Annotated in this window: 55 protein-coding genes and 2 tRNA genes; 36 read left to right on the forward strand and 21 right to left on the reverse strand. The window is 63.4% G+C overall.

Features of this window, described 5'->3' with window-relative positions:
- Positions 1-1,116: cytochrome P450 (locus tag Mgrana_RS07660; protein ID WP_119357023.1), on the forward strand; the 1,116-nt coding region annotated here is incomplete at its 5' end.
- Between the two features lie 54 nt (positions 1,117-1,170).
- Positions 1,171-1,833: a haloacid dehalogenase type II gene (locus Mgrana_RS07665; protein ID WP_170146428.1), complete on the forward strand. Its 663-nt coding sequence runs from the start codon at positions 1,171-1,173 to the stop codon at positions 1,831-1,833.
- A gap of 76 nt (positions 1,834-1,909) precedes the next feature.
- On the opposite strand, the gene Mgrana_RS07670 is transcribed toward Mgrana_RS07665, so the two are convergent.
- Positions 1,910-2,293 (reverse strand): acyl-CoA thioesterase, encoded by a 384-nt coding sequence (locus Mgrana_RS07670; RefSeq protein WP_119357073.1) that lies wholly within the window; start codon positions 2,291-2,293, stop codon positions 1,910-1,912.
- Between the two features lie 138 nt (positions 2,294-2,431).
- Here Mgrana_RS07670 and fni point away from each other — a divergent pair, with 138 nt between their 5' ends.
- A complete protein-coding gene (fni, locus tag Mgrana_RS07675; RefSeq protein WP_240631288.1) occupies positions 2,432-3,448 on the forward strand; it encodes a type 2 isopentenyl-diphosphate Delta-isomerase in 1,017 nt (338 codons plus the stop codon).
- A gap of 29 nt (positions 3,449-3,477) precedes the next feature.
- Here the strand turns inward: fni and Mgrana_RS07680 are convergent.
- Positions 3,478-3,554, reverse strand: a tRNA-Met gene (locus Mgrana_RS07680).
- 190 nt (positions 3,555-3,744) lie between these two features.
- On the reverse strand, positions 3,745-5,181 hold the full coding sequence (locus Mgrana_RS07685; RefSeq protein ID WP_119357075.1) for an NADP-dependent isocitrate dehydrogenase: 1,437 nt from the start codon (positions 5,179-5,181) through the stop codon (positions 3,745-3,747).
- Between the two features lie 389 nt (positions 5,182-5,570).
- On the opposite strand from Mgrana_RS07685, the gene Mgrana_RS07690 reads away from it, so the two are divergent.
- The 9 genes from Mgrana_RS07690 (at position 5,571) to Mgrana_RS07725 (ending at position 14,395) form a co-directional block, all read left to right on the forward strand.
- Positions 5,571-7,034 carry a tetratricopeptide repeat protein gene (locus Mgrana_RS07690; protein ID WP_119357025.1) on the forward strand — a complete coding sequence of 488 codons (1,464 nt, stop codon included), beginning with the start codon at positions 5,571-5,573 and terminating at the stop codon, positions 7,032-7,034.
- 34 nt (positions 7,035-7,068) lie between these two features.
- On the forward strand, positions 7,069-7,962 hold the full coding sequence (locus Mgrana_RS17070) for an SPOR domain-containing protein (RefSeq protein ID WP_240631289.1): 894 nt from the start codon (positions 7,069-7,071) through the stop codon (positions 7,960-7,962).
- Positions 7,963-8,604, forward strand: coding sequence for a redox-sensing transcriptional repressor Rex (locus Mgrana_RS07700; RefSeq protein ID WP_119357026.1), 642 nt, complete (start codon positions 7,963-7,965; stop codon positions 8,602-8,604).
- Positions 8,601-9,056, forward strand: coding sequence for a hypothetical protein (locus Mgrana_RS16705; RefSeq protein ID WP_147021155.1), 456 nt, complete (start codon positions 8,601-8,603; stop codon positions 9,054-9,056). The genes Mgrana_RS07700 and Mgrana_RS16705 overlap by 4 nt, the downstream gene beginning before the upstream one ends.
- A gap of 63 nt (positions 9,057-9,119) precedes the next feature.
- Entirely contained in the window at positions 9,120-10,079 is a 960-nt protein-coding gene (locus Mgrana_RS07705; protein ID WP_119357027.1) for a polyprenyl synthetase family protein, read from the forward strand.
- Positions 10,080-10,156: 77 nt separating this feature from the next.
- Positions 10,157-11,425, forward strand: coding sequence for a Glu/Leu/Phe/Val family dehydrogenase (locus Mgrana_RS07710; RefSeq protein ID WP_119357028.1), 1,269 nt, complete (start codon positions 10,157-10,159; stop codon positions 11,423-11,425).
- 88 nt (positions 11,426-11,513) lie between these two features.
- The gene (locus tag Mgrana_RS07715) at positions 11,514-12,791 is read left to right on the forward strand and encodes a Glu/Leu/Phe/Val family dehydrogenase (protein ID WP_119357029.1); all 1,278 of its coding nucleotides are present in this window, start codon (positions 11,514-11,516) and stop codon (positions 12,789-12,791) included.
- 88 nt (positions 12,792-12,879) lie between these two features.
- Positions 12,880-13,443: a GNAT family N-acetyltransferase gene (locus tag Mgrana_RS07720; RefSeq protein ID WP_119357077.1), complete on the forward strand. Its 564-nt coding sequence runs from the start codon at positions 12,880-12,882 to the stop codon at positions 13,441-13,443.
- Positions 13,444-13,477: 34 nt separating this feature from the next.
- Positions 13,478-14,395 (forward strand): 2-hydroxyacid dehydrogenase, encoded by a 918-nt coding sequence (locus Mgrana_RS07725; protein ID WP_119357030.1) that lies wholly within the window; start codon positions 13,478-13,480, stop codon positions 14,393-14,395.
- On the opposite strand, the gene uvrC is transcribed toward Mgrana_RS07725, so the two are convergent.
- Positions 14,383-16,197, reverse strand: a complete 1,815-nt coding sequence (gene uvrC, locus Mgrana_RS07730; RefSeq protein ID WP_119357031.1) for an excinuclease ABC subunit UvrC — start codon at positions 16,195-16,197, stop codon at positions 14,383-14,385. The genes Mgrana_RS07725 and uvrC overlap by 13 nt on opposite strands.
- A gap of 81 nt (positions 16,198-16,278) precedes the next feature.
- Between uvrC and Mgrana_RS07735 the strand changes: the two genes are divergently transcribed.
- Positions 16,279-17,151 (forward strand): 3-hydroxybutyryl-CoA dehydrogenase, encoded by an 873-nt coding sequence (locus tag Mgrana_RS07735; protein WP_119357032.1) that lies wholly within the window; start codon positions 16,279-16,281, stop codon positions 17,149-17,151.
- Positions 17,152-17,165: 14 nt separating this feature from the next.
- Here Mgrana_RS07735 and Mgrana_RS07740 read toward each other — a convergent pair whose 3' ends face one another.
- Genes Mgrana_RS07740 through Mgrana_RS07755 form a run of 4 tightly spaced genes read right to left on the reverse strand, consistent with a single transcriptional unit; the run spans position 17,166 to position 21,822 of the window.
- Complete coding sequence (locus Mgrana_RS07740) at positions 17,166-18,338, reverse strand: thiolase family protein (RefSeq protein ID WP_119357033.1); 1,173 nt, start codon at positions 18,336-18,338, stop codon at positions 17,166-17,168.
- Complete coding sequence (locus tag Mgrana_RS07745; protein ID WP_119357034.1) at positions 18,335-18,973, reverse strand: SGNH/GDSL hydrolase family protein; 639 nt, start codon at positions 18,971-18,973, stop codon at positions 18,335-18,337. Before Mgrana_RS07745 ends, Mgrana_RS07740 begins: the two co-directional genes overlap by 4 nt.
- A 9-nt stretch (positions 18,974-18,982) precedes the next feature.
- Positions 18,983-19,516 (reverse strand): putative glycolipid-binding domain-containing protein, encoded by a 534-nt coding sequence (locus tag Mgrana_RS07750; RefSeq protein ID WP_147021156.1) that lies wholly within the window; start codon positions 19,514-19,516, stop codon positions 18,983-18,985.
- Positions 19,517-19,530: 14 nt separating this feature from the next.
- The gene (locus tag Mgrana_RS07755; protein ID WP_119357036.1) at positions 19,531-21,822 is read right to left on the reverse strand and encodes a 3-hydroxyacyl-CoA dehydrogenase/enoyl-CoA hydratase family protein; all 2,292 of its coding nucleotides are present in this window, start codon (positions 21,820-21,822) and stop codon (positions 19,531-19,533) included.
- A gap of 121 nt (positions 21,823-21,943) precedes the next feature.
- Between Mgrana_RS07755 and Mgrana_RS07760 the strand changes: the two genes are divergently transcribed.
- Positions 21,944-22,384, forward strand: a complete 441-nt coding sequence (locus tag Mgrana_RS07760; RefSeq protein WP_119357037.1) for a DMT family transporter — start codon at positions 21,944-21,946, stop codon at positions 22,382-22,384.
- A gap of 109 nt (positions 22,385-22,493) precedes the next feature.
- Entirely contained in the window at positions 22,494-24,239 is a 1,746-nt protein-coding gene (locus Mgrana_RS07765) for an acyl-CoA dehydrogenase family protein (protein ID WP_119357038.1), read from the forward strand.
- Positions 24,240-24,244: 5 nt separating this feature from the next.
- Here Mgrana_RS07765 and Mgrana_RS07770 read toward each other — a convergent pair whose 3' ends face one another.
- Together Mgrana_RS07770 and Mgrana_RS07775 are read right to left on the reverse strand one after the other, a co-directional pair.
- Positions 24,245-25,075, reverse strand: coding sequence for a menaquinone biosynthesis family protein (locus Mgrana_RS07770; protein ID WP_119357039.1), 831 nt, complete (start codon positions 25,073-25,075; stop codon positions 24,245-24,247).
- 80 nt (positions 25,076-25,155) lie between these two features.
- Positions 25,156-25,464 carry a hypothetical protein gene (locus Mgrana_RS07775; RefSeq protein WP_119357040.1) on the reverse strand — a complete coding sequence of 103 codons (309 nt, stop codon included), beginning with the start codon at positions 25,462-25,464 and terminating at the stop codon, positions 25,156-25,158.
- Positions 25,465-25,611: 147 nt separating this feature from the next.
- On the opposite strand from Mgrana_RS07775, the gene Mgrana_RS07780 reads away from it, so the two are divergent.
- Both Mgrana_RS07780 and plsY read left to right on the forward strand, forming a co-directional pair.
- Complete coding sequence (locus Mgrana_RS07780) at positions 25,612-26,343, forward strand: S24 family peptidase (RefSeq protein ID WP_147021157.1); 732 nt, start codon at positions 25,612-25,614, stop codon at positions 26,341-26,343.
- Positions 26,344-26,424: 81 nt separating this feature from the next.
- A complete protein-coding gene (plsY, locus tag Mgrana_RS07785) occupies positions 26,425-27,024 on the forward strand; it encodes a glycerol-3-phosphate 1-O-acyltransferase PlsY (protein WP_371862073.1) in 600 nt (199 codons plus the stop codon).
- 28 nt (positions 27,025-27,052) lie between these two features.
- Here plsY and Mgrana_RS07790 read toward each other — a convergent pair whose 3' ends face one another.
- On the reverse strand, positions 27,053-27,676 hold the full coding sequence (locus Mgrana_RS07790; RefSeq protein ID WP_119357042.1) for a hypothetical protein: 624 nt from the start codon (positions 27,674-27,676) through the stop codon (positions 27,053-27,055).
- A 119-nt stretch (positions 27,677-27,795) separates the two neighbouring features.
- On the opposite strand from Mgrana_RS07790, the gene bshB1 reads away from it, so the two are divergent.
- The 5 genes from bshB1 (at position 27,796) to Mgrana_RS07815 (ending at position 34,697) form a co-directional block, all read left to right on the forward strand.
- Positions 27,796-28,482 (forward strand): bacillithiol biosynthesis deacetylase BshB1, encoded by a 687-nt coding sequence (bshB1, locus tag Mgrana_RS07795; protein WP_240631290.1) that lies wholly within the window; start codon positions 27,796-27,798, stop codon positions 28,480-28,482.
- A 319-nt stretch (positions 28,483-28,801) separates the two neighbouring features.
- Positions 28,802-29,161: a hypothetical protein gene (locus tag Mgrana_RS07800; protein ID WP_119357043.1), complete on the forward strand. Its 360-nt coding sequence runs from the start codon at positions 28,802-28,804 to the stop codon at positions 29,159-29,161.
- Between the two features lie 260 nt (positions 29,162-29,421).
- A complete protein-coding gene (locus tag Mgrana_RS07805) occupies positions 29,422-31,398 on the forward strand; it encodes a diguanylate cyclase domain-containing protein (protein ID WP_119357044.1) in 1,977 nt (658 codons plus the stop codon).
- Between the two features lie 24 nt (positions 31,399-31,422).
- Positions 31,423-34,239: a CHAT domain-containing protein gene (locus Mgrana_RS07810; protein ID WP_119357045.1), complete on the forward strand. Its 2,817-nt coding sequence runs from the start codon at positions 31,423-31,425 to the stop codon at positions 34,237-34,239.
- Positions 34,240-34,418: 179 nt separating this feature from the next.
- Positions 34,419-34,697, forward strand: coding sequence for a DUF4160 domain-containing protein (locus tag Mgrana_RS07815; protein WP_119357046.1), 279 nt, complete (start codon positions 34,419-34,421; stop codon positions 34,695-34,697).
- Between the two features lie 42 nt (positions 34,698-34,739).
- On the opposite strand, the gene Mgrana_RS07820 is transcribed toward Mgrana_RS07815, so the two are convergent.
- From Mgrana_RS07820 to can, 3 genes are all read right to left on the reverse strand, one after another.
- Positions 34,740-35,504 (reverse strand): SDR family NAD(P)-dependent oxidoreductase, encoded by a 765-nt coding sequence (locus Mgrana_RS07820; protein ID WP_119357047.1) that lies wholly within the window; start codon positions 35,502-35,504, stop codon positions 34,740-34,742.
- 114 nt (positions 35,505-35,618) lie between these two features.
- Positions 35,619-35,705 (reverse strand) — tRNA-Leu (locus Mgrana_RS07825).
- A 42-nt stretch (positions 35,706-35,747) separates the two neighbouring features.
- Positions 35,748-36,398, reverse strand: coding sequence for a carbonate dehydratase (gene can, locus Mgrana_RS07830; RefSeq protein ID WP_119357048.1), 651 nt, complete (start codon positions 36,396-36,398; stop codon positions 35,748-35,750).
- Between the two features lie 87 nt (positions 36,399-36,485).
- Between can and Mgrana_RS07835 the strand changes: the two genes are divergently transcribed.
- The 3 genes from Mgrana_RS07835 to mtaB all read left to right on the forward strand — a co-directional run bounded on the left by Mgrana_RS07835 (position 36,486) and on the right by mtaB (position 38,764).
- On the forward strand, positions 36,486-36,719 hold the full coding sequence (locus Mgrana_RS07835; protein ID WP_119357049.1) for a galactosyldiacylglycerol synthase: 234 nt from the start codon (positions 36,486-36,488) through the stop codon (positions 36,717-36,719).
- A 144-nt stretch (positions 36,720-36,863) separates the two neighbouring features.
- Entirely contained in the window at positions 36,864-37,400 is a 537-nt protein-coding gene (locus Mgrana_RS07840; protein ID WP_119357050.1) for an Hsp20/alpha crystallin family protein, read from the forward strand.
- Between the two features lie 53 nt (positions 37,401-37,453).
- Positions 37,454-38,764, forward strand: a complete 1,311-nt coding sequence (gene mtaB, locus Mgrana_RS07845) for a tRNA (N(6)-L-threonylcarbamoyladenosine(37)-C(2))-methylthiotransferase MtaB (protein ID WP_119357051.1) — start codon at positions 37,454-37,456, stop codon at positions 38,762-38,764.
- On the opposite strand, the gene Mgrana_RS07850 is transcribed toward mtaB, so the two are convergent.
- Entirely contained in the window at positions 38,761-39,162 is a 402-nt protein-coding gene (locus Mgrana_RS07850) for a hypothetical protein (protein WP_240631291.1), read from the reverse strand. The two genes, mtaB and Mgrana_RS07850, sit on opposite strands and share 4 nt — an antisense overlap.
- Before the next feature lie 48 nt (positions 39,163-39,210).
- On the opposite strand from Mgrana_RS07850, the gene Mgrana_RS07855 reads away from it, so the two are divergent.
- Positions 39,211-39,540 (forward strand): histidine triad nucleotide-binding protein, encoded by a 330-nt coding sequence (locus Mgrana_RS07855; protein WP_119357052.1) that lies wholly within the window; start codon positions 39,211-39,213, stop codon positions 39,538-39,540.
- 9 nt (positions 39,541-39,549) lie between these two features.
- On the opposite strand, the gene Mgrana_RS07860 is transcribed toward Mgrana_RS07855, so the two are convergent.
- On the reverse strand, positions 39,550-40,320 hold the full coding sequence (locus tag Mgrana_RS07860; protein WP_240631292.1) for a metallophosphoesterase family protein: 771 nt from the start codon (positions 40,318-40,320) through the stop codon (positions 39,550-39,552).
- A 32-nt stretch (positions 40,321-40,352) separates the two neighbouring features.
- On the reverse strand, positions 40,353-40,784 hold the full coding sequence (locus Mgrana_RS07865) for a bifunctional nuclease family protein (protein ID WP_119357054.1): 432 nt from the start codon (positions 40,782-40,784) through the stop codon (positions 40,353-40,355).
- Between the two features lie 88 nt (positions 40,785-40,872).
- On the opposite strand from Mgrana_RS07865, the gene Mgrana_RS07870 reads away from it, so the two are divergent.
- Entirely contained in the window at positions 40,873-41,409 is a 537-nt protein-coding gene (locus tag Mgrana_RS07870; RefSeq protein ID WP_119357055.1) for a phosphoribosyltransferase family protein, read from the forward strand.
- A 71-nt stretch (positions 41,410-41,480) separates the two neighbouring features.
- A complete protein-coding gene (locus tag Mgrana_RS07875; protein ID WP_119357056.1) occupies positions 41,481-42,017 on the forward strand; it encodes a type I phosphoribosyltransferase in 537 nt (178 codons plus the stop codon).
- A 6-nt stretch (positions 42,018-42,023) separates the two neighbouring features.
- Here the strand turns inward: Mgrana_RS07875 and Mgrana_RS07880 are convergent, their stop codons facing one another.
- Together Mgrana_RS07880 and Mgrana_RS07885 are read right to left on the reverse strand one after the other, a co-directional pair.
- Positions 42,024-42,674: a carboxylesterase family protein gene (locus tag Mgrana_RS07880; RefSeq protein ID WP_119357057.1), complete on the reverse strand. Its 651-nt coding sequence runs from the start codon at positions 42,672-42,674 to the stop codon at positions 42,024-42,026.
- A 30-nt stretch (positions 42,675-42,704) separates the two neighbouring features.
- Positions 42,705-44,360 carry an acyl-CoA mutase large subunit family protein gene (locus Mgrana_RS07885; RefSeq protein WP_119357058.1) on the reverse strand — a complete coding sequence of 552 codons (1,656 nt, stop codon included), beginning with the start codon at positions 44,358-44,360 and terminating at the stop codon, positions 42,705-42,707.
- 113 nt (positions 44,361-44,473) lie between these two features.
- On the opposite strand from Mgrana_RS07885, the gene Mgrana_RS07890 reads away from it, so the two are divergent.
- Positions 44,474-45,697, forward strand: a complete 1,224-nt coding sequence (locus Mgrana_RS07890; protein ID WP_119357059.1) for an MFS transporter — start codon at positions 44,474-44,476, stop codon at positions 45,695-45,697.
- A 75-nt stretch (positions 45,698-45,772) separates the two neighbouring features.
- Entirely contained in the window at positions 45,773-46,339 is a 567-nt protein-coding gene (locus Mgrana_RS07895; RefSeq protein ID WP_119357060.1) for a DoxX family protein, read from the forward strand.
- A 53-nt stretch (positions 46,340-46,392) separates the two neighbouring features.
- Here the strand turns inward: Mgrana_RS07895 and Mgrana_RS07900 are convergent, their stop codons facing one another.
- Complete coding sequence (locus tag Mgrana_RS07900) at positions 46,393-47,928, reverse strand: SpoIID/LytB domain-containing protein (RefSeq protein WP_119357081.1); 1,536 nt, start codon at positions 47,926-47,928, stop codon at positions 46,393-46,395.
- A gap of 11 nt (positions 47,929-47,939) precedes the next feature.
- Positions 47,940-48,629 (reverse strand): DNA repair protein RecO, encoded by a 690-nt coding sequence (gene recO, locus Mgrana_RS07905; protein ID WP_119357061.1) that lies wholly within the window; start codon positions 48,627-48,629, stop codon positions 47,940-47,942.
- Positions 48,630-48,726: 97 nt separating this feature from the next.
- On the opposite strand from recO, the gene Mgrana_RS07910 reads away from it, so the two are divergent.
- From Mgrana_RS07910 to Mgrana_RS07935, 6 genes are all read left to right on the forward strand, one after another.
- Positions 48,727-48,963, forward strand: a complete 237-nt coding sequence (locus Mgrana_RS07910; protein WP_119357062.1) for a hypothetical protein — start codon at positions 48,727-48,729, stop codon at positions 48,961-48,963.
- Between the two features lie 56 nt (positions 48,964-49,019).
- Complete coding sequence (locus Mgrana_RS07915; RefSeq protein ID WP_119357082.1) at positions 49,020-50,015, forward strand: P1 family peptidase; 996 nt, start codon at positions 49,020-49,022, stop codon at positions 50,013-50,015.
- A gap of 72 nt (positions 50,016-50,087) precedes the next feature.
- Positions 50,088-51,287, forward strand: coding sequence for a M20 family metallopeptidase (locus Mgrana_RS07920; RefSeq protein WP_371862074.1), 1,200 nt, complete (start codon positions 50,088-50,090; stop codon positions 51,285-51,287).
- 76 nt (positions 51,288-51,363) lie between these two features.
- On the forward strand, positions 51,364-52,863 hold the full coding sequence (locus tag Mgrana_RS07925; RefSeq protein ID WP_119357064.1) for an ABC transporter substrate-binding protein: 1,500 nt from the start codon (positions 51,364-51,366) through the stop codon (positions 52,861-52,863).
- Positions 52,864-52,927: 64 nt separating this feature from the next.
- The gene (locus tag Mgrana_RS07930) at positions 52,928-53,875 is read left to right on the forward strand and encodes an ABC transporter permease (protein WP_119357065.1); all 948 of its coding nucleotides are present in this window, start codon (positions 52,928-52,930) and stop codon (positions 53,873-53,875) included.
- Positions 53,872-54,729, forward strand: a complete 858-nt coding sequence (locus Mgrana_RS07935; RefSeq protein ID WP_119357066.1) for an ABC transporter permease — start codon at positions 53,872-53,874, stop codon at positions 54,727-54,729. The genes Mgrana_RS07930 and Mgrana_RS07935 overlap by 4 nt, the downstream gene beginning before the upstream one ends.
- Positions 54,730-54,732 lie beyond the last annotated feature (3 nt).

Below are 54,732 nucleotides of genomic sequence, written 5' to 3' on the forward strand. Positions count from 1 at the left end.
ATGGAACCCCTGACCCCACCGGAGCCCAGTGGCTACCCCACCCGCTTTGGGCATCTGCCGCGTTGGGCCCAGGGGGGGCTGGGCCTACTCGAGGAGGGGGCGGCCCTGGGCCCGGTGTTTGGATTGCGCCTGGGCTGGCCTACGGTGGTGGGGTATAGCCCGGCCTGGAACCGCCTGGTCTTGAGCGACCTGGAGACCTTCCGCTCGCGGGGTAGCCTGTCCGCCTTCACCCCATATCTGGCCGGGGGGATCATCACCACCGACCCCCCTCAGCACCGGCCCCAGCGGCAGCGCCTCGACCCAGGGTTTCACGCCAAGGCGGTGGCGGGTTTGCGGGAACGACTGCTCGAGGCCTTGGCACCGTTATCCCCGCCCGGAACCTTTGAGGCCCGGGCCTGGGCCTCAAAGGTGGCCCTCACCGCGCTGAACCTGCTCTACTTCGATGGACGCTTTCCCTTGCGGGCGCTGGCCCATTTTCTAGCCCCCCTTGACCATCCCTTTCCCGCCCCCCTGCTACCGCGTCCACTGCGCTTCGCCCAGGCTCGGCGACGGATCCTGCGGCTGCAGACCGAGGGCCACGGCATGGCCGCACACTTGCCGCTCGAGGAGGTGCGGGTGGGGCTGGCGGCTGGCTATGACACCACCGCCCACACCTTGGCCTGGGCGGCTTGGCATGCGGCCCGTTACCCCGAGTGGCATACCCCCCAGGGGCATTCCCTGCTGATCAAGGAGACCCTGCGGCTCTACCCGCCAGGGTTTGTGGGCAGCCGACGCGCTGCACAGGGGTTTGAGTTTGGCCCCCACCGTTTTGCCAAGGGCAGTCTGGTGCTCTACAGCCCCTACCTGACCCACCGAGACCCCCGGCTGTGGCCCCGGCCCCTCGAGTTCGACCCTTCGCGCTTCACAGGCCGGATCCCGGCCTGGGGGTATCTGCCCTTTGGCGCGGGGGAGCGAACCTGCTTGGGGATGCATTTTGCCCACTTGGTCCTGGAAGCGGCGCTTGCGCTGCTCGGCCCGCTCGAGGCCCTGCACGGCGACCCTGCTCCCAGGCCCCTGCTGACCCTGGCGCCACGGGGGGCCCTGTGGTTGCAAAGCCTGGGCCCTCGGAAGGGTTGAGATCAGCGGCCTATCATTGCTCCGAGCCAGATGGGGCTGATACATTGGAGGGCGATGCTCAAAGCGGTGGTTTTCGATGCCTATGGGACGCTTTTTGACCTGGGTCGCCTCGCCCTGCTGGCGGATGAGCTGTACCCCGGTAAGGGCTCGGCGGTGAGCAAGACCTGGCGCAGGAAGCAGCTCGAGTATTCCTGGTGGCTCTCGCTGATGGGGCGTTACCAAGACTTCTGGTCGGTGACGCGCTTATCCCTGTCCTATACCCTCCAGGCCCTGAACCTTGCGGCGGAGGAATCTCAGCTCGAGCAGCTCATGGACGCTTACCTGAGGCTTCCAACCTTCCCCGAGGTGCGGGCCAGCCTGCTCCGCCTGGCCGAGCGCTATCCACTGGCCCTGCTCTCCAACGGCACGGAGGCGATGCTCGAGGGGGTGGTGGTGCACAACAACCTGGGGCCCTACCTCAGCCACATCTTGAGCGTGGACCTGGTGGGGGTGTACAAGCCCAGCCCAAAAGCCTATGACCTGGCGATCCAGGCCTTCTTCGCGATCCCCAGTGAGATCGTTTTTGTCTCGGCCAATGGCTGGGATGTGGGCGGGGCCAAGGGCTTTGGCTTCGGCACCGCCTGGTGCAACCGTACGGGGGCCCCTGCCGAGACCCACGCCCCATCGCCGGATTGGACTGTGGAGAACCTGGAGGGGCTCGAGGCCCTGCTGCCCTAGTCCTTTGAGGATATGCGCAAAGCGCACGGTCGTACCGACCGCCTGGAGGATAGGCGCAAAGTGCACGATCGTACGCCTATAGGCCGGGCTCTTTTTCCGCTGCCGGCTCCCCTACCTCAACGGGTTTTCCCTGCTCGTCCACGGCCACATAGGTCAGGTTGCCTCGGGTGGCCAGGGTTTTGCTCTCTTTGAGGTTTTCTCGGTAAACCTCGACCTCTACGGTCAATGAGGTGCGCCCCACCCGCACCACCCGGGCCACAATCTCCAGCAAATCCCCCACCCGGATCGGAACCTCAAACACCACCTCGCCCACCCGCACGGTCACGCAGCGCTTGCGGGCGCGGCGGATGGCCGCGTAGGAGCCCACCTTGTCCATCAGCCCCAAGACGAAGCCGCCGAAGGCGTTACCACCGGGGTTGGCGTGTTCGGGAAACACCAGCTCGAGGGTGCGCGCTTCCATGATGCCCATCATAGGGCGTTTTTCCCCTATTTTGAGCCGTCGGATTTCAAGACAGAACCGTGGCCGCCAGGAGGGGCGGCGGGCGGGATAGTCCGGGCTGCATTCTGGGGGGGCTTCCTGGCGTACAATCCGCTGGTCGTGGATTCGCCCAACCTCCAAACCCGTAAGCGCAAACACCTCGAGGTCTGCCTGAACGAAGCGGTGGAGTACCAGCGGGTGACCACCGGCCTCGAGCGTTACCGCTTGCGCTACCAGGCCTTGCCGGAAATCTCCCTGGAGGAGGTGGATCTCTCCACGGAGTTTCTTGGGAAGCAGCTAAAGGCCCCTTTCCTGATCGGCGCGATGACCGGAGGGGAAGAGTTCGGCGGGCGGATTAACCGGGCCCTGGCCGAGGCCGCAGAGCGGCTGGGGGTGGGGATGATGCTGGGCAGCCAGCGGGTGATGCTCGAGCACCCCCAGGCCGCACGCTCGTTTCAGGTGCGCGAGGTAGCCCCAACCGCCCTGCTGATCGGCAATCTGGGGCTGGTGCAGCTCAACAAGGGATATGGCCTCGCGCACTTGCTGGATGCGGTGTCTGCGGTGGGGGCGGATGCCTTGGCCCTGCATGCCAATCCCCTGCAAGAGGCCTTACAGCAGGGAGGGGACACCGATTTTCGCGGGCTCCTGGGCGCGCTGCGGGGGCTGCTGCCCCAGCTTCCCTTCCCGCTCCTGCTCAAAGAGGTGGGGCACGGTTTCAGCGGGGAGGTGGCCCGGCAACTCGAGGGCCTCCCGTTGGCGGCCTTAGATGTGGCGGGAGCGGGGGGTACCTCCTGGGCCAAGGTGGAGGAGATCGTGCACCGGGGACGGGTGGTGCACCCTGAGCTGGTCGAGATCGGCATCCCCACCGCTCAGGCCTTGCTGGAATGCCGCACAGCCCTGCCCCAGACCCCGCTCATTGCTTCAGGCGGGCTGCGCACCGGGACCCAGGCGGCCATTGCCCTGGCGCTCGGAGCCCAGGTGGTAGCGGTGGCCCGGCCACTGCTAAGACCAGCCCTCGAGGGGCCTCAAGCGGTCGTGGCTTGGCTCGAGCAGTTCCTATGGGAGCTGCGGGTAGCCCTCTACGCCATAGGTGCCCGAACCCCCAGCCAGGCCTTAGGGCGGGTAAGTAAAATCTAGGGCCCGGGAACCCCCGGGCCCTAATCGCTTGGTTGCAGGGACAGGATTTGAACCTGTGACCTTCGGGTTATGAGCCCGACGAGCTACCAGACTGCTCCACCCTGCGCCGCGTCCACACCGTTGGTGTAGAACTCTCGTATATTAGGGGAAACGCCCCGTAAGGTCAAGCAGCGGTGAGGGTGCTGGGCCAGGCTCCGCCTAAAACAGCTCTGGGCCCGGTAGAGGCCCAGAGGTTGCCAAAGCTTGCATGGGGGGCTTCTGACCCCGGTTCTAGGGGGTGATCGCCGGCTGGGCGGTTACTGCCCCTGGCCCAGAGAGTACCCAGGCTTCCCATCAAAGGTATAGAGGTTCTCGGTTTTGATGAAGTCCAGGCCGGCCTCGGCCACTCGAGTCAGCAGGGCTACCACATCGGCGTGCCGCACCCCCTGGCCCATAAAGCGGCCCCGCCAATGGTCGGTGCGAAAGGTCTCGGGGAACCCGCCCGGCCAGACTTTCACCCCACGGTTGGTGATCATGACCAGCTCGAGGTTGTTGGTCGCCAGGGGTTGAAGCTGCGCGGCCAGCTCCTCCGGCTTCTGCCCCTTCCAATCCACGAACACATCCACCCCCACCAGCTCCTTTTGGGCCGCGGGTTTGCGTTCTACCCGGGGCACCATGGGCTCGGGGCTGGGCTTGCCAAACCGGGCCGGGCGCAGCCGGTCCGGTTCCTGCCCCAGGCGCTCAATGACCGCTCGGGCAAACTCCTGGGTTCCCACCTTTTGCACACTGACCCGCTCGTCGTAAATATCCGCGGTGTGGATGCCCTCCTCGAGGGTCTTCAGCCAGGCGTTCTTGATCCGTGCGGCCACCTCCGGCTGACCAATGTGCACCAGCATCAGGATCGCCCCCTGGAGAAGCCCGGAGGGGTTGGCGATGCCCTTACCCGCGATATCCGGAGCCGATCCATGCACCGCCTCAAACATCGCCACCTCATCGCCCACGTTGGCCGAGCCCGCCAGCCCCACCGAGCCGGCCACCTCCGCGGCGATGTCGGAGAGGATATCCCCATAGAGGTTAGGGGCCAGAATCACGTCAAAGCGCTCGGGCATCTCGGCGAGCCGGGCCGCCCCGATGTCTACGATCATGTGCTCTTTGACCAGCTCGGGGTACTCGGCCCCCAGCTCGTCAAACACACGGTGAAAGAGGCCATCGGTGAGCTTCATGATGTTGTCTTTGGTAATGCAGGTAACCTTTTTTCGTCCGTTGCGTCGGGCGAACTCGAGGGCATAGCGCACGATCCGCTCGGTTCCGGGGCGGGATATGAGCTTCAAGCACTGGACCACCTCGTTGGTCTGCTGATGCTCAATTCCTGCGTAGAGGTCTTCCTCGTTTTCGCGCACGATCACCAAATCTATGGACTTGTGCTTGGTGGTGACAAAGGGTTCGTAAGACTGCACCGGGCGCACATTGGCATAAAGCCCAAGGGTCTTTCGTACCGTGACGTTAAGGCTCTTATAACCCCCGCCCTGGGGGGTGGTGATGGGGGCTTTGAGAAAGACCTTGGTACGCCGTAGGCTTTCCCAGGCGGAATCTTCAATGCCGCTGGTGTGTCCCCTTAAGTAGACACTCTCCCCAATCTCGATGACTTCAGGGGTGACCTGAGCTCCGGCAGCCTCCAGAATTTGCAGTACCGCGCTCATAATCTCCGGGCCGATGCCGTCTCCGTAGGCAACCGTAATGGGCGTTTTGCTCATGCCGAGTTTATCCTCCTTCAGGCAGGTGAGGCTCCCACCTCCCATCTGCCAATCCTAGGCAATACCCGCTGAAAAAAACCTTCCTACGCGCTAGGCTCGGCTGGTATACTTGCATACAATCTGGGGAAAACTAGCCTTTATCGCCCCTGCATTTGTGGTCTGGATTGCCTTTGCAGCCACGACTGACCCCAGAAGGACCCCTGCGACCGCGAGAGCGGAAGTGCTTTGGATCAAGCGCTGTGCGCGGTTGGCTTTCTCCTCTTGAAAGGGCTGCCCCGTGACGGTGCGCCTGGTCGGGGCTCGAGCGCACTTGTTCATTTGCCCTGGGGAGGGGTTTCCCTGCGTGCTAGAATGACCCCGGAATGCAGATTTTACGTGGGGGAAACGGTATGAAACGACTCTTGGGAGCAGCCCTCCTGGCTTTCTCGCTTTCGCTCGCACAGCAAAACGGGCAGGCTGCGCAGCCCGCTGCGGCCCAGGTCGCCACCGATCCGGTGTTGCAGAAGGCGCAAGCTGCGCTGGACGCGGGCCGTTTGGCCGAGGCGGTTGAGGGCTTCGAGGCGGTGATCGCCAAAGATTTTTCCAGCTACAGCGCTCACTTCGGTCTGGGACTGGCCCTGTACCGCCAGGGGGACCTGAAGGGGGCTGCGTTCGAGTTCACCCAGCTTACGGTTCTCGATCCCAACCGTTTTGAGGGTTGGTTTAACCTCGGGGTGGTGCGGGATCGCCAGGGGCAAGCCCCAGAGGCTGCGGCTGCTTTTGCCAAGGCCATAGAAGTAGGGAGCAAGGCCAACCTCAGCGGGGCTGACCTCAAGCCGGCCTACATCGGGGATGCCAAAGCCCTGCGCACTCAGGGGCAGTACGATACTGCCGCGACGGTTTTGCAGGAGGGCCTGAAAGCCCTGCCCAAAGACCCGGACATGATGGCCCTGCTGGCGGACAGCCTGGTTAAGTCGGGCAAGGGCCTGGAGGCTTTGCCGGTGCTGTACGAGATCTTGGCCGCAGACCCCGCCAATGTGGGGGCCATCTCGCAAATCGCGGACATCTATGTGGCCCAAGGGCTTCCGCAGCGGGCCCTGCGGGAGATTGACCGGGGGCTCGAGGTGGCCAAGGACAACTCGGCCAAAGCTCAGCTCCTGCTCAAGAAATCCAGCCTACAACAGGGCAAGGAGCAGCAGGCTACGCTGGTTCAGGCGGTAACCCTTGATCCCAAGCTGTGGATGGCCCAGTACAACCTGGGGCTTTCCCGCCTGCAAAGCGGCAACCCCAAGGGGGCCATCGAGTCTTTCCAGAACGCCTATGCCCAAAACCCAGATGAGCCTAAAGTGCTGCTGGGCCTGGCGACGGCCTACGACCGGCTGGGCCAGTACGCTGAATCGGGACGCTTCGCTGAGCTTGCCGCGCAAAACAGCCAGGGGGCAGACCTGCTCGAGGCCCTAATCCTGCGGGGCAAGGCCGCCTATAACCTGCGGCGTTACAGCGATGCGGTAGGGGTTCTGACCCAGGCGGTCAACCTCAAGGCGGACCGGGCTGAGGCCTGGAGTCTGCTGGGCCGTGCCCAGTTTGCCCTCAAGGACTACAACGCTGCGGTCATCAGCCTGGACCGAGCCAACAGCCTCGAGCCCAATGCGACCAATGCCGCCAACCTAGGGGCCGCCCTCTATGCCTCCAGCCGCTACTCGGACGCGGAGAAGGTGCTCTCGCAGGCGGTGACCCTTGACCCCAAGAACGCGGTGGCCTGGTACAACCTGGGTTTGGCGCTCAAGGCGCTGTCTCGAGACGCCGAGGCCAAGCGAGCCTGGCAGCGCTCGGCAGACCTGGGCTACGCCCCGGCGCGCGACCTGCTGCGCTAATGAGCCCCTGCTGAGGAGCCTGTAAGATTGGGGCATGGGATGGCTAAGAGCGAACTGGCTTGACGCGCTGATCTTTTTGTTGGTCGCCGTCATCATGGCTGGGGTGGTGTTTTTCCTCACCGGGGTGAACCCACTCACGGCGTTTCAGGGAGGGCAGACCGCTCCGCTCTCCCCCCCCAAGACTGAACCGGCCCAGCCGTCTACGAAGCCTCAAGCAACCAAGCCGCAGCCGGCAACCCCCGCCCCCGTGACCCCCAAACCGCGCCCTCAGCCTGAGCCGGGCCTTGGGGCGGATTCCGAACCCGTGGTCACGGTGATTCCCAGCAGCCCCGAACCCGCCCCGTCTGCCGCCAAGCCAGTACCCGCTCCCCCCAAGGTGACCGACCGAACCACGGCCCAGCCTCAGCCATCTCAGTCGAATTCGCCCCAAGCACCTGCGGTCTCGGTAGGGGCAGATCGGGGCGGGGCCTGGCGGGTGGTGGTGGGTTCCTTTTCGGACCCGGCCAACGCCAACCGCTTGGCGGCAAACTTGCGGGGTCGTGGATATCCGGTGGGCCTCGAGACCTCCGCAGGCTACACCCGAGTCTGGGTGGGGCCCTACGCCGACCCAGCCCGGGCCCAGGCGGTGGCCGGAGGATTGGGCCAATACTCCCCCAAGGTCGCGGCCATGCCGGTCCCCGCTCAACCCACCAACCCACCGGCCCCCACTCAGGGCCAGCCCAGTGGGGGGCGTTTTCTCCAGGTGGGGGCCTATAGAAGCCGCGAGAGCGCCGCTCCTGTGCTGGCGAAGGTTAGAGAGGCGGGCTATGCCCCTGTGTTGGTCGAGGAGAGCGGCCTGATCAAAGTTCGGGTCGGGCCCCTAGACGATGTGGCTCCGGCTAAGGCCGCCCTCCAGGCTAGGGGCCTGGAAGTTTTGGAGGTTCGTTAGATGGCTAAGGTGCCCAGTGCTGCAATCTCGCGCCTAGTGACGTATTTGCGTATCCTCGAGGATCTAGAGGTTCGAGGGGTCAACCGGACCTCCTCCGAACAACTGGCGGAAGAGGCCCAGGTCACGGCTTTTCAGGTGCGCAAAGATCTTTCCTACTTTGGCAGTTACGGCACGCGCGGGGTGGGGTATACCGTGCAGATTCTGCGCCGTGAGCTGCGCCAGATCTTGGGCCTCAACCGCAAGTGGGGCCTGGCCATCGTGGGGATGGGAAGGCTGGGTCAAGCCATTGCGGATTATCCCGGCTTCAGCGAAATTTTTGATTTGCGGGGTCTCTTTGACCGCGACCCCTCCAAGTACCACATGACCTTTCGGGGCATGCACGTCGAAGGCATGGATAATCTGCCCCGGGCAGTGGCCGAACGGCGCATCGAGTTCGGCCTTTTGGCGGTTCCTGCTGATTCGGCCCAAGCGGTTGCCCATCGTCTGGTAGAGTCGGGAATAAAGGGCATCCTGAACTTTGCACCGGTGGTTCTGGAGGTCCCCAAAGAGGTGGCAGTGGAGAACGTGGACTTCTTAGCAGGGCTCAGCAGGTTGTCGTTCTTCGTGCTCAACCCCAAATGGAGAGAGGAGATGATCGGATGAAGCCAATCAAACTTGTGGCCGTAATGTTTGGCCTTGGCATGCTGGTGAGTTGTGGGAACTTTACCCCCAGGTTTAACGTGCCGAGCCTAAGAATCTCGGCTGGGACTTCTACCCCTCAATATGGCACCGATGCAAATGGTCAGCCTGTGCTGGTGGGTCTTTCGGTTACCTACTACATTAGGAATTTAGCGGGGAGTCCGGGTGGGACCATCAACAGCCTTAATTTGGTGGGGGGCGGGACTATTCCGGGAGCTGAAGTAAGGCCTTGCCCGGCAGATGCTCAGGAGCAGGCCCCAGATAGCGATCCCTGCGTAGTGACCCAAACCCTCAGCTATGCTCAAGCCAGCGGTATACCTGCCCGTGACTCTATAAAAGTGGAGAGCTATGAGGTTGTGAGCGACAGTGGTCAGGTGACGACCGTTACCTTGCCTACTCCCATCACCCTCTACTAACGGATCAATCCTGTGATACGCCCCAGAGCCTTTGAGGGCTCTGGGGTATACTTCTCTTTAGCCATGAGCGTGAAAGACTTCACCCAAGACCTGGAATCGTTCCTTGCTGCTTTTGAGGAGCGGCTGCGCAAAGTGGTGAAGTCTGAGGTGGAGTTCATCGGCCTGATTGAAGAGGATTTGGTAACGGCGGGTGGCAAGCGGGTGCGGCCTCGGCTGGTGTTTTTGGCCTCTGCTGCTTTGGGAGAGGTGCCCCATGCCCTCGAGCTGGCCTTGGCGGTCGAGCTAATTCACTCGGCCTCGCTCCTCCATGACGACCTGATCGACGACGCCGAGACCCGGCGGGGCCGAGAGGCAGCGTTTCGTAAATATGGCAATGCCGTCTCGGTGCTTTCGGGGGACTATCTGCTCTCGAGGCAGATGGCCTTATTGGCCCAGATTGGCAATCTAGAACTGGTGGCCCTGTGTGCTGAGGCGGCCCGGATGCTCTCCGAGGGAGAGGTGCTCCAGTTTCAGGTCGCGGCCCTGGGGGAGTATTCCCTAGCAAACTACGAACGGATCATCCACGGGAAGACCGCTGCGCTGATGCAGTTGGCCTGTGAAGGGGCGGCGGTGTTGGCCGAGGCCCCGCTGGCCCACCGTGAGGCGCTGGCTCGTTTTGGCGCCCTGTATGGTCAGGCCTTCCAGATGCGCGACGATTACCTCGATCTGATGGGTTCTTCGGAGGTGTTGGGGAAACCGGCGGGGGGCGATGTGCGGGAGGGTAAGGTCACCCGCATTACCCTGCGCTTGCTGGAGGCATACCCGGAAGAGGTGGGGGCCATTTTCCGGCGGCGGGGGCGCGAGGAGGGAGATGTTCGCCGCTTGCAGGAGCTGGCCCAACAGTCCAAGGCTGCGGAAGAGGTGATCCAGGCAATCGCCGAGCGGGTGGAGCAGGCCATTGGGGCTTTACGGGAGCTGCCTCGCTCCGCGGCTCGAGACCAGCTCGAGGCCCTGGCTAAGCGGGAACTGGTGCGCTTGAGCTGAGGCCCGAACTCTCGGGTAAAGCGGGTCTGGACTCGCGGCGGTAACGGGGGTCAAGGTATACTTTCAGCGGTGATTTCATGCTGAAAACTGCGTACCGTCCCCCCGGCGAAGCCCGGCTGTGGGAGAGCTTTTTGAGCCGCCTCGAGACCACCCTAAAAGTGGCCCATATCCACCCGGCTACTGCCAGCTACCTCACCCATCCCAAGCGGATGGTGGGGCTCTCCCTTCCGGTGAAGATGGACGATGGCGCGGTGCGCCATTTCACCGCGTATCGGGTGATCCACGATATCGCCCGAGGCCCGGCCTTGGGCGGGGTGCGCTTCCACCCCGAGGTCACCTTGGGTCAGACCTGTGGGATGGCGGCTTGGATGACCCTTAAGGCGGCGGTGTACAACCTGCCGTTCGGCGGTTCGGCTGGGGGGGTGGCGGTGGACCCCCGCAGCCTGGGCAACCGCGAGCTCGAGCGGCTCTCTCGCCGCTATGTGGCCGAGCTGATCGAGCTGATTGGCCCGGATGAGGACATCCTGGCCCCCGACGTGGGGACCAACATGCGCATCATGGCTTGGTTTCAAGACACCTTCACCATGAACAAGGGTCAGACCATGCTGAGCGCGGTGACCGGCAAACCGATCCAAGTGGGGGGGGTGGCCGCTCGAGACGAAGGAGGGGGTCAGGGGTTGGTCTATGTTCTGACCGATCTGGCCCACCATTATGGAGCCCCCATCCAAGGGGCTACGGTGGCGATTCAAGGCTTTGGCCAGGTGGGGAGTGCGGTGGCTCGCTATGCCCTCAAGGAGGGCTTGAAGGTGGTTGCCGTCTCTACCAGCAAGGGCGGAGTCTACGACCCCAGCGGCCTGGAGGTGAGCGCCCTCGAGGCGCATTACGCCCTCCACGGCAGCCTCGAGGGTTTCCCGGCCCAGCCGATTTCCAACGCCGAACTGCTCCGGCTCAAGGTGGACTACCTGGTGCCCGCTGCGGTCGAGGGGGCCATTGACGCTGAGAACGCGGAGGAGGTGGGGGCCTCGGTGGTGGTGGAAGGGGCCAATGGGGCGATTACGCCTGAGGCTGAAACCCTTTTGCACTACCGTGGAATCCACATCATCCCCGATGTGCTGGCCAATGGCGGAGGGCTGGTGATGAGCTATCTCGAGTGGGTGCAAGACCTCTCGATGTTCTACTTTGATGCGACCGAGGTGCAGACCCGGCTGCGCGAGTACATTCACGCCTCGATGCGGGCGGTGCTCGAGCGGGCTGAGCCGCTGGGGGGAAGGCTTCGCGATGGAGCCTACGCGCTGGCTTTGGAGCGCATCAACGAGGCCAACCGACTGCGGGGGGTATATCCATGAAGGTAGGGCACACGCTCTGGATGCCCGCCCGTGACCCTAGGCAACCGCATACCGCCCGCGTATCTCCAATGCCCTGTGGAGGCCCCCAATGAAATCTGAACCCCTTTCATACCTCTCGAGCGAGACCATCGGCCCCTGGGAGATTTACCTGGCCCAGGTAGATCGGGTAACCCCCTATCTGGGCAAGCTGGCCTACTGGGTTGAAGACCTCAAACGTCCCAAGCGCATCCTGATCGTAGATGTGCCCATTCACACCGATGATGGCGCGGTGCTGCACTTTGAGGGATACCGGGTGCATCACAACACCTTTCGCGGCCCGGCCAAGGGCGGGGTACGCTTCCATCAGGATGTAACCCTCTCGGAAGTGATGGCCCTTTCCGCCTGGATGACCATCAAAAATGCTGCGGTGGGATTGCCCTACGGCGGGGGTAAGGGTGGGATTCGAGTGGATCCGCGTAAGCTCAGCCCAGGAGAGCTCGAGCGCCTGACCCGGCGCTATACCTCAGAGATCGGACTGATCATCGGGCCAGACAAGGATATTCCCGCCCCCGACGTGGGTTCTGGGGCGCGGGAGATGGCCTGGATGATGGACACCTACTCCATGAACGTGGGCCGTACCACCCCAGGGGTGGTGACCGGAAAGCCCATTGCGGTGGGGGGCTCGCTGGGCCGCCAAGACGCCACCGGGCGCGGGGTATTCGTGGCTGCTGCTGTAGCCGCCGAGAAAATAGGGCTGCCGGTGGAGGGCAGCCGGGTGGTGGTGCAGGGCTTTGGCAATGTGGGCAATGCCGCTGCCCGCATCTTTCACGAGGCCGGGGCCAAGGTGGTAGCGGTCTCCGATGTGACCGGGGCGGTACGCAACGATGGGGGCATTGACCCCCATGACCTGCTCCAGCATGTGGCCAGCCTGGGGGGGGTCAAGGGCTATCCCAAGGCCGAGGCCATCCCCGCTTCGGAGGTGCTCACCGTACCCTGCGAGTTTTTGGTTCCGGCGGCCCTCGAGAAGCAGATCACCGAGAAGAATGCTTGGCAAGTACAGGCCAAGATCGTAGTGGAGGGGGCCAATGGCCCAACCGTTCCTGCGGCGGACGACATCCTGAACGAGCGCGGGGTCATTGTGGTTCCCGATGTGATCGCCAATGCCGGTGGGGTCACGGTGAGCTATTTCGAGTGGGTACAGGATTTCAACAGCTTTTTCTGGACCGAAGCCGAGATCAACGCCCGGCTCGAGCGCCTGATGCGCCAAAGCCTCGAGGCGGTCTGGCAGGTGGCCCAGGATAAAAAGGTCTCGCTGCGTACCGCAGCCTATATCGTGGCGGCAACCCGGGTGCTCGAGGCCCGCTCGCTGCTGGGCCTATACCCCTAAACAGGCGGTCTGAAAGAGTAGGAAGGGGAGAGTTTGGGGATTTGTGTTACCCTACACCCTGCCCGGGGTTTCGCGCTATGCTGAAGCTGTGGTGATCTCTGACACCTGGCCTCGCTGTGGGCGGGTCACGCTCAAACCCTTCACCGAAACCCTGACCGAAGAGGAGTGGCGACGTTTTTACGAGTGCTTCCGCGATCCGGAGATTGCGGAGTGGAACGGTAGCCGTCCCCTCAAGATGCCGGTCTGGTTGTTCAAGCGGGTGGTGATGGGGGAGGTCGCGCGCGGGGATCGCCTGGGTTTCGGCATCCTGGATGAGAAGGGGGAGTGGCTGGGCACGGTCGAGCTGTATGAGCTCTCGCGCAACGAGGCCACCTTAGGCATCCTGATCGGGGCCAAGGATCGTTGGGGGCAGGGTTACGGCACCGATGCGGTCAGGGCTGTGTTGGCCTATGCCTTTACCAAAATGGGGTTGCACAAGGTTAAGCTGCGTACCTACAGGCATAACCTGCGGGCCCAGCGGGCTTTCGAGAAAGCCGGGTTCCGTTTTGTGTCCTCTCCTCCCCCCCCCTTGCGCTTCAACTTTGGCTTCACCCCCAAACCCGAGTTTGTTCCGATGGAGATCACCAAGGAACAGTGGGAGGGGGTGGCTTAGGGAGCCGTTGGGCGCGGGCGGTACACTGTAATTCATGATTCTGCTCGTTCCCGAAGGAACCGAAGCCCGGTATCTGCAAGGCTTACCCCAGTCCGTCGAAATCGCCTACCTACCTAAAGAGGGCCCGCTCCCCGAGCAGGCCCTGCGGGCGGAGTTTGCGGTTGCGCCCTACGGTGGGGCCAAGCACTTTTTCACGGTGCTGCCTCAACTGGCGGCCCTGAGGGTAGTGCAAACCCTGACCGCTGGGGTGGACTGGATTCTGCCCAAGATGCCCCCCCACATCACCCTTTGTGATGCCGCAGGGGTGCACGATACCCCGGTTGCGGAGTGGATCGTGGGGGCCATATTGGGGGCGGTAAAAAAGTTTCCCGAGTTCCGCGACGCGCAGCGCGAGGGAAGGTGGGCCTACCAGTGGGTGGACGACCTCGAGGGCTCTACCGTACTGTTCTTGGGCTATGGCTCAATTGCGCGGGCCACCGAGCGCAGGCTCGAGGCCTTTGGGGTTCACTTCCTTAGGGTGGCCAGAACGGCCAGGGAGGGGGTCTGGGCCCTTACGGAGTTACCCAACTTGCTGCCCCAAGCCGATGTGGTCATCAATCTGCTGCCCTACACCCCGCAGACCGAGGGCCTGTTTGGGGCCGAGCTGGTAGCCCAGATGAAACCCGGTTCGCTATATGTCAACGCTGGCCGGGGCAAGACCGTGGATCAGGACGCCCTGGTGGAGGCGGTCCGAGCGCACCGGATTCGCCTGATCTCGGATGTGACCGATCCGGAGCCGCTTCCTGAGGGGCATCCGCTGTGGTCGTTGCCGGGGGTGTTTTTCACCCCGCATATGGCCGGCTCGACCCATAAGCTCTTTGAGCGGGGGTTCCGCCTGGTGGTGGAGCAGGTGGGGCGGTATGTGCGGGGGGAACCGCTCCTGAACACCGTGAGCCGGGATCAGGGGTATTGAGTTTCGGGGGTTCCAAGCGCTACGGGAGCTTGGTTGAGGGCTTTGAGCACGGCTTGAGCGCTGCGCCGATCCAGGCCGGGCAGTCTGGCCAGTTCCTCCACGCTCATGGCCCGAAGCTCCTCGAGGGTCGAGAAGTGGTGCAGCAGGGCTTTCTTACGGGCGGGGCCGATACCCGGGATGTCGTCGAAGATGCTCTTGAGGGTTTTGGCGTTGCGCAGCTTGCGGTGGAACTGCAGGCCGTTGTTATGGGTTTCGTCGCGCACATAGATCAGCAGCTGCAAGGCAGGGTGGGTTAGGGGCAGGGCAATTGTCTGGCCGTCGGGCAGAATCAGGGTCTCCTCGCGCTTGGCCAGCCCCACCAGCGGGATTTCCAATCCCGCGGCCCGTAAGCCCTTTTGTGCGGCCCGCACCTGTCCAAGCCCACCATCAATTAACAGCAAGTCCGGGATGGGCAGGTTCTCGGCCAGGCTCCCGCTGAAGCGCCGAGCCACGGTTTGCTCCATGGAGAAGAAATCATCAGGCTGGCCCTTCAACCCTTTGATCTTGATCCGGCGGTACTCCGCCTTTTTGGGCCGCCCCCCCTCGAAAACGGTGATGCTCCCGACCGCGCTTTCACCCATCAGGTTGGAGATATCGTAACCTTCGATACGGTAGGGGCTGCGTGAGAGCCCCAGCACATCCATCAGCCCCTTGAGGCCGGGGTGGTTGCCGCGCCGCTCTTGGAGCTTGAGCTCGGCCTCGAGCGCAGTCTGGGCATTGCTCTGGGCGAGCTCGACCAGGCGGGTTTTGTCCCCCCGCTGGGGCACCCGCACCTCGACCTTGCGGCCTTTACGGCTGAGGAACTCCGAGAAGGCGGCCTCGGCCTCGAGCTCGAACGGCAGCAGCACCAACGGGGGTAGGGGGGTGGCCTCGAGGTAGTAGTCGCGCAGGAAGGCCTCCAACAGTTCTGGGTCGCTGGCTTCCTTAACCCCCTCCACAAAGCGCGAAATCCGCCCCAGCATCTGCCCGCCGCGCATCTGGTAATGCTGGAGCATGGCGTAATCCCCGGCCCGGGCAAACCCTATGAAGTCCAGGTCCCCCAGCTCTACGTCGTAAGCCTGTTGGTTGGTGCCAAAAAAGCTGCGTACTGCGGCAATCTGATCCCGGATCTCGGCGGCCCGCTCGAAATCCTGGGCTCGAGCCGCTTCCTGCATCTGGGCCTGAAGGCCCTCGAAGAGCCGCTCCACGTTTCCATCGAGTAGGTCGGCAACCTTTTGCACCTCTTGGGCATAGAGGTCGGGCTCGGCCTTGCTCACACAGGGGGCGAAACAGCGCCCCATCGAGTAGTTAAGGCAGGGGAAGCGCCGCTTCTTGAAGGGGATTCCTGAGTTCTTGCGCAGCTTGAACACCCGATCCACCAGCCGCTTGATTCGCCGCACCGCCCCGCCATCGGGGAAGGGGCCCCAGTAGCGCGCACCGTCGTTTTGAACCCGACGCACGATGAGCAGCATGGGCCATTCCTCCTGGGTGAGCTTGAGGAAGGGGTAGTGCTTGTCGTCCTTCATCAAGACGTTGTACCGAGGGCGGTATTGCTTGATCAGGTTGGCCTCTAGGAGCAGGGCCTCCACCTCATCGCGCACCACAATGAAATCGAGGCGGTCGGCTTCGTGGGCCACTCGAGCAGATTTCCCTTCGGCGTGAAAGTAGCTGCTGACCCTGGCCTTGAGGCTTTTGGCCTTGCCCACGTAGAGGATGGTCTCCCCGGTTTTCCAGAGGTAGACCCCGGGTTGTTCGGGCAGAGGGGGCAGGTCTTGAGGCTGCATTCAGAGCCCTATCGTACTGCCGCCTTGATTTAGACAGGGTGAAGTGCGTCGGGGGTGGGTGGGAAGGGTAGACTGATAACCATGGAAATTCGCAAGATTGGGGTGGTGGGAGCAGGGCAGATGGGTTCAGGAATCGCTCAGGTGGCCGCGCAGGCAGGGTACGAGGTGGTGCTCCGCGACCTCGAGCAGGGCTACCTCGAGCGCGGCCTGGCGGGCATTCGGCGGAGCCTGGGCAAGCTCTTGGAAAAGGGGAAGCTGGATCAATCCGCCCACGATGGGGCCCTCTCGCGGATTCACCCCACGCTGGAACTGCGGGACCTGGCCGACTGCGACTTGGTGGTTGAGGCCATCGTGGAGCACGAGCCGACCAAGCTCGAGCTGTTGCGCGAGCTGGATGCCCTACTGAAGCCCCAGGCCCTCTTGGCCTCCAACACCTCCTCCATCCCCATCACCCGCTTGGCAGCAGCGACGGGCCGTCCGGAGCGCTTTATCGGTATGCACTTCATGAACCCGGTGCCCCTGATGGAGCTGGTCGAGGTGATCCGCGGCTACTTGACCAGCCAGGAGACCTCGGCGGCTGTGGTGGCTGCGGCGCGGAGGATGGGCAAAACCCCGGTTGAGGTCAACGATTACCCCGGTTTTGTGGCCAACCGCATCCTGCTGCCGATGCTCAACGAGGCCATACAGTGCGTGATGGAGGGCGTGGGCGAGCCGGAGGCCATTGACACCATCATGAAGCTGGGGATGAACCACCCCATGGGGCCGCTAACCCTGGCTGACTTCATCGGCCTGGACACCTGCTTGAGCGTGATGGAGGTGCTGCACCAGGGCCTAGGCGACGATAAATACCGCCCTTCGCCGCTGTTGCGCAAGATGGTGCAGGCAGGGCTTCTGGGACGCAAAAGCGGGCGTGGATTTTATCGCTACGACGAAAAGGGCAACAAGATCGGGTAGCCCGCTCCGGTGGACTAGGCCTGCGGGTATACCTCAAAAACCCCCGCCGCGCCCATCCCACCGCCAATGCACATGGTCACCATCCCCAACCCGCCGCCGCGCTTTGCGAGTTCGTGGATGAGCTGGGTGGTGAGCTTGGCCCCCGTCGCACCCAGGGGGTGCCCCAGGGCAATGGCCCCTCCGTTGACGTTGACCTTCTCGGGGTTCATCTGGAGCTCTCCCATCACCGCCAGCACCTGGGCGGCAAAGGCCTCGTTGAACTCGATGAGCTCGAGGTTGTCCATCCCGATACCGGCTTTGGCCAGAGCCTTGGGCACGGCCTTGATGGGCCCCACGCCCATGATGTCGGGATTCACCCCGCCGGTTGCAAAGGAGACGAAGCGGGCCAGCGGCTTCAGACCCAGCGCCTGGGCTTTCTCGGCGCTCATCACCAGCAGCGCGGCAGCGCCGTCGGAGTAAGGCGAGGCATTCCCTGCCGTCACGGTGCCGCCCTCCTTGAAGGCTGGCTTGAGCTTGGCCAGGCGTTCTAGGCTGGTGTCGGCCCTGGGCAGTTCGTCTTTGGCGAACAGGAACTCCTCGACCTGCTTTTTAGCCCCTTTCCAGGAGACCTTCTGGACCGGGATGGGCACAATCTGCCCCTCAAAAGCGCCCCTGGCCTGGGCCTCCAGCGCCTTCTGGTGGCTGCGCAGGGCCCAGGCGTCCTGATCGGCGCGGCTGACCCCCCAGCGCTCGGCCACCCGCTCGGCGGTAAAGCCCATGCCGATGTAGGCCTCGGTCAGTTCGGGGTGGAGCTGGGTATGGTAGCCCGACATGGGCACCTGACTCATCATCTCCACGCCTCCGGCCAGCACCACCTCGTTCATGCCGGACATGATGGCCTGAGCCGCATAGGCCACACTTTGCAGACCCGAGGAGCAAAAGCGGTTGATGGTGGCTCCAGTGACCTCCACTGGGAATCCGGCCCGCAGCATGGAGAGCCGGGCTACGTTGAGGCCCTGACCGGCCTCGGGCATGGCGCAGCCCCACTGGATGTCCTCGAGGAGGGCCGGGTCCAGCCCCACCTTTTCCACCGCCGCCTTCATCACCGTGGCCGAAAGGTCAATGGGATGGACATTGGCCAAGGCCCCATCGGATTTGCCTCGAGCCACAGCGCTACGCACGGCGCTCACGATCACAGCTTCTTTCATGGGTAGACTCCTTGTTTCAAAACATCGGCAGGGGGGGACAGCTCGAGCCCCTGTTGCCTCAGCAAGGGAGCGACATCCTGGGCGATTGCCAGGTAGCCCCGTGCATTGGGATGCACCCCGTCCTCGCTCCAGATGGCCGGGTCGCGGTCCAGCGGACCTTGCCAAAACTCGTATAGGATTGCCTCATACTGGGCCGCTAGATCGCGCAGGAGGGCATTGGTGGCCTCGAGGTTCCGGCGCAGCCGCCGGGCTACGCCCTCAGGCAGATCCAGCCGCAGGGTAAAATCCGGGGTGGTGGCGGTAAAGATCTGAGCCCCGATGCTCCTGAAAGCCCCAAACATCAGGGTTAGCTCGGCCCGCAGTCGTTCGGCACTGAAGGGACCGCGCAGGGCGTCGTTTCCCGGTCCGATCAGACTGATGAAATCGGGCTGCAGGGAAAGCCCTCGGCTCATCTGCTGCTCGCGGATTTCCCAGGAACGCAGGCCGTACGCCGCCAGATTGGTGTACCGCATCCCCGGGTTGGCCGCTTTCAGCCACAGAGCCAGCCAGTCGTGAGCAGAGCGCAGCTCCAGGCCCTCTACCGGATCCCCGGTACCTTGGGTGAAGCTATCCCCGAGCGCAACGAAATGTCGCATAAATCGCCCTCACACGCGCCTGAACAAACCAGTGTACTCGAGCACCAAGCCCTGGTCGTCCACCTGCAGAACCGCCCGAAACCCCGTCTCGAGGCCCTCGAAGAGGTACTTATCCGGGCCAAGACGGGTGTACTTTTGCTGTGCCCGGCGGGGCACCAGCGAGGGCATAGGGATATAAACCACCGAGATTTCCCTGGAACCCCCCACCTCGAGTCCAAGCCTGCGGATGGGGAGGGTGTTGGTAAACGGGGTCGCCTGAATGTCAACGTCCAGGCAGCCCTCGAGGGTTTCCAATTGCATCCCGTCAGTGCCGTGCCAGTTCCCCCGCCGGTCACTGTCGAGATCTAGCCCTGCGCCCCCCTCGAGGTCGGCCCTCAGCGAGCCCACAGTCCAGTCATCGGCGATGTCCAGGGTGTAGCGGAGGCGCAGCGGCAGGCCATCGAACCGCCCGACCACCAGGCCGTTGGCTCGAAACCCGGCGGGCCCGGCGTCCAGCCGCAAGTGCTCTGTCGTCCGGTCGTTGGAGACGGATACCCACACCATGTCCTGCCCCACGGCTAGTTCCTCAGCGGTTTCCCGGTCTTCAGGGTGTGGGCGATGCGCTCCTGGGTTTTCTGGGTGCCCAGCAGCTTCAGGAAGCCCTCGCGCTCCAGATCCAGAATGTCCTGCTCGGTCACCTCGCGGGCAGGCCCGTCGCCGCCGCAGAGCACGTAGGCCACGTGGTTGCCGATCAGCACATCGTGCGCGCTGGCCTGCCGGGCCTCCTGGAACTGCCAGAGGGCGTAGCGCAGGTTGCCCAGGCCCTCGGCCCCCAGGGCCCGGATTTTCAGGGGGGGCTGGGATACGAAGTCGGGGGCCATAAAGAGCACCCGCCGCTTGGCATCGGCAATCAGCCGGTCGCGGTTCATGCTGATGCCGTCGCCCTGGCGCAGGAAGCCCATGTTGCGGGCCTCGAGGGCGCTGGTGGAGGTCTGGGCCAGCATGATCATCTGGAAGGCCCGTTTGACCCCTTCAAACAGGTCTATGTCCGAGCTGTACCCGGAAAGCTCGCGGGTAAAGCGGAAGAGCATCTCTTTGGTGCCCCCTCCACCAGGCAGCAACCCCACGCCGGTCTCGACCAGGCCCATATACAGCTCGGCGTGGGCCTGAATGGCGCTGCTGTGCAGGCTGAACTCGGCCCCGCCCCCCAGGGTGAGGCCAAAGGGCGCGGCCACCACCGGGAAGGGGGCCCGGCGCAGACGCATGGAGGTCTGCTGGAAGCGGCGGGTGGCCAGCTCGAGGTCGTCCCAGGCCCCTTCCCGGGCCGCCATCAAGACCAGGGCCAGATTGGCCCCGGCGCTGAAGGTGCGGGGGTCTTCGTGCCCAATCACCAGCCCGGCGTAGCCCTGGGCCTCCACCCAGTCCAGGGCCTTATGCAGTCCACCGATGGAGCCCTCGCCCCAGGTGCCCATCTTGGCGCGGTTCTCGAAGAGGGCCACCCCGTCGCCCAGGTCGAGCAGGGCGTACTCCTTGCCTTCTAAAGGTGTGCGGCCTGCACTTTTGACCGGCGCCAGCCGGATGACCCCTTCCTCGGGCGGGATGGGGTGGTACTGGCCGTCGAAGTCCAGGTAGGTGCCGTCCTTATAAAAACGACCCTGGGCCTTCTTGAGGAGCTCCGGCTCGCTCAGGCCCAGCTCGGCAAAGCCCCGGCGCAGATAGTCCAGGCCCACCGCGTCCATGTTCTTGAAAGGCCCCTGCTCCCAGGCAAACCCCCACTCCAGGGCCCGGTCTACCGAGACAATGTCGTAGGCAATCTCGGGGGCTTTCAGGAGGGCATAGTGCGCGTTAATCAAAAACAGCTTGCGGGCAAAGGCGCCGTACTTGCCGGGCAGCTCGCCCACCTTCTGGAGCCGCTCGTTCAGGGGCAGGTCCTTGATGGCCCCAATCTCGTCCAGGCGCAGCTTTTGCTGGGGCTTGTACTCGCCGGTCTGGTAGTCGTAGGTGAAGATGTCCTTCCCCACCTTCTTGTAGAAGCCCGCGCCGGTCTTGTCGCCCAGGTGGTTCTGGGCAATCAGGTTTTCCACCCAGTCGGGCATGGCGAAGTCTTCGCCGGTGGTATGGGCCAGCTCGGTGGAGACCAGCTTCAGCACATCCAGGCCGGAGATGTCGCCGGTGCGGAAGGTAGCGCTCTTGGGGCGGCCTACCAGCGGGCCGGTGAGGGCATCTACTTCGTCAATGGTGAGGCCCTCGGACATCATCAGGCGCATGGCCTGGGTCATGCCGAACACCCCTAGCCGGTTGGCGATGAAGCCGGGCGCGTCCTTGCAGAGGACCGTGCCCTTGCCCAGAATGCGCTCGCCAAACTGGCGCATGGCTTCCAGTACCGCCGGGTCGGTGTCGGGGGTGGGGATCAGCTCTAAAAGGTGCAGGTAGCGCACCGGGGCAAAAAAGTGTGTGCCCAGGAAGCGCTTGCGGAAGGCCTCTCCCCGGCCCTCCAGAAGGGTTTTCATGGGAATGCCGGAGGTGTTGGAACTCACGATGGCCTTAGTACCCAGGGCCTCGAGCCGCGCAAACAGGGCCTGCTTGGGCTCGGGCTTCTCGATGATGACCTCCACGATCCAGTCGCAGTCTTTCAGTTTTTCCAATTCATCGGTGGTGCCCAGCTCGATGAGGGCCGCCCGCCCTTTGTCCATGAAGCTCGCGGGCTTGCTCCCTAGCTGGCGCTCGAGGCCCTTTTTGACCAGCTCGAGCTTGTCCTCCTGGCCCGGTATATCCAGCATGACCACCGGCACCCCTGCGGAGGCCGCCAATGCCGCTATCGCGCCACCCATCGTGCCCGAACCCACCACACCTACCTTCTTGATTCGCATTTGGCCTCCTGAGCTACCTGGGCATATTTTTATACCAAGTCAAAGTTTAGTATAGGCCCAACCCCGCCGTCCAGTGTGCTGAGCCGCACAGATAGTGCACCAAACGGTATTCTGAACAGGTATGAATGCGTTTGTGTTTATCGCGATGACCGTACTCCTGGTGGGACTATTTGCCGGAATCCAGGGACCCCTCAACGCCTTGCTGGCCAACCGCATCGGATTGTTGGGGGCAGCCTTTGTGGTTCATCTGGTGGGGCTGCTGTTTTCGGGAAGCATTTTGTTGGTGTCGGGTGGGCGTCTGGCCGATTGGCGCGGGGTGCCCTGGTATGGCTGGCTGGGCGGGGCGCTGGGGGTCAGCATCGTGATGGCCCTCAGCTACGCCACCCCCCGCATCGGCATTGCGGGAACCGTAGTGCTCTTCGTGGTGGCCCAGCTGGCGGCGGCAGCGGTGGTGGGGCATTTTGGCTGGCTCGAGACCCCGGTTAAGCCGATGGACTTGAGCCGGTTGCTGGGGTTGCTCCTGCTGTTGGCGGGGGCTTGGTTGGTGGTCAAGCCTTCCTAATAGAGCCTCGCTTGGACGCTCTTCCTGAGGCCTCGGGCCCTGCATTGACCCTCACCCCAGGCATCTGCTAAACTTTGACTCAGTACAAGATTTTAAGGGAGGGGTTAGCATGATTGCAGATCGGAAATCCGCACATAAAGGGGGAGGCTGGATTCTCGAGCCCAGCTCCCACCTCTTCACCCCCGAGGACTTCGACGACACCACCCGCATGATTCAGGAGACGGTGCGGCAGTTCGTAGAGAAAGAGTACCGGCCTGTGGCGGAGGCGCTGGAGCATGGGGGGCTCGAGCACAACCTCCCCCTGCTCAAAAAGTGCGGCGAGCTGGGCCTCCTGGGGGTTGAGGTCTCGGAGGAGTATGGCGGCCTGGATCTGCCCAAAACAGTCAGCACGGTGATTGCCGAAGGACTTTCGCCCACCGGCGGTTTCAGCGTTTCCTATGGGGTCCAGACTAGCATTGGCCTCTTGCCGCTGGTCTACTGGGGCACCAAGGCCCAGAAAGACAAATACCTGGCCAAGCTGGTCTCGGGCGAGCTGATCGCCGCTTACTGCCTGACCGAGCCGCAGTCCGGTTCCGATGCCATGGGGGCCAAGACCCGCGCCGAGCTTTCCGAGGATGGAAAGCACTACATCCTGAACGGCACCAAGATGTGGATTTCCAACGCGGGCTTTGCCCATCTCTTCACTGTGTTTGCCAAAACCAAGGAGGGCCTGACCGCTTTCCTGGTCGAGCGCGATACCCCCGGCCTGCGCTTTGGTGGGGAGGAAAAGAAGATGGGCATCAAGGCCTCGAGCACCCGCCAGGTCTTTCTGGAAGACGTGAAGGTGCCGGTGGAGAATGTGCTGGGCGAGCTGGGTAAGGGGCACAAAATCGCCTTTAACGTGCTCAACGTGGGGCGCTACAAGTTAGGAGCGGGGGCCATTGGCGGGGCCAAGGGGGCCCTGGCCCTCTCGGCTAAGTATGCCAAAGAGCGCGTGGCCTTCGGGCAGCCCATCGCCAATTTCGGCCTGATCCAGCAAAAGCTGGCCGAGATGGCCACCCGCATTTTTGCCGGTGAGAGCGCGGTTTACCGCACCATGGGCTTGATTGATGAGGCCCTGGCGGGTCTGGATAAGGCCAATGCGGCGGAAGCGGTGCTCAAGGGGATCGAGGAGTATGCGGTAGAGGCCAGCATCATCAAGGTACTGGGCTCGGAGGTGCTGGACTACGTGGTGGACGAGGGGGTGCAGATTCACGGCGGGTATGGTTATTCAGCTGAGTACGAAATCGAGCGGGCTTACCGCGACAGCCGCATCAACCGTATCTTCGAGGGTACCAACGAGATCAACCGCCTCCTGATCCCCGGAATGTTGCTGCGCCGGGCCATGAAGGGCGAGCTGCCGCTCTTCGATGCCGCCATGAAGCTGCAAAAGGAGCTCTTGGAGCCCTCTTTCGAGGAGCCCGAGGATAAAGAGATGGCTGCTTTGGAGGGCCTGAAGAAGCTGGCCCTGGCGATCTTGGGCCTGGCTGCCTTGAAGTTTGCGCAGAAGGTGGAGGAGGAGCAGGAGGTATTGGCGGTAGCCGCGGATGTTCTGATTGATGTGTACGCTGCTGAGAGCGCTTTATTGCGTGCCCGGCGGCTTGGTGAGGGGGTCTATGCGAGCATGGCCCGGCTTTACCTCTATCAAGCCCAAGATCGTGCCCAGGCGGCGGCCCTTTCCATCCTGCCGCGGCTGGCCGAGGGCGACGATATGCGCCTGATGGCCTCGGCGGCCCGCCGTCTGACCAAGCATGAGCCGGCGGATTTGGTAGGGCTGCGCCGTGAAATTGCCGCAAAGGTGCTGGAGCGAGATGGATACCCCCAGCCTCGAGCCTGACCCGATTACGAGCGGAGCACAGGGGGGGGGAGGAAGATGGGCTGTGAGGAGGTCGGCAGCAGTCCTTTGGCCTCGGCCCGGCGGAACAGCTCGGTCACAGCCCGCTCCCCCTCTTGGCCCACATCCAGCGAGAACTCGTTGACGTAGGTGTGGATGTGGGCCCAGATCACCTCGTCCTCGAGCTCTAGGGCGTGCTGCTTGATGTAGGCTACGGTTTCTTCGGGGTGAGCGTAGGCATACTCGAGGCTTTCTCGTACAGCCTGATCGGCAGCGCGGATGGTGGCTTCCCCCAAGTCACGCCGGGCCAGAATCGCCCCCAGCGGCAAAGGCAGCCCGGTCAGGCCCTCCCACCACTCGCCCAGATCCATCACCTTGACCAGACCGTGCTGGGGGTAGGTGAAGCGCGATTCATGGATGATCAACCCGGCTTCCACGGCGCCCTGCTCCACAGCCGGCATGATCTGGTCGTAGCGCAATTCCACCGGGATGAACCCCTGGGTATACAGGGAGAGCAGTAGGAACGCGGTGGTGTTCTGCCCAGGTATGGCAATCCGGCGGCGCTCCAGCGTATCCAGAGGCTGCCGGGCGACCAGAAGGGGGCCTACACCCCGCCCCAAGGCTCCGCCGGAGCGCAAGGCCACATAGTGCTCGCGTATTCGCCCGTAAGCCGCGTAGCTGATCTTGGTTAAGGGTAGGCGGCCCTCCTTGGCCCAACGGTTGAGGGTTTCTACGTCCTCGAGGGTTTCCTGCACGGCGAACGGGGCCTGCACTTTGGCGTGAGCCAGGGCGTAGAAGATGAAGGTATCGTTGGGGCAGAAGGAGTAGCCGAGTTCCATGAGCCCTATCTTAGGCTCCCTGGGCCTTTGGAAAGGGCGAGCAGACCTACAAATTGGGCCCTGCGCTGTTCCCCTAGCGGTTATTTTTTCTCCCCTTCCTTGGCTCCGATTCGACTGGAAATTCCCTTGAGCAGGGCCTCGAGCACGGCCTGGTACCCCACCCAGCCGAGAAGTACAGCGGCGGCCAGCAACCCGGAACGCTCCACCTTGAGCCAGGACGCCAGAAAGATGGCCGCCAGCCCTCCCCAGAAGGCGCTGGAGAGCACCTGCAGGGCCCTTTTCCAGGCTTCGCTGCGCACGCTCTCCATCAACACCCGCAGCACCGCCCCACTCAGGGCCAGCAGGGCCGCCGAAACAAAAACCGACCAGAGGGGGGTACCAGTGTCCATAAGGCTTCCTGGGGGGATTGTGGGATTGATTCTGCTAAAAACAGAATATGTATAATGTAAAATGTTACAGGGTAATCCATTTTGAGTCAAGCTGACTAAACTGCCCATCCAATGTGAGTCAAAATGATTTACTCTGGAAAAGAGGACATGAGCAGGATCCCAGACTGGGCGATGGCCCTGCGCGAGCGGCGGCAAGGCCTGGACAAATCCCAGGCCGAGGTGGCGCGCGAGGCCGCGCTGCTCAATCAAACGGAGGTCAGCCGGCTCGAGCGAGGCCTACTGCACCCCACCCTCGATCTGGGGGCGGCCAAACTCAAGGCCCTTTTGAAGGCGCTGGAGTGGTCTTGGGGTGAGTTTGTGCACGCGACGGGGCTCGAGCTGGATTTGGGAGAGGCCCTCGAGCCCCGCTCGCTTAGCACCCCCCAGCCTTACATTCCCGCCTTGGAAATCCCGCTGCTGGGAACGGTTTCAGCGGGGATGAGGGCAATCGAGCTGTACGAGAATCCGGCCCACCGCGTGCGGGTGGATGGGGCCTTTTTGCCCAAGGGTACCCGCTTGGATCGTCTGTTTGCCCTTCGGGTGGAGGGGGATTCAATGGTTTCCGAGGAGATCACCGGGATTCCCCCTGGGGCCTTGGTGATTGCGGAGCGGGGTCGCCGCCCCGAGCTGGGCGATGTGGTGGTGGTGTGGGTGCGCTGTCTGGCCAGCAATTACGAGGGGGGGGTGCTCAAGGTGTGGTCGGACGGGGAGGATGGGCAGGTGCTCAAGTCCTGGAATCCCCGCGGGCCGGTGTTTCGCCTGCTCGAGTGTGAGGAGATGCGGGTACAGGGGGTGGTGCGGTTGGTGTTGACCACCCCCAAGGTGCTGCGAAGGAAGTAGGGCCCCAAAGGCAGGGTCTTTGGGGTGGGTTTGGTGATTGGGCCCAAACCCCCCATCAAGCCTGGAACGTACAATACCAGCGTGGACTTGACCCATGGGCTCATCCTGCTTCTGGCCTACCTCTTCGGCAGCATTCCGGCTGGGGTTTGGGTGGCGCGTTATCACGGCATAGACATCCAGAAGGTGGGCTCGGGCAACACCGGAGCCACCAACATTCAGCGCACCCTAGGCAATTGGCCCGCGCTGCTGGTGGCAGCCTTCGACATATTCAAGGGGGGGATTGCGGTGTTGCTGGCTCGGCTGTTTGGTCTCGAGGGGCTGATGCTCGGGGGAGTAGCCCTGGCAGCGGTACTGGGGCACAACTACTCAATTTTTCTAGGGCTGCGGGGCGGGAAAGGCGTAGCGACCAGCCTGGGCACCTTGCTGTTTTTGGACCCGGTGGTGGCCCTGTGTGTGATGGTGGTGGGGGTTGCGACCATGGCCCTGACCCGCTACATCTCAGCCGGAAGCCTGGTGGGAAGCATTGCGGCGGTGGTGGTCAGCCTGGCATTGGGCCGGCCGCTATGGCAGGTGCTAACCTTGGTGGCCTTGGCCGCACTGATCTTCTGGACCCACCGCGAGAACATCCGCCGCCTGCAAAAGGGCAACGAGCGGCGGTTTGGGGAGAAAGCCGCCCAGTAGCCCTCGGATTGCTCCAGCGGCTCGAGACCTAGGCCTCGGGCAGATAAACGAAGCCGCGGGCCACCGCCACCGCCAAATCCATGCCGAACTGCTGTCCCACCGCCTGATAGGTGGCCTGCCACTCCTCATTGCTCATGCTTTTGTCGCTGACCAGCCGCAGCAGGTGGTTGAACGGATGGGTCCCGGCGACTAGGGCTTTGGCGGTATCGTCAAGGACGGGTTGTTCCTTGACCGCGCGCAACATTCCCAGTGCGTCAAACTGCACCGTGGAAAGAGGTAAAAACTCTTCGGAACCGCGGTAGGTCAGGCTGCTGATCTGCTCGAGCACCCCCAGGGCTTGCTGTCGCAGGGCCGCTTCCTCCAGGTGGCGCCGTTGGGCGTGCAGGGACTCGATGACTTTAGGCAGCACCGCTTCCACCGCCTGCCCACCCAGGGCCTGCTGGGCGCGTTGGTGCCAGGTCTCAAAGGCCTTGGAAACCTCGATGATGCTGGCGGCGATCCCGGTAGAGGAAGGTACGCCCCCCTCGAGCTGGGCCGCCACTTGTCGCAAGGTGCCGCCCAACTCGCTGAGCCGCTCCTGAAGCCGATTCCCCTCTTGGACAAGCTGCTCGATCTCGGCGACTTGGGCCGGGTTAGCGGTGATGCTTGACATATTCACTACCATAGCGCGTTTTCGCGGGAAGGTGTGTTTAGAAATCGCCCTTCCGGGCGGGTAGAGCCCGTTCCCCTGAGGGAGAACCGCCGAATTTCGATTTTGGTATAACCCTTAGGGTGAAGGCAACGCAACTGGACTTACTGGTAATTGCCCCTCACCCCGATGACGGCGAGCTGGGCTGCGGCGGACTGCTGGCTCGAGCCAAAAGCGAGGGCTTGAGCACGGGCATCCTCGACTTGACCCGGGGGGAGCTAGGCTCTAAGGGTACGGTGGAGACCCGCGCTGAGGAGGTACGAGCCGCGTCGGCGGTTTTGGCTCTGGACTACCGAGGCAACCTAGCGCTTACTGATGGGGCGGTGAGCGATGGTCTCGAGGCGCGGGGAAGCCTGGCCCGCTGTTTACGTGAACTGCGGCCCAGGGTTTTGCTGATCCCCCATGCTTCCGACCGCCATCCAGATCATTTGGGGGCGAGCCGTCTGGGCGCTGCGGCGGTTCACGACGCGGGGCTGCGCAAAGCCCCGGTAGAGGGCCCCCCCCACAAGGTCAGCCGGTTGCTGTTTTACCCCGGCAACTACCCGGCAATCCCCACCCTTGCCGTGGATGTATCCGCGCATATTGAGGCCTGGCAGGCTGCGGTGCTGGCCTACCAAAGCCAGTTTGAAGGTGAGCCGGTCTCTGAGACGGTAGGGCCCAGCGGGGTGGAGGCCAGGCGGGCCCTGCGCCGCTACTGGGGCAACCTGGTGGGGGTGGCCTATGCGGAGGGTTTGCTGAGCCCCCTGCCCTGGCTGACCACCCTCTGGTAGCCCCCGCCGATGCCTGCCCCAAGGCCAGCTCGAGGTGTGCAGTATAACCGCAGCCTCTGGGTTACGGGGTTACGTTACCCCTGTTTGCTGCGAGCAGCAGCCTTATAGCGCAAATAACGGCGGACCCTTTGGCCTTCCAGAAGGGGTCTTGGATTAAGATCGTCACCCCTTACGTAACGGTCATTTGCGCATGGCACAAGGCTTTTGCCGACTATCCTGACAACAGGAAAGAGCGCATGCGAGGACGGTGGAGCGTGAGGAGCACCCAGGCCCTAACTAAAGATGCCACAAGCAGGGGAGAGCCGATATGCTAAGGCCCGTGGCTGCTGCTAAAGAAGCGATTTTGATTATGGATTCGCGCAGTGCCCAGAAGGGGTTGCGGGGCTCGGGGCTGAGCGCTTCGTGGTCAAAGCTTTATAAGGCTGGGGGGGTGTACCTCGATCTCTCGCTCAAGCTCGAGGGGAGCGGTGCGGTGTTGCTGGGGCAGGTGATCACCGAGTCCAAGCAGCCCAAGGTGCGCACCCTGACCCTGTTGGACTCCAGTGGGGCCCCGGTGGCCTCGAGCCCGGTGAGCGATTACGGCGGGTTCCGCCTCGAGCTCAAGGATCAGGGGGATTACGCGCTGGAGTTCAGCTTGGGGGGAGAGACCTTCAAAGTGGAGGGCCTCGAGGTGTTCTGATCCGGGGGTGTGAAGGGAGCTCGCCGGCTTTACCCTTTACCGGATCATCAGGGATTTCATACCGCCGGGTATAAGCTAATGCAGTATGGGGCTGCGCATGCGTTAGGAACCGCAGCCGGGTGCCCGGAGTGGATTGCACATACTTGGATAGACCAGAGGGTTCTGTCTTTCCGCCGTTCCTGGGGGCGGGTACAATCTCGAGCCAGAACAAGGGGGTTGGCCCCCTGTTGTTTTCCTGAGCAGTTTCAAGCAGGATAGCCATGCCTTCTACCCCGCCTCGACGCCCGCTCCGGCTCAACCGCCCCCCCAGTGGGGGGATTGGCCTCGAGTGGCTGCAAAGCCTACTGGCCTCGCGCACCAGCGAAGCCCTGCACGCTCGGGTATTGGCGGGGCTCCTGCACGGCCTAAAGGGGGTCGAGCAGGCCTTGCTGTGGGTTAAGGATGGCCATCGGCGCTTTCAGCTGGTGGCCGCTGAAGGGTTACCGGCCGGATTGGTGCGGGGGCTCGAAGGGGTCAGCGAGGCGGCTTTGCGCGGTCGGTACGGCAGCCAAGGCTGGCCTGAGTCCAGCTTGCAGGAGGAGGAACCGCACCCTCTGCGGGTGCTGCTGGGAGAACGCCTGCCGCCAGGGTTGAGCCAGGTGAACCGGTCTGGCGCGGTACTTACTCTGCCCATAACCGCCGAAGACGAGGTTTGGGTGGTGGTGCAGCTTTGGGCTTTGGAGGCCCGGGCCTTGGGCCCCGAGGCCCGCGGGTGGGCGGCTGAGTACCTGGGCCAGGCGGGGCCGGTGTTGCGGGAGTTCCATTTGCGCGAACGGGCCGAGCGACAAGCCCTGTGGCTCGCGGCCATCAACGCCTTGCTGCGGGCCCCCCGTGAACAGGCCCTCGAGGTCACCCTTCAGGACGCTCTCGAGGAGATCACCCGGCTTTCTGGGGCGGAGGGGGCGCGGTTGGTGTTGTTGGAGGAGGGGGTGCGCAGCCTGGCCCAGGCGGGATGGGGGGCCGGGGTTCCGGTAGAAGCGGCAATCGGGCCGCAGTTGGTCAAGCTGGCCCAGCGGGGGGAACAGGTCAGTATTCCCCACTATGAGCTGTATCCTGGCCACCAGGCCGAGCTGGTCAAGGCCGGGTTGCGCAGCCTGTTTCTCCTGCCCATTCAGCGCGAAACTCAAGAGGGAGCGGCGCTCCTGCTCTTCAGCACCCGTACCCCCTGGTTGCCGGATGCCCAGACCCAGGCGCTGCTGCTGGATATGGCAGCGGCCATCGGGGTGGTGCGGCGCGAGTGGACCCTGCAGCGCGAGCTGGCCTGGGCAGCCTACACCGATCCCCTCACCGGGCTGGGCAACCGTCGGGCCTTCGAGCGCGATCTGGCTCATCTCTCCGCTAAAAACTACGGTCGTACGGTGGTGTTGGTGCTCTTGGACCTGGATGGCTTTAAGGGCATCAACGACACCTATGGCCACGTTCATGCGGACCACGTGCTGATCCGGCTGGGTGGGGCCCTGCGGGCCAAGGCTCGAGCGGGGGACCGGGCCTACCGGCTGGGGGGGGATGAGTTTGCCCTAATTATCGAAGGGCCCCAGAGCCTAAACCCTGCCCGTACGGCGGAACGCTACCGGGCGCTCTTCGAGGAGGTTCGCGTCTCGGATAGCGAGTATTTACGGGCCAGCCTGGGATACGCGGTGCTCCAAGACGTCACCGAGTTAAACCAGCTCTGGCGCGAGGCCGATGATGCCATGTACCGGGACAAGGCCATGCGCCGCACCCAAACCCCCCTTTTTGCCCTGCCGCAGGGGCGGGCCAGCGTCCTGCAGGTGCTCAGCACCCCGCTGGCTCGAGTGGCCCGGCGGCTGGGTTATGCCGCCGGGCTGCTGCCGGAGGAGCTGGAAGCCCTCATGGCGGCCTGCTTTGTGTTGGAGCAGAAGCAGCAGGAAATAGAACCCCTCGAGCTTTCCGAGGGGGAGCAACGGGCTGCGGCCCGCATCTTGAGCTTCCTGGGCGCCCGTTGGGATGGCCACAGTATGCCGGGGGTGAAGGGGGAGCATATCCCTAAAACCGCCCGCATCTTGGCCCTGGCCAGCGAGCTGGTCAAGCTGCTGCGCCCGGCTCGAGGGCACCCGCTGCCATTGGAAGAGGCCCTGAGGCAGGTGGAGGTGAGCGCGGGCTCGCGCTTCGATCCGGGCCTGGTTGAGCTGCTGTTGCGGCTCAAGAATGAACTGGGGCTTGAAGACTCCGCGGCTTGATTGTGGAATGGACGCAATCGCCCGATGCATCCCGAGACCGCCGTACAGTTTTTGTTGACCGAGCCCGAACCCCAGGCCCGGGCTGAATACCTTGCCGCACACCCGCCGGATATTGGCCTGATCGAGGCCCTTAAAGCCCAGGTAGACCGCTACAAGGATACCGACAGCGCCCTGGCCCTCCTGGCCGGGGAGCGGGCGGCAGAGGCAGCGGTGTATGTGGACGATCCCCGGGCACAGCCCCTGGGGGAATGGGCCTTGGCCCTGGGGCTCACGGTGCGGGGTGATTTCACCGCGGCCATCCCACACTACGAGCAAGCCAGGGCCAGGTTCACCGCCCTGGGTTTGAACGAGGAAGCCGCCCGGGCCGCCGTACGCCAGGTTCAAGCCTTGGCCATGATGGGGGATCTGAGCGGGGCGAGGGAGTTGGCGGAGCAGACCCGGGAGGTGTTTTTGCGCCTGGGCTTGCTGCGCGATGCGGCAAACGTGGGGATTAACCTGGGCATCATCCTTTCCCGACTGGGGCGTATACCGGAGGCTGAAGCGGCATTGCGGGGGGCGCTCGAGGGGCTCCTGGCCATCGGAGACGAACTCGGGGTGGCCAAGGCCCACAGCAACCTGGGTCAGCTCTACCAGCAACAAGATCGCCTGAGCGAAGCGGTGGGTGAGTTTGAGACCGCGCTGGAGATCTTCCGCCGGCGGGGCCAGGTCCAGCTCGAGGCGGGCACCAGCTTGAACCTGGCCCTGTTGTACCGCAAGGAGGGGCGGCTGACCGTTGCCTTGGGGCTGCTGGACCGGGTGCGCCAGACCTATGGGGACCAGGCCCATCCGGATGCGGTGTTTGCGGGGCTCGAGGAGGCCCGTACCTATCTCGAGCTCAACCTGCTGGATGAAGCCGAGCGGTTGGCCGAAGAGCTGGTGGAGACCTTTGCCCAGCGCAGGATGGGGCTCGAGCAGGCCGAAGCCCTGGTGGTTTTGGGCTTGGCCCAAGCCAAAGCCCACCGCCTGGGCCCGGCTCGAGCCCGCCTGGAGCAGGCGGAGGGCTTGTGGAAGCGCTTGGGCAATCGGTTGCAAGCTGCCCTAACTGGGGTTTACATCGCCAATTTGCGCTTGCAGGAGGGACGGAACGGGGACTGGTCGGCGCTCGAGGCCGCGGTGCTGGGCAGCGCTCGAGCAGCGGCAGACCTGACCGAGATGCCTTCGGCCAAGGCCCTGGGGCTCAGCATTATGGCCGAGTCCCTGCTGGAAATGGGCAACCCCAGTCGGGCCCGCCTGGCCCTGGAGGAGGCCACCGCGCTGCTGTCGGGGCTGGAGGTGCCCGGCCTACAGATTCGGCTCGAAGGCCTCTTGGGGCGGGCGGCCCTGCCCGCTGACCCCGAGGCGGCTGAGGCCCATTTCAAGCAGGCGATCGCCTTGCTCGAGGGGGTGCGCTCTGGGCTGGGGGTGGATGAGTTCCGCACCGCCTACCTGGGCGATAAGCTCGATGCCTACGCCAACCTGGTAGACCTGCTGCTGGACGCCCACCGCGACGTGGAGGCTTTTGAGTACGCGGAGCGGGCCAAGTCGCGGGCCTTGGTGGAACTGCTGGCGGCTCGCGGTGAACAAGAGGAGCCCCAGGAAGCCCAAAATGAGCGGCTGGAGCAGGAGTTGGCCCAGGCCCGGAGCTGGCTAGACCGCCTGCTTTTGGCGGAAGGTGCCTTCGACCGTGACCGCCAGGCCCGCGTGGCAGAAGCCGAGAATCGGGTGCTGCGGCTGCTGCGCGAGCTCGAGCGACAGGGCCGATCTGGATTAGCACCGCTCTCCCAGATTGGACTGGAGGAGTTTCAGAAGGTGTGCCCGCCGGACATGGTGCTGCTGGAATATTTCAGCACCGCTCGAGGGTTGGTGGCGTTTGTTCTGGAGGGGCAGGCGCTGCGGGGGGTGCGAGAGCTGGGCTCATTGGCGGAAATCACCCAGGCGCTCGAACGGTTGGAGTTCTTTCTCCACCGGGTGGCCCAGGGGGAGCCGTTCGCGCAAATCTACGGCGAAGAGGTGCTGCAGGCCTCGGTAAACGAGCAACTCCGGGCCCTGCACCGGCTGTTGCTCGAGCCGCTGAACCTGAGCCTCGAGGGGAGGTCGTTGCTGGTGGTGCCCCACGGGCTCCTCCACCGAGTCCCCTTTGCTGCCTTGTTGGGGGAGAGGGGCTATTTGTTGGATCAGGCCGAGGTTTCCCTGGCCCCCAGCGCAGCCCTTTATACCCTGTGGCGCAGGCGGAAGGGGAGCCCCAAGGGACCACTGGTGGCCTTTGGGGTGCCGCTGGAGGGTCTGCCGCAGGCGACCGAGGAGGTCGAGGCCATCGCCCGTATTGCCCGGCAGGCCCATAAGTTCACCGGGGCCGCGGCCTCGATGGGCCACTTCTTTGATCAGGCCGAGACGGCCCAGGTGCTGCACTTGGCCACGCACGGGGCGTTTCGCCCCGATAACCCGATGTTCTCCGGCTTGCGGCTTTCCGATGGTTGGCTGACGGCTCGAGACCTGTATCGCCTGCGCCTGCGGGCCGAGCTGGTGGTGCTCTCGGCCTGCGAGACCGGGGTGTCCACCCCGGTGGGAGGGGATGAGCTGTTGGGGCTGGCCCGGGGGTTTCTCTTCGCGGGAGCCCCCTGTCTGGTGGCCAGTCTGTGGCCGGTCAGGGATGAGGTGACCGCCCTCCTTATGGCCGAGTTTTATCGCCACCTTCAGGCGGGGGCTACGGTCTCGAGCGCCCTGCGCACCGCCCAACAAACCCTGCGGAAGGCCTATCCCAACCCCTATTACTGGGCCGCTTTTGGAATTACCGGAGACGCCGAGCGACGGGTTTCAATCTAGGAAGCTGGCCCGGACCCCGCTGGGCGTTACGCCAGACCGGGCCCGCTTCTCATCTAGCCCGGTTGCCCTCCTGCACGTAAGTATTGCGTCTCATGTTGGCCCTTTGGGGTCGTGCTATCCTGATTAACGTTACATCCATGCTCGAGTTTATGTTTATAGGTCACGGATTTGGAGGGTAAATGATTACGCTGCACCGCTCGGGACAATACCGATTTTTCGTGAACTCCGGCTACACGCAGGAGTCCCCCTATATCTACGTAAAACACGAAGGGCATGTGGCCAAGTTCTCGCTCAAGCCGGTGGCTTTGCAAAGCAACCAGGGGTTCTCCCGCACGGAGTTGAGCCGCTTGCAACAGGTGGTAAACGATGCGAGAGACCAGCTGCTCAAACACTGGGCCAACCGCTCCGGGGACCAGAAAGCGGTAGCGGCTCAGCTGCTCCTCAACGCCGAAGACTAAACCCCCTTGCAGCCGCTGTCGCAGAAATCAATTCTGCGGCTTTCACACGGGTCGTCCGGCCATGCCAAAGCTGGCGGTCATCCCGCCGTCTACGGGCAGGATGGCCCCGGTAATAAAGCTGGCCCGTTCTGAGGCCAGGAACAGCACCGCCTGGGCCACCTCCTCGGGTTTGCCCAAGCGGCGCAGGGCGTGCAGGTCTTCCCAGTCGGCGCGGGTTTGCTCCGGAGCCTCCGAGAGCTCGAGGGCCTGCAACAGGCTTTCGGTAGCGATGGCTCCGGGCGCCACCGCGTTGACCCGGACGTTGAGCGGGGCCAGATCCAGGGCCAGGGAGCGGGTTAGGTTGATCAAGCCGCCTTTAGAGGCGGTATAGGCCGCGTTGTTTTGCTCCGCGAAGAGGCCCTGTACGCTTGCAAGGTTGACGATTGAACCCCCGCCCGCCTTGGCCATCTCCCGTGCAGCCAGGGCTGAAAGATGCATCGGGGCGGTGAGGTTTACCTCTAGGACGCGGGCCCACTCCTCGAGCTTCACCCTGAGGGCGGAACCAGGGGCAGATATTGCAGCATTGTTGACCAGCACATGAACTGCACCCCACTGCCGCAGGGCTTCGTGGATCAGGCGTTCGCGCCCATAGGGTTGAGCGATATCGGCGTAGACGAAAAGCCCCCCCAACTGTTTGGCCACCTCGGCCCCTTCAGCTGACCAATCGCACAGCACCAGCAGAGCCCCTTCATGGGCGAACGCCTCGGCAATGGCCCGCCCGATGCCTCGAGCCGCCCCAGTGACCAACACCACCTTCCCCTGAAACATGCTAGAAGTGTACGCCTGTTGTCCACCGCACCCCTAGACTCGGGCAGCCTAGCTTTATACCCGTGCGGGCATAGGCCCAAAGAAACGGCGCCCCCGTGCATCGGGGGCGCTGTTTGGTGCCGGAAACAGGACTTGAACCTGCACACCCTTGCGGGCACATGACCCTGAATCATGCGCGTCTACCAATTCCGCCATTCCGGCCCGCAGACGCAAACTAAATATTATCGAGCGCTGCGGCTGGCGTCAAGGGCCAGCTGGCCCCTTAGCCAAAGCCGCCCGATAGGCGGGCTCGAGCTCCTCGGGCTGCCTCACTTCAGGATGCAGGGCCTTTAGGTGGCCGTCTTCCAGGCTATAAACCCAGCCGTGTATGGTGAGTTTTTGCCCTCGAGCCCAGGCGTCCTGCACCACCGTGGTCTGGCAGACGTTGGTCACCTGTTCGATCACGTTCAACTCGCACAGCCGCGCCACCCGCTCGGCCTCGGTCTCCAGGGCCAACACCTCTGGGCGGTGCTTGTGCAGCACATCCTGAACATGGCGCAGCCAGTTATCGATCATCCCCATGCGCAGCCCCAGCAGGGCGGCGCGTACCCCCCCGCAGCCGTAGTGGCCGGTGACGATGATATGCCGTACCTTGAGCACATCCACCGCAAATTGCATCGCCGATAAGCAGTTGAGATCGGAGTGCACCACCACATTGGCCACGTTGCGGTGGACGAACATCTCACCGGGCAGTAAATCCACAATTTCATTGGCTGGAACCCGGCTATCTGAGCAGCCAATCCAGAAATACTCCGGGGTTTGCTGCTCTAGGAGCCGCTTGAAAAAGCTGGGGTCGCGTTCCCGCATCCGCGCGGCCCACCGGCGGTTGTTGAGGATAAGGGGCTCGAGCTCCATGCGGGTATACTACCGTTCAAACGGAGAATATAGAGCACTCTTCCCGGACCTCTAAGGGGCACCAAGCGGTTTGCTAGAATCGGAGGCATGGTTCAACTTTTCAATGCCGATACCCGTGAGCATCTGGGCGAGATCAGCGAAGATCAGCTGCGCTTCCTCGAGGAGCAGATGGAAGAGGAATCCCTAGACGACCACGATTACTACATCAATGCCGATCTGGTGCAGACCTGGAAGGAGGCGGGGGCTGATCCCGCCCTGATTGAACTCTTGAACAAGGCGCTGGCGGGGCGCGAGGACCTCTCGATTCGCTGGGAGCGCTAAGCCCCCTGGGGGGGAGGGGCGCCTTCAGGTGAGCCTCAGCAGGGGGTTTTAAAACAGAGTTGGGTGTGGGTATAACCTCATCCAGCGGGGATTTCCCCGTAGGCAAAAGAGGCTTTGTTGAGCTTTGTGTAGAGGAGGGAAGCTATGGCTACGCAAGAGAGCAACCGGCAAGCCCAGAGCAACGCGCTTCAAACCTCGAGTGGGCAGTCTTCTACCTTGTCCCGCCGCAACAACTGGAACGCCAATCCGTTCAGCCTGATGCGGCGGATGAGCGAGGAGATGGACCGGATGTTCGAGAACTTTTTTGGCCGCGGGGGGCTTAGCCCTTGGAGCGCGGCTGGAATGCAGGGGATGTGGCAGCCTCAAATTGAGATGTTCCAGCGCGGGGACCAGCTGGTGGTCCAAGCGGATCTGCCGGGGATGAAAAAAGAGGACCTCGAGGTGCAGGTAGTAGGGGACACCCTGGTGCTCCAGGGCGAGCGCAAACAAGAGCAGGAGCGGCAGGAGCAAGGCTTCTACCGCAGTGAGCGCAGCTACGGCTCGTTTTATCGGAGCATTCCCCTGCCGGACGGCGTGAACCCGGACGAGATCCAGGCCAGCTTCAAGGACGGGGTGCTCGAGATCAGCATGAAGGCCCCGCAGCAACAACCCCAGGGCCGCAAGATTGAAATTCGGCAATAGCCCCCAACCGCTCCCCTTGACGTCGGGCCGGTAACCCCGGAGAATTCGGTGTTATGCGGCTTGCGGTCAAGACGCTGGGGTGCAAGGTTAATCAGGTTGAATCGGACGCGCTGGTGGGGCTGCTTCAGCCCTTAGAGCCCCAGGTGGTGGCCCTGGAGGAGGGCGCGGACCTGGTGGTGATCAACACCTGCGCGGTGACCACCAGCGCCGAGTCCGATGCCCGCAAGGAGGTGCGCCGGGCCCGGCGGGCCAACCCCCAGGCCTTCGTTGTGGTGACGGGTTGTTATGCCGAGCTCGAGCCCACCCTGCTGGCCGAGCTCGGGGCCGATGTAGTGGTTCCTAATCGCCGCAAGGCTGAGTTGCCGGGGATCATCCTGAGCCACTTTGGCCTTCCTGCAGACCCGCTGACCACCCCTCCCAACGAGTTTTGGGGGGCAGGGGAGCGGGGTCTGCTCAACAACTACGTGCGGGCTTTTGTCAAGGTGCAGGATGGCTGCAATGCGGGCTGCGCTTACTGTGTGATCCCTCGGCTGCGGGGGCGGGAGCGGCACCGCGAGCACCAGAGCGCCCTGCAGGAGGCCGAGGCTTTGCTGCGCTCCGGGGTGCAAGAAATTGTGCTCACCGGGGTGCGGCTGGGCTCTTATCGGGGCCACCCGCGCGGCATCGCGGGGCTGGTCGAGGCGTTGGCGCGGATGGGGGCCAAGGTCCGACTCTCCTCGATTGAGCCAGAGGACACCGGCGAGGATCTGCTCGAGGTGCTGGGGCGGTTTGCCCCGCAGGTGCGGCCCCACCTTCACCTCAGCTTGCAGACCGGCTCGGAGCGCTTGTTGGCCCTGATGGGCCGCCGCTATGACCGGGAGCATTACCGGGATTTGGTGAAAAAGGCCTATGCCCGAATCCCTGGGTTTGCCCTCACCACCGATGTGATCGCGGGGCTGCCCACCGAAACCGAGGAGGAGCACCGCCAAACCCTGGACTTTCTAGAGGAACTGCGCCCCAGCCGGGTTCACGTCTTCACCTATACCCCGCGCCCCAAGACCCGCGCGGCCTCGTTGCCGCAGGTGCCCCTCGAGGTGCGCAAACGCCGCAACCGCGAGCTCACCGCCCTGGCCCACCGCTTGGCCGAAGACCGCATGCGCCCCAAGCTGGGGGGCCGGGTGGAGGTTTTGGTGGAGAGCTTCCGGGGGGGTAGGTTCTACGGTCATACCCCAGAGTATTTCGAGCTCGAGGCCGAGGGAACCGCTCAGGTCGGTCAGACCGTGTGGGTGCGGGTAGAAGGGGTGGAGAAATTTACCCTGCTAGGGCGTGTGGAAGGGCTCAAAGAGGCCCCGACCCGGCTCCCCGCCCCGGTGGCTGGGGATTAGCCCCCTTCTCGGGGGCCTTTGGTGCGGGCCAGATAGCCCCGTACCAGAAAGGCCAAGCAGATGAAGACCGTGGCGAACTGAGTCAGGGCGGCGACCGGCTGGGCCAAGGTCCCTCCGCGCAGCAGAACCCAGAAGCCGGGGATCCCCGGCAGTGAGCCCAGCAGGGCCAGGAGGGCCAGCCCCAGTGCGATCCGCAAAGCCTGCGGCTCGAGCCTGGGGTTGCGCTGGGCCACAATGCCCAGGCTGGCAATCCCCAGCCCGACCAGACCAGGAGCCAGGGCAAAAGGCCGCACCCCTTCGGCCATCACCGCCCAGGTGGAGATGAGAATTAGAAAAATCCCCGTCCATAGGGCTCGGCTCGAGAGGGGGACGGTGGTCGGTTTAGGGGGTGGGTTCATAAAAGCCAACTTGTAGACCCCAGTCTACCCCGTTGGTATAGTCGGGCCATGCTGGCTGAGGACTGCGTGTTTTGTCGCATCGTGCGGGGTGAACTGCCGGCACGACGGGTATACGAGGATGAGGGGTTTCTGGCGTTTCACGACATTCGCCCCAAGATGCCGGTTCATCTGCTGGTCATTCCCAAAGAACACATCCCTCGATTTTCCGACTACCCCGATACCGAAGAAGGTGAGCGCAAGCTGGGGGCGCTGTATCGCACCACCAACCGCATCGCCCGCCAGCTGGGGCTGGAGGGGTATCGGATGTATGCCCATGTGGGGGAAAAGGGGGGGCAGGAGGTGTTTCATGTGCACGTGCACCTGCTCTCGGAGGGTTGAGGTATAGCCCTAGTTTTTGAGCACGACCTGGTCTATGGGGAGGTTGGCCTCGTTGTAGGCTGTAACCGTGAGCTGAGTGGGGGTGGCCTCGAGCCCCAGGTAGTTGGGGGTTTCCTGGTGGACCTGGCTGTGTGCGTGGATGCGCTTGAAGCCTCGGAGGCTGGCTCCCCCGCCCCCTGAGACGATATAGGTGATTCCCCTAACCGCGCTGCGCTCGTAATCGTGGTCATGCCCGGATAGCACCAGGCGCACCTTATATTGGCTGAGCAGGGGTTCGAGGGCCTGGCGCAAGGAGCGGCTGCCCCCGTGCATCCCGGAGGAATAGAGGGGACGATGCAGGGCAACGACCTTCCAGGGTGCGGTAGAAGCGGCCAGGGCTTCCTCGAGCCAGCGCTTTTGCGTGGGGTCAAAGTGTTCGGAGTAAAGCACAAAAATCTCCAGGTTTCCCAGCCGTACCGTGTAGTAGGTGCGATCCACTCCAAAGAGCCGGAACTGGGCCTCGAGCGCGGGGACATCGTGGTTGCCGAAAACGGGATAGATGCGCACCTTGGGCAGCTCATCCACATAGCGCTGAACGGGCTGACCGCTGGGATAAAAATTGTCCCCCAAAGTGAGGAGGGCCTCAAAGGGTTTGGCCGCATGGGCCGCCCTCATCGAGGCGGCAATCTGCGACCGATGGGCCGATTCAGCCCCCCAGTCCCCTATGGCCGCCAAGCGCTGGGCCGAGGCCAGCCCCCACAGCATCACCATCACAAGCCCTAAACCGAGATTAAATTTCACCGTGTTACGCTCCTAGAAAGCGGGGATGCACCCTAAGCCTGGGGTGGGGTCTTGCCTTGCTTGAGCAAGGTTTCGTCAATGCCGGCCTCGTCCAAAACCTTTTCGTCCACCAAAATCGCAGCCCCGGCCCGCAGGGCGATGGCCATGCCATCGGAGGGGCGGCAGTCCACCTCGTATTCCAGACCGCGCTCCTCGAGCACCAACCGCCCGTAAAAGGTGCCCCCTTTCAGCTCGACAATCTCCAACCGCAGCACCCGCACCCCCAGGAGCTCGAGGGTGTTGACGAACAGATCCGGTCCCAGCGGGCGCGGCGGCTTCTCACCGGAGAGGGAGACCATGATGTTTTGCGTCTCCAATGCCCCAATCACGACCGGCAGAACCTTGCCGGTCTCGGCCTTGAGGATCACAAGCAAATCCCCGCTGCCCGGGTTCATGCCCATGCTCTCAATTTTGGCCCCCACCATACGCCGAGTATACGCACAGAGTGTGGGATTCGTTTGAGGAGCCGCCCGCGCTCTTGGCAGTGGCCCACTTTCCTATACACTACAGTGCGTGAGAACCCATTCCGTTGAAATCGCGGGGGTGCACCGGGATCTTCCGGTGGTACAGGTTGGCCCCGATGTGGCGGTAGCCCTATTCAACATGCTGGGCGATACCCAGGTGGTCGAAGCGGCCGCGGAAGCCCTGGCCAAAGCCATGCCTGCCGGTATTGAGACCCTGGTCACGCCAGAGGTCAAGGCGGTTCCGTTGGCCCATGCCCTGAGCCGGGTCTCGGGGCTCCCCTATGTGGTGGCCCGCAAAACCGAGAAGCCCTACATGATCAACCCGGTCTCACGCACCGTTATCAGCATTACCACCGGCCGGCCCCAGCTGCTGGTTTTGGACGGCCCCGACATCGCCCTAATTCGGGGCCGGAAGGTGGCCATTGTGGACGATGTGGTCTCCACCGGCAGCACCCTCAAGGGTCTCTCCGAGCTGATCGAGGAAGTGGGAGGCACGGTAGGTGCGGTATTGGCGGTGTTTACGGAGGGGTCGCCGCGCCAGGATGTGACGGCCTTGGGGCATCTGCCGCTGTTCAAGCCGGAGTGAAGATCAAGCGCCGGCTCATCGCCCCCTCATGGCTTCTGAGGTAAGCTGAAACCTAAAAAGGAGCGGAGCAGATGGAAACCTACCCGATCACCGTCGGTAAAATTACCCGCCATGTGCCGGTTGTTGAAACCCTGCCGGGGGTGCATATCCCCCTGGTCGAGCTGATGGGAGATGTCGAGCTTGTGCAGGCAGCGGCTGAAGCCCTGGTCAAGCACTTGCCCGCTGAGACCGATATCCTCTTGACGCTCGAGACCAGCCCCATCGTGCTGGCCCATGTGATGAGTGCCCTCAGTGGAAAGCCCTACATTGTGGTGCGGCGTAAGCGCCGTCCCTACATGCAAAACCCCATCATCCAGGAGGTGGAGTCGCTCACCTTAGGGGTTTCCGAGACCCTTTGGCTGGACAGCCGCCAGGCTGAGCGGCTTCTGGGGCAGAAGGTGGCCCTGGTCTTTGATGTGGTCTCTTCGGGTGGAACCATGATGGCGCTCGAGAAGGTGGCCACCCGGGCGGGAGCTACGGTGGTGGCCCGGCTGGCGGCTTTTCACCAGGGCAGCAGCAAACTGCCCATCACCTCTTTGGCCGAGATCCCCATTTTGCAATCGGCCTGAGCGGGCCTATTTCTTTTGCGCAAACAGCCACCGGATGAACTCGGGCTCCCGGTAAGCCCGGTCCCAGGCGTTGTGGTCTACGCCTTTGTACTCCGTGAAGCGGTGCACTTCGTTGCCCACTTTTTCCAGGGCCTGCTGTAGCACCCGGCTGAACTCCACCGGCACCACCGGGTCGGCGTCGCCGTGAAAGTTCCAGACCGGCATCCCCCCCAGGGTGGACATCACCCCGAACGGGTCCGCAGCCCCGCAGATGGGGGCGATGGCCGCGAACTTATCGGGGTAGCGCATGGCCATGTTCCAGGCCCCATGCCCCCCCATCGAGAGGCCGGTCAGGTAAACCCGGTGGCGATCGGTTCGGGCCTCCCGTTCGACCTCGGTGAGGAGGGCATAAACGGCCTCGAGCACGCTTCCCCCCCAGCTCAGCCCCTCCGGACACTGCGGCATCAGCACGATGGCGGGCCAATCCTGGGGGTTCTCCCGAATGGCCGGGCCCAGGCCCACCCCCGCTTGCTTTTTGCCGTCTTGCCCCCGCTCCCCCGAGCCGTGCAGGAACAGGATGAGCGGCCAGCCCAAGGCTGGGGCTCGGCCCTGGGGGACATACAGGGCAAAGGGCAGGTTGCCGCTTTGGGTATCGAAGTAGCGAAACCGGACTCTCACACCCCGTAGTTTACGACGGCCAAAGGACCCTCAGACCAGCACCGGCTCCTCATACACCCCATACACCGCGCGCAGCTCGTCCATCATCTCGCCCAGGGTGCAGTAGGCCAGCGCGCACTCCACGAAGTGCGGCATGGTGTTGCGCCCCTCCTTGGCGGCTTGGCGCAGGCCCTCCAGCGCAGCGGCGGCCGCTACCGGGTCCCGCTCGCGCCGTACCTGGGCCAGGCGGGCATCCTGTACCCGCTCGACCTCGGGGTCAATCAGCTGAATGGGAACCTGCACCCCTTCCTCCTGGAAGGCATTCACCCCCACCACAATGCGTTCCCCGCGCTCGAGCTCCTGCTGATAGCGGTAGCTGGCCTCGGCGATCTCCCGCAGGAAGTAGCCCTCCTCAATCGCCCGCACCACCCCGCCCATCCGACGGATGTCCGAGATAATCTGCATGGCCTGGGCTTCCATCTGATCGGTCAGCCACTCCACGTAATAGGACCCAGCCAAGGGGTCGGCAGTATGGGTTACCCCCGATTCATAGGCAATGATCTGCTGGGTGCGCAGGGCGATCTTGGCGGAGTCCTCGGTGGGCAGGGCCAGGGCCTCATCGTAGGCGTCGGTGTGCAGGCTGTTGGTGCCGCCCAGCACCGCGGCCAGGGCCTGAATGGCCACCCGCGAGATGTTGATCAGCGGCTGCTGCGCGGTGAGCGAGACCCCAGCGGTCTGGGCGTGGGTGCGCAGCATCCAGCTCTGGGGATTTTGGGCCCCATAGCGCTCGCGCAGCTCTCGAGCCCAGATGCGCCGGGCCGCACGGAACTTGGCGATTTCCTCGAAGAAGTCGTTGTGGGCGTTGAAGAAGAAGGAGATGCGGGGGGCAAACTCGTCTATATCTAGGCCGCGCTTGAGGGCCCACTCTATGTACTCGAGCCCATCGGCCAGGGTAAAGGCCAGCTCCTGTACTGCGGTGCTCCCGGCCTCGCGGATGTGATACCCCGAGACCGAGACGAAGTTCCACTTGGGTACGTGTTTAGGTCCCCATTCGAAGGTATCAATCACCAGCTTGACCGAGGGCTCCGGGGGGAAGATGAACTCCTTCTGGGCGATGAACTCCTTCAGGATGTCGTTTTGGATGGTGCCGCCCATTTTCTTCCAGTCGTAGCCGCGCTTCTGGCCCGCGGCCAGATACATGGCCCAGAGGGCGTTGGCCGGGGAGTTGATGGTCATGGAGGTGGTGACCTGCTCGAGGTTGATCCCCTCGAACAGGATTTCCATATCGGCCAGGCTGCTTACCGCTACCCCGCATTTGCCGACCTCGCCTTTGGCCAGGGGATGGTCGGAGTCGTAGCCCATCAGGGTGGGCAGGTCAAAGGCGGTGGAGAGCCCGGTCTGCCCTGCGGCCAGGAGCTTTTTGAAGCGCTCGTTGGTCTGCTCAGCGCTGCCAAACCCAGCGAACATGCGCATGGTCCAGAGCCTCGAGCGGTACATCGAGCCATAGACCCCGCGGGTGTAGGGGTACTCGCCGGGATAGCCCAGCTTTTCTTGGTAGTTGAAGCCCTCGAGGTCTTCGGGGGTGTACAGCGGGTCGGGAGCGATACCGGAGAGGGTGGTGTGGGTGACCTTCCGCTCAGGCATCTTCTCCAGGCTTTTGGCATAGGTTTCGCGCATCCAGGCGTGCTTAGGCCGGGGGGTGCTCATGCCCTGATTGTACGACGGATTTGCGATGGGAATGTGGGAATGCGTTAGATGAGCGGGCAGGATTTAGGCCCGCCTTCACAATCTCTTTATCGGGGAGCCCTAGGCTGAAAGAAATGGCCTGGGCGGCACTATCGGCATTCCGTTCTGGATTTCGTTCCCTCGAGGTGCGCAACTACCGCCTCTACTTCTGGGGCCAGCTGGTCTCGCTCACCGGCACCTGGATGCAGACCACCGCCCAGGCCCTGTTGGTGCTGCGCATCGCCGATAGTCCTGCCGCGGTGGGGCTGGTCTCGGTGTTTCAGTTTCTGCCCTCGATGCTCTTTGTGCTGGTGAGTGGGGTATGGGCGGACCGCACCGACCGCTACCGATTGATTTTCTGGACCCAGGCCCTGGCCATGCTGCTCGCGGCGGTCTTTGCGGCCCTGGTGAGCTGGGGACACATCCAGCTTTGGCAGATTTACCTGCTGGTTTTTTTGCAGGGTACGGTGAATGCGGTGAGCCAGCCGGTGCGCCGGGCTTTCGTCGCCAACCTGGTGGACTCCGAGCGCCGGGCCAACGCCCTGGCCCTGAACTCGGCGGCTTTCAATGGCTCGAGGGTGCTCGGCCCGGCCTTGGCCGGTCTTTTGATCGGCCCATTGGGCTTGGCGGCGATGTTCTGGCTGAATGCCCTGAGCTTTCTGGCGGTGTTGTGGGGATTGCGCTTGATGGACCTGCGGGGCCTGCCGGTCCTGCGCCGGGAAGGTCGGGTGCAGCTCTGGAGCGAGCTGCGGGAGGGGCTCAGCTACCTTTGGCGCCATCCCGAGCTGCGCCGCCTCACCCTGTTGGTGGCGTTTATCGGTACCTTCGGTTACAACTTCACGGTGATTCTGCCGCTGATCGGCGGATATGTGCTGCACCTGCAGGACAAGAGCGCCGAGTATGGCGGCCTGGGCTCGCTGCTGGGGTTTGGTTCGTTGATAGGGGCTTTGCTGACCCTCTATGGTGGGCAGCCCCGGTTAGGCCGCCTGCTCTTGGCCTCGGCCCTTTTCAGCGGGGTGCTGGGGGTGCTCTCGCTTTCTTCCTCGTATCTGGCCAGCAGCCTGTTGCTGCTGGGGCTGGGCCTGACCGGGGTGTTCTTTTCCACCCAGGCCAACAACCTGCTTCAGCTCGAGGCCCCCAACGAGCTGCGCGGGCGGGTGAGCAGTGTGTATCAACTCCTGCTGCTGGGAAGCACGCCGCTGGGAGGGTTGCTGATCGGTGGGGCTTCGCACTTCTTCGGGGTGCAGGCGGCGCTGCTCCTGTGCACAGCCTTTTGCTTGCTGGGGGTGGCTCTGGCCCTGCCACTGAGACGGCAATAGCCGCGCACATGCGGGTACAAATAACCCTGTTGTTTTCCCTGTGACCGGCATAGCTTGGTCTTAAGGGAGGCGGTTATGGCAAAGGCAAGATTTAACACCAATGTCCACATCCCCGAACCTAGATTGTCCCAATATCTGTTCGCAGACGCCTGGCTATCCCCCTTGTGGCTGGTTTTGCGGGTATACGTCGGATATCTATGGCTGTCTGCAGGCTGGGAAAAGCTGACCAACCCCGCCGGGGTTTGGGTAGGGAGTAAGGCGGGGGTCGCGGTAACCGGGTTTTTGAGTGGGGCGCTGAAGAAGACCACTGGGGATCACCCCGATGTGAGCGGCTGGTATGCCTGGTTTATTCAAAATGTGGCCCTTCCCAATGCAACGCTGTTCAGTTACCTGGTCACTTTGGGTGAGATCGCTGTGGGTATTGCGCTTATCCTGGGCTTTCTCACCGGTATCGCGGCATTTTTTGCCGGACTGATGAACGCGGCCTATTTGTTGGCGGGTACCGTCAGCACCAATCCTTGGATGTTTATCGTGGCCACCTGGCTAGTGCTGGCTTGGCGTACGGCGGGCTATATTGGGCTAGACTACTTTTTGCTGCCCAAACTGGGGGTGTTGTTCAATCGCAAGAGCCCATCCAGCTAAAGCTCGAGCCCGGCTCGTCTCAAAGACCGCAGTGAAGTTCTGCGGTCTTTTCTTTAGCGCGGGACATTGAGAGCGGGAATCGAGGGAAGAGAGGTCAGGCTCGAGCCTGGGTAGAAGTGGGTCAGAATCTGTGGGTAGCTGCGCCCCATCTTCCCCAGGTAATTGGCTCCAAACTGGCTCATTCCCACCCCATGGCCATAGCCACCGCCCCAGAAGGTGACCCGCTGCAAACCGCCATTCCCATCGCGCTCCTCCTCCAGGGCGAAGGCCGCGCTGGGCAGTGTGGGGAAGTTGAGGCTTTGGGTTCCGTTGCTGCGCTCGAGCCCGATATCTGGGCCACCGGTCAGGGCCTTGGTGGGTCGGATGAGGCTGCGGATATTGGACTCGCGCCGTACCAGGTAGCGCCCGCTGCTGGTCTGCACCTCGAGCCCGGTCACAAACCCTCCTAGAGTGCGGCCTTGCACGATCAGCTTCTGCAGGGTGCCTAGCTTGAAATCTGGGGTATTGGGCGACAGGGCTCCTTCGGGGGTCTCGACGAATTCCGGGGAGGCTTTAGCGATGGCGGGCAGGGTTTTGGAGAGGATGGCCTCGAGCTCCCCTCGGCTTAGGCTGACCTTCCAGCGGAACAGGGACGATTCCCCATCGTAGTAGCCCTGGCGGTTCCAGTTTTTGAAGAAGGCCAGTGCGGCGGCCTCGCCCTGGATGGCCCCAGGGACCGGGCTGGCCTGGGCCTGGGCCTTGAGGTAGGGCTGAGGGTTCCGGTCCGGCCAGACCTCCTCGAGCGGAGCGGTGCTGCCGGGGCTGGTAGAGAAGAAGTAAGCCTGAATCGGCTGCCCGCCATAGGTCAGGATCTGCCCCCGGCTGGCCGCAATTGCCGCATCGGTAGCGGGGTGAGTAGGGGTGGCGTTGTAGAGCTGCTCGCTCACCGAGTCGTCCACATCGGCCCCGAACTGCTTCCAGAAGTTGTTCTCCGGGCCAGCCGCCATCCGGCTGTAGGCGTAGGTGCGGGCCGCTACGGCCTGGGCAGCCAGCGCCTGGGGATGGAAGAAGGGCGGCATCTCGCTGGGCACCACGCGCTTTAGATACTCTTCCATCCCCACCTCGTTGACCATCAGAAGCCCGGTGTTGAAGGCCCGGAGCCAGAGCCGGCCGGGGTACTCTGGGTTGGCAGGAGGGGTGCCGCGGGTGGTCGAGGTGATGCGGTAGCGGATGATTCCAGCGGTTTCGGGAAGCACGGCCTGAAGCAGGACCACCGAGCCCAAAGGGTAGACTTGCCCATCCACCGCAGCCACGATGCTCCCGTTTTGCACGGTGAAGCGCAGGGGGCGCTGGGGCAGGGCGGAGAGGGCCAGGCTTAGATGTTGGGCATCAGGGCCGCTTTTGAGGCTCAGGGGCTCGTTTAGGGGGGTTAGCTCGAGGCTGGGAAATACGTGCTGGCTTTCGAAATCTGAGGCCCCTAGCCTATACGATAGGAGCACCCGAAGGGTCTGGTCATTGGATAGGCCTGGGCTGGGGCGGGTCGGGGAGATCAGGACAGCCAGGAGACCCAGCATCGCCGCGGCGGAACCGAGCAGGGCAAGGAGCGACATCCGGGTCATTCTCATTCCGCACGATGAGAATTGGCCAAAAGCCCAGCCGAGCCCAGCTCCCCCACGGTATAGCGGGTGTGGGCTAGCAAGGCCTGCCACAGCCGATCGAGGGGGGCTCCGGCCTCCAGCACCCCGATGGCCTCCCCCCCCGGCAGCCGCAGCACCGCCGCCAGGGCCTCGAGCCCCTCCAGGCCCAGGTATACCCCGCCCTGTGTGGTTCGTTGGCCGTCCAGCAGATGCTCCCCCTCCCCGCCCAAATCCGCCCCCAGGCCTGCGGCCTTGAGGATCCGCCAGCCAGCCCAGACGCTCACCAATCGGGGGTTGCTGTGCTTGGCTACCCCCTTCAACCCCGAGATCAGCAGCGGCCACAGCCGTCCGGCCACCTCCGGCGAGGCCAGGCGGTACGTCAGCTCAGCCAAGAAAGCCGCATAGGGAAAGCGGTTGGGGGCCTCTAGACCCTCGAGGCGGCCCACCAGCTCGGCCTGGGTAAGGGTGGGTAGGTCATTGCCGGGTTTTTGGTAAACCTGGTAGCGCAGGTGGTGAAACAGCGAGAGTCGCCCGCTGCGCCCGGTGGGGCGCAGGGCCTTGCGTGCCACCGCCTGCGCGGCCCCTTCCGGCCCCACAAAGGACAGGATGACATCTCCTGCCGGCAGCGGTTTACGCCCCACCACCAACCCCTCGCTTACCGCATAGCGCTCCACCGAGTCCTATTTTAGCCGAGCCCGCTCGGGCCCACTGAGCCTTCAAGAAGATTTATCCGGTGGCCCTTACTCATGTGGGGTGTGCTATTCTGGCCTTATGAACGAGCGTTCCCTACAGGACATCCTCGAGTGGATTGTGCTGGGCCTGCTGATCGCGGTTGCAGTGCTGGTGGTGCTGTGGGTTGGAGGGTGGCTGTTCACCTTTTTGGGGGCGGTGCTGAAGGGTTTGGCCGGCATCGTCTGGGTCATCCTCAAGTTCTTGGTGCCGATCCTGATCGTGGCGGCGGTGGTGTACTTCATCGTGCGCTTTGTCAGCCGCCCGAAAGCCGCCTGAGCCGCGCTCCTCTCACCCCTCTCCGCAGGGAGAGGGGTGTTATGCTGGGCCTGAACATGAAGCCTGGTCCTTTCAATGCCATCACCGACGTGCCCGGAATCCAGGTAGGACACCACACCGACCCCCTCCACCTCACCGGTACCACGGTGATTTTCCCCGAAGGGGGGGCGGTGGCTGGGGTAGACGTGCGAGGCAGTGCGCCCGGTACGCGGGAAACCGATCTTTTGAACCCGGTCAACCTGATTGAGCGTGTCCAGGCCATCGTGCTTTCCGGGGGCAGCGCCTATGGCCTCGAGGCCGCGACCGGTGTGGTGCGCTGGCTCGAGGAGCGCGCCCTAGGGCACCCGATTGCCGAGCTGAGCACCCCCACGGTGGTGCCCATCGTTCCGGCTGCGGTGCTTTTTGATCTGCTGGTGGGTAGCCCCGAGGTGCGCCCTACGGCGGAATGGGGGTATAAGGCGGCCCAAGCCCTGTCGGGGGGCCCGGTCCCTCAGGGCAATGTGGGGGCCGGGACCGGGGCCCGTAACGGCGGTCTAAAGGGGGGGCTGGGTACGGCCAGCGCGGTGCTGGAGGGGGGGCTGATCGTAGGGGCCCTGGTTGCGGCCAACGCCCACGGGCGCAGCCATGATCCCGTGACGGGGGAGCTGTATGGACGTTTTCTCGAGCTCGAGGGGGAGTTCCAGCTCAGCCGAGCCCCCCAGCCCCTTTCTGTTCCCAGCTATGCCGACCTGTTTGTCCACCCGCCCTTACAGCCTCGCAACACCGTGATCGGGGTTGTGGCCACCAACGCCCGGCTGAGCAAAGCCCAGGCCCAGAAAGTGGCCATGATGGCCCATGATGGGATTGCTCGAGCGGTGATCCCGGCCCATACCATGTTCGATGGGGATGTGATTTTTTCCCTGGCCACCGGACAGGTTCCCCTCGAGACCCCGGCCGAGCTGAGCTTTTTGGGAGCGGTTGCGGCCGATGTTTTTGCTCGAGCCCTGATCCACGGGGTGTTGAAGGCCACCTCGGCTGGAGGGCTGATGTCCTATCGCGACCGGTACGGATGAACCCGGCATAGGGGGCTCCTTGGCCCCTGCTGACGCTAAAAACGGCTAATTCCACCCTACAAGGAGATGAGGATGACCCCAAACCTACGGGCTCGCCAAGCCGCTGATGCGGTAGATACCGAAGAACTCGTGCGCCTAACCCAGAAGCTGGTGCAGATTGAGAGCTATTATCCTGGCCCCGGTGAGGCGGGGATGGTGGCTTTTCTCGAGACCTACCTGCGCGAGCGAGGGTTTCACACCGTGGTACAGGAGGTGGCTCCCGGTCGCCCCAACCTGATTGCCGACCTGGGAACAGGGCCTGGGGGCTTAATTTTGGAGGGCCATACCGATGTGGTGCATCACGGCAGCCTCGACCAATGGACGATTCCGCCCTATGAAGCCCGAATTGTCGAGGGCAGGCTCTATGGGCGCGGAAGCTGTGACATGAAAGGGGGATTGGCGGCGGCCATCGCTGCGGCGCAGGCGGTTCAGAAGGTGCTGGGAGAGCCCTCCAAGACCCTGCGCTTGTGCATTTGTTGTGATGAAGAGGGCCTGATGAGTGGGGTCAAGGCCTTTATCCGGGCGGGCTATGCCCAGGGATTCGCCGGGGCCATCATCTGCGAACCGGAGGAGAACCAGGTATGCCTGTGGCAAAAAGGCGCCATGCGCATCTGGGTGCGGTTTCAGGGACGGATGGCCCATGGGGCGATGCCCTATGCGGGGGCCAATCCGGTCCCCTCGGCCTCGAGGTTTGTTGCGGGGCTGACCGAGCTCCAATCGCAGCTCCAGGCCCAGAGCCAGCATGAGTATCTGGGGTTGCCCTGGATCACCCCTACGGTGTTCCAAGCCAGCGCGGGAGAGGGGCAGTTCAATCTGATCCCCGACAAGGTACAGGTGGGGCTTGATGTGCGCACCAATCCCGGCCAGGACCACCGCGCGCTCGAGGCGCAACTGCGGGCCCTGCTGACCGCCAGCCTCGAAAACGGTGTGAGGGGGGAACTCGAGGTGTTTGAAGACCGCCCCGCCACCGAGACCGCCCGGGAAACTACGGTCGTCCGCGCGGTGGAGCAGGCCCTTTCGATGCTGGAGATGCCGCTGGAGTATGGCGGGGTTCCTGGGGCCACCGATGGCACCTTTTTGTGGGCCTGGGCCGGGCTCCCGGTGGTGACCATTGGGCCTGGGGAGCGAACGGTGCCCCACCAGGCCGATGAGTTCGTCGGCTTAGAGGAGCTCGTGGCCTCGGCCCGCCTGTATGCCGCCGCCGCGGTGTTGATGCTCGAGGCCGAAGGCTAGAGGCCGCAATGGGGCGGTTGGGCACATTGCCCCTGATCCCTGTCTAAGGTAGATTATGTCTACCACGGAGGAACCGATGAAAAAACTGCTGATTGGGCTTTTGCTGCTCTCCCTTTCCCTGGGATTCGCCCAGACCCGGGGGGGAACCCTGACGGTGGCGCTCCAGACCGAGCCCACGGCCTGGGACCCCACCCAAACCCCTGGGGCAGATATTGCCCGGGTGGTCTACGACAACGTGCTGCAGGGACTGGTCAAGCGCAACAACAAAGGGCAGATCGTGCCCTCGTTGGCCGAGCGCTGGGTGGTCTCGCCCAGCGGCCTTACCTACACCTTCACCCTGCGTAAAGGGGTCAAGTTCCACGACGGCTCGTCCTTTGACGCTTCCGATGTGGTGGCCAAGTTCAACCGGGCCAAAAACCCCGATCAGAAAGTCTCGGGCCACGCCCGCCCGGACTTTTACCGAGATATCGAGAGCATCACGGCTAAAGACCCTTCCACCGTGGTGTTCCAACTGCGACAGCCCAACAACGATTTCCTCTTCATCCTGAGCCTGCCCGAGTCGCTGATCACCCCCAAAGGGGCCAAGCTAGAGGACATGCGGGTCAAGCCCATCGGCACGGGGCCCTTTAAGTTTGCGGCCTGGGAGCGCGGGGTAGCGGTGCGGCTCGAGCGCAACCCGGACTACTACATTCAGGGCCTGCCCTACCTCGACCGGGTCAACTTCCGCTTCCTGGGCGATGGGGATGCCCAGCTCGCGGCCTTGCGGGCGGGGGATATTGACGTCATCGCCTACAGCTTGCTGCCGGAGAACGCAGTGGTGCTGCAAAAAGACCCCAACTTCAAGGTGTTCAGCGGCCCCTCTACCGCGGAGGCGGTGGCCAGCATGAACAACTCGAGGGCCCCCTTCAACGACATCCGGGTGCGCAAGGCCATAGAGTTCGCGGTGAACAAAGACGAGCTGATTCAAGGGGCCATGCTTGGCTATGGCACCAAGATCGGTTCCATGCGCTCTCCGGGGGAAGCCTGCTACGTGGATCTCAGCAATTACTACAAATACGATCCCGACCAGGCCAAGGCCCTGCTGGCTCAGGCCGGGTATACCGCCCAGAATCCTCTCAAGTTCACCTTCAACATCGCCGCCGAATTTCCCTATGAGCGGCGGATTGGGGAGGCCTTGGTGGCCCAGCTCAACAAGCTAGGGGTCATCCAGGCCAACATTCAGGTCATTGACTTCGCCACCTGGATTCAAAAGGTGTTCTTGGGCGCCGATTACCAGATGACCATCATCGGGCATGTAGAGGCCAACGACACCGCCACCTACGCCAATCCCAAGTACTACTGGCGCTATAACAGCAAGAAAACCCAAGACCTCTATACCCAGTATCTCCGCGCCCCCAATCAGGCCAAAGCCTGCGAGGCCTTGGAAGCCATGCAGCGCCAGATCACCGAGGATGCGGTCAGCGTGTGGACCATGACCCTGCCCACCTTGGGGGCGTATCGTGCGGATGTACAGAACTGGCCCGCCAGCGCCCTGACCTCGGGCATCCTGGTGGCCGAGGTGTGGAAAAAGCCCTAACCCAAACCCTGAGGCCCTAGGCCGCCGCAGCCCCTCGGCGGCCTAGGGCATTCAAAATCTGCCCATGCTCGCCTACGCCCTTCGTCGCCTCTTCCTTGCGCTGGTCACCCTATGGCTCGCCACCTTGTTGGTGTTTGGAGCCCTGCTTCTCATTCCGGGCAATCCGGCCACCACCATTCTGGGGATCAACGCCACCCCAGAAGCCGTAGCCGCCCTCGAGGCCCGTTTGGGTCTGGATAAGCCGCCCCTCGAGCGCTACCTACACTGGTTGGGGGGCGCGGTGCGGGGAGACCTGGGGCAGAGCATCCGCTACAACCTGCCGGTTTCCAAGCTGATCGGCAGCCGCTTGCTCATCACCTTGCCCATCGTGGCCTTTTCGCTGCTGTTGGCCACGTTGGTGAGCGTGCCGCTGGGCATTTTGGCGGCGCGCCGGTCTGGAACCTGGGTGGATGTGGGCATCTCCGTGGGAGCCCTGCTGGGCATCGTGCTGCCCTCATTTTGGGTAGGGCTGATGCTGATTTATGTGTTTATCGTTTGGCTTAAGCTCCCCCTGCCCTCGAGCTTTCCCATCGGGGGCTGGCGGGTTCCGGCCCAAGCCTTGGCCGCGATGGTGCTCCCGGTGCTCACCATCACCCTGGCCCGGGCCTCGCTGCTGGTGCGCATGGTGCGGGGGAGCATCCTGGAGGTTTTGCATCAAGACTACGTGCGCACCGCTAGGGCTAAAGGGCTTTCGGAGCGGGTGGTGCTTTACAAGCATGCCCTGCGCAATGCGGCGCTGCCGGTGGTCACGGTGCTGGGGCTCGAGTTTGCCCAGCTTCTCATCGCGGCGGTCATCGTTGAGACGGTCTTCGGGATCCCTGGCCTGGGGGCGTTGTCCCTAACGGCGATCAGTGCCCGGGATTTCCCGTTGGTGCAGGGGGTGGTGCTCACCCTGGCGGCTTTCATCGTGGGGCTTAACCTGCTGGTGGATTTGCTCTATGGCTTGTTGGACCCGAGGGTGAGCTACCAATGACCGCAAACGGCGCAGGACAAAGACCAAGTCCTACCAGGGCCTCCTGGTGGCGCAGGCTGACCCCTTCGCTGCGGGTGGGGGGGGTAATTGTGCTGGGGATCTTGCTGATGGTGGTGGCAAGTTGGCTCAACCCTAAAGACCCCAACGCCACCTCACCCGACCGCTTGGTGGCCTTCTCGGTGGTTCATCCTTTGGGCACCGACATCCTGGGGCGCGATACCCTGGCCCGGGTGCTGGCTGGGGCCCAGAATGCCCTCTACGTGGGGCTGGTCGCGGTGGGGATTGGGTTGCTGATCGGGTTGGCCTTAGGGGTACTGGCGGGGTTTTTCGGGGGATGGCTGGATCAGCTCCTGAGCGTGCTGCTCGAGACCCTCTACGCCCTGCCGGCCCTGCTCATCGCCCTCTTGCTGGGGGCCATCTTTACCCCAGGAGCGACCACCTCGATGATGGCCATCGGGTTGGCGGCAGTTCCGGCTTTTGCCCGGGTGGCGCGGGCCGGGGTGCTCTCGGTAAAGGCTCAGCCTTATCTCGAGGCGGCCCGGGCCCTGGGCATGGGCAATTTTCGAATTCTGCTGCGCCATGTGTTGCCCAACATCCTGGGGCCACTGGTGGTGCAGGCCAGCCTGGCCTTTGCGGCCTCAATTCTGGCCGAGGCCGCGCTCAGCTACTTGGGGTTGGGCACGCAGCCCCCCACTGCCAGTTGGGGCCGGATGCTGCGCGAGGCTCAAAGCTATCAAGAGCTCTCGCCGTGGCCGGTGGTTTGGCCGGGGGTTGCGATCGGTCTGGCGGTGCTGGGCTTTAATCTCCTGGGGGATGGCTTGCGGGACTGGTTGGACCCCAGGGGGAAACGGTAAGTG

It is taken from the genome of Meiothermus granaticius NBRC 107808 (genome assembly GCF_003574355.1).
In the GTDB taxonomy this organism is placed as follows: Bacteria; Deinococcota; Deinococci; order Deinococcales; family Thermaceae; genus Meiothermus; species Meiothermus granaticius.

Bases quoted from the DNA above. Each gene is read 5' to 3' on its own strand.
- Mgrana_RS07665 (WP_170146428.1), top strand. From the start codon at position 1,171: ATGCTCAAAGCGGTGGTTTTCGATGCCTATGGGACGCTTTTTGACCTG.
- Mgrana_RS07670 (WP_119357073.1), bottom strand. From the start codon at position 2,293: ATGGAAGCGCGCACCCTCGAGCTGGTGTTTCCCGAACACGCCAACCCC.
- Mgrana_RS07685 (WP_119357075.1), bottom strand. From the start codon at position 5,181: ATGAGCAAAACGCCCATTACGGTTGCCTACGGAGACGGCATCGGCCCG.
- Mgrana_RS07690 (WP_119357025.1), top strand. From the start codon at position 5,571: ATGAAACGACTCTTGGGAGCAGCCCTCCTGGCTTTCTCGCTTTCGCTC.
- Mgrana_RS17070 (WP_240631289.1), top strand. From the start codon at position 7,069: ATGGGATGGCTAAGAGCGAACTGGCTTGACGCGCTGATCTTTTTGTTG.
- Mgrana_RS07700 (WP_119357026.1), top strand. From the start codon at position 7,963: ATGGCTAAGGTGCCCAGTGCTGCAATCTCGCGCCTAGTGACGTATTTG.
- Mgrana_RS16705 (WP_147021155.1), top strand. From the start codon at position 8,601: ATGAAGCCAATCAAACTTGTGGCCGTAATGTTTGGCCTTGGCATGCTG.
- Mgrana_RS07705 (WP_119357027.1), top strand. From the start codon at position 9,120: ATGAGCGTGAAAGACTTCACCCAAGACCTGGAATCGTTCCTTGCTGCT.
- Mgrana_RS07710 (WP_119357028.1), top strand. From the start codon at position 10,157: ATGCTGAAAACTGCGTACCGTCCCCCCGGCGAAGCCCGGCTGTGGGAG.
- Mgrana_RS07715 (WP_119357029.1), top strand. From the start codon at position 11,514: ATGAAATCTGAACCCCTTTCATACCTCTCGAGCGAGACCATCGGCCCC.
- Mgrana_RS07725 (WP_119357030.1), top strand. From the start codon at position 13,478: ATGATTCTGCTCGTTCCCGAAGGAACCGAAGCCCGGTATCTGCAAGGC.
- uvrC (WP_119357031.1), bottom strand. From the start codon at position 16,197: ATGCAGCCTCAAGACCTGCCCCCTCTGCCCGAACAACCCGGGGTCTAC.
- Mgrana_RS07735 (WP_119357032.1), top strand. From the start codon at position 16,279: ATGGAAATTCGCAAGATTGGGGTGGTGGGAGCAGGGCAGATGGGTTCA.
- Mgrana_RS07740 (WP_119357033.1), bottom strand. From the start codon at position 18,338: ATGAAAGAAGCTGTGATCGTGAGCGCCGTGCGTAGCGCTGTGGCTCGA.
- Mgrana_RS07745 (WP_119357034.1), bottom strand. From the start codon at position 18,973: ATGCGACATTTCGTTGCGCTCGGGGATAGCTTCACCCAAGGTACCGGG.
- Mgrana_RS07750 (WP_147021156.1), bottom strand. From the start codon at position 19,516: ATGGTGTGGGTATCCGTCTCCAACGACCGGACGACAGAGCACTTGCGG.
- Mgrana_RS07755 (WP_119357036.1), bottom strand. From the start codon at position 21,822: ATGCGAATCAAGAAGGTAGGTGTGGTGGGTTCGGGCACGATGGGTGGC.
- Mgrana_RS07760 (WP_119357037.1), top strand. From the start codon at position 21,944: ATGAATGCGTTTGTGTTTATCGCGATGACCGTACTCCTGGTGGGACTA.
- Mgrana_RS07765 (WP_119357038.1), top strand. From the start codon at position 22,494: ATGATTGCAGATCGGAAATCCGCACATAAAGGGGGAGGCTGGATTCTC.
- Mgrana_RS07770 (WP_119357039.1), bottom strand. From the start codon at position 25,075: ATGGAACTCGGCTACTCCTTCTGCCCCAACGATACCTTCATCTTCTAC.
- Mgrana_RS07775 (WP_119357040.1), bottom strand. From the start codon at position 25,464: ATGGACACTGGTACCCCCCTCTGGTCGGTTTTTGTTTCGGCGGCCCTG.
- Mgrana_RS07780 (WP_147021157.1), top strand. From the start codon at position 25,612: ATGAGCAGGATCCCAGACTGGGCGATGGCCCTGCGCGAGCGGCGGCAA.
- Mgrana_RS07790 (WP_119357042.1), bottom strand. From the start codon at position 27,676: ATGTCAAGCATCACCGCTAACCCGGCCCAAGTCGCCGAGATCGAGCAG.
- Mgrana_RS07805 (WP_119357044.1), top strand. From the start codon at position 29,422: ATGCCTTCTACCCCGCCTCGACGCCCGCTCCGGCTCAACCGCCCCCCC.
- Mgrana_RS07810 (WP_119357045.1), top strand. From the start codon at position 31,423: ATGCATCCCGAGACCGCCGTACAGTTTTTGTTGACCGAGCCCGAACCC.
- Mgrana_RS07815 (WP_119357046.1), top strand. From the start codon at position 34,419: ATGATTACGCTGCACCGCTCGGGACAATACCGATTTTTCGTGAACTCC.
- Mgrana_RS07820 (WP_119357047.1), bottom strand. From the start codon at position 35,504: ATGTTTCAGGGGAAGGTGGTGTTGGTCACTGGGGCGGCTCGAGGCATC.
- can (WP_119357048.1), bottom strand. From the start codon at position 36,398: ATGGAGCTCGAGCCCCTTATCCTCAACAACCGCCGGTGGGCCGCGCGG.
- Mgrana_RS07835 (WP_119357049.1), top strand. From the start codon at position 36,486: ATGGTTCAACTTTTCAATGCCGATACCCGTGAGCATCTGGGCGAGATC.
- Mgrana_RS07840 (WP_119357050.1), top strand. From the start codon at position 36,864: ATGGCTACGCAAGAGAGCAACCGGCAAGCCCAGAGCAACGCGCTTCAA.
- mtaB (WP_119357051.1), top strand. From the start codon at position 37,454: ATGCGGCTTGCGGTCAAGACGCTGGGGTGCAAGGTTAATCAGGTTGAA.
- Mgrana_RS07850 (WP_240631291.1), bottom strand. From the start codon at position 39,162: ATGAACCCACCCCCTAAACCGACCACCGTCCCCCTCTCGAGCCGAGCC.
- Mgrana_RS07855 (WP_119357052.1), top strand. From the start codon at position 39,211: ATGCTGGCTGAGGACTGCGTGTTTTGTCGCATCGTGCGGGGTGAACTG.
- Mgrana_RS07865 (WP_119357054.1), bottom strand. From the start codon at position 40,784: ATGGTGGGGGCCAAAATTGAGAGCATGGGCATGAACCCGGGCAGCGGG.
- Mgrana_RS07875 (WP_119357056.1), top strand. From the start codon at position 41,481: ATGGAAACCTACCCGATCACCGTCGGTAAAATTACCCGCCATGTGCCG.
- Mgrana_RS07885 (WP_119357058.1), bottom strand. From the start codon at position 44,360: ATGAGCACCCCCCGGCCTAAGCACGCCTGGATGCGCGAAACCTATGCC.
- Mgrana_RS07890 (WP_119357059.1), top strand. From the start codon at position 44,474: ATGGCCTGGGCGGCACTATCGGCATTCCGTTCTGGATTTCGTTCCCTC.
- Mgrana_RS07895 (WP_119357060.1), top strand. From the start codon at position 45,773: ATGGCAAAGGCAAGATTTAACACCAATGTCCACATCCCCGAACCTAGA.
- Mgrana_RS07900 (WP_119357081.1), bottom strand. From the start codon at position 47,928: ATGTCGCTCCTTGCCCTGCTCGGTTCCGCCGCGGCGATGCTGGGTCTC.
- Mgrana_RS07910 (WP_119357062.1), top strand. From the start codon at position 48,727: ATGAACGAGCGTTCCCTACAGGACATCCTCGAGTGGATTGTGCTGGGC.
- Mgrana_RS07915 (WP_119357082.1), top strand. From the start codon at position 49,020: ATGAAGCCTGGTCCTTTCAATGCCATCACCGACGTGCCCGGAATCCAG.
- Mgrana_RS07920 (WP_371862074.1), top strand. From the start codon at position 50,088: ATGACCCCAAACCTACGGGCTCGCCAAGCCGCTGATGCGGTAGATACC.
- Mgrana_RS07925 (WP_119357064.1), top strand. From the start codon at position 51,364: ATGAAAAAACTGCTGATTGGGCTTTTGCTGCTCTCCCTTTCCCTGGGA.
- Mgrana_RS07930 (WP_119357065.1), top strand. From the start codon at position 52,928: ATGCTCGCCTACGCCCTTCGTCGCCTCTTCCTTGCGCTGGTCACCCTA.
- Mgrana_RS07935 (WP_119357066.1), top strand. From the start codon at position 53,872: ATGACCGCAAACGGCGCAGGACAAAGACCAAGTCCTACCAGGGCCTCC.